The following is a 50,467-nucleotide window of genomic DNA, read 5'->3' as shown; positions in this document are numbered from 1 at the left end:
GCGCGACGCCGGCAAACCGCCCTGAGGTGCCCCGAAGGGGCCTCGAAGGACGAGGTCGGCCACCGGTGTTGACGGGCAAGGAACGGCGGGAGCGTGTCCGTCGAGGCTACGCGCCTCGGGATGAGGGAGGTTGGAGGATGCCGCCGCTTCTTCATCTCCTTCAGTGCGTTACCGCCTCACCCCTCCAGCTCAACAATAGCGCAACCATAGCCCCCAAGATCCAGCCTCCCCGCGACCGCCTTGCCATCATCCAGCAGATCCCGCCCGGCCGGTACGCCGCCGATTGTCGCGGGCTGGTCGGTGTAGTTTTGCACGAAGAGCAGCCGCCGCTCCTCGTTCATCCGCATTGTTACCTCCACGCCCTCCGGCAGCCCGCCCACCAGCGGCTCCACTCCGGCCGGTGCAAACAGGCGTTCGGTGAGCGCTTCGGTCAGTTCAGGCGTGAGATAGGTGCCGACATAGACCACCTGCCCCTTGCCGACCTTGCGCGACGTCGCCATCGGCTGGCCTTCGGCATAGCGGTTCGACCAGGCGGCGATCACCTCGACGTCGGGCTCGACGGTGAGGTTTTCATAGAAATGGCCGGCGGCCAGTTCGCGGTTGCCGATCTTGAAGCGGCGCTGGCGGCGGTGGGATTCGGCCGGCTTGTTCGGCGGGATGACCAGGCCGCCGGAGCGCTCCATCACGTCGAACAGCCCGTTGGCGCCTGGCGCTGTGAGACGGCCGAAATCCTCGACGCGCACGCCGGTCAGCTTCGAAAGTGCTGCGCCCGGGGCGGTCTCGCGGATGACGTGGTTGTCTTCATTGCGGGTGCCGGTGCGGGCGCCGATGACGACGGTGCCGCCCGAGGCGGCGAAGGCTTCGAGCCTTGCCGTCCATTCGTCCTTCCACATCACCCAATGGGGGACATAGAAGAGCTTCAGCTTCGATAAATCGTCCTCGGGATGGATGAAGCCGCAGGCGATGCCGCGATCGTAGCAGTACTGATGCATAAGGATCGCATCGTCCTGCGGGCTCGGCAGGCCGATCGGATAGGTCTTGTGGGCTTCCTGGTTGTCGAAGTCGGAGCCGGCGATACCGACATCCATGCGCACATAGGTGCCGAGGATCTTCGGCTGCAGCGCGATCATCTCGGTGGCGAAGCGCTTCGCCTCATCGTAGCGGTGGCGGGCGCCATCGTCATGGTCGATAATGCCCATCCAGTAGATCTCGGCGCCGAAATGGGCCGGGCGCCAGCGGAAGAACATCAGGCCGTCGGCGCCATGAGCAACGGAGGATAGCGCCATGCGGCGGAGTTCCCCCGGTTCCGGCGTCAGCGTGCAGAAGCCCGGCTGGCTGCCGAAGCCCGATTGCTGCTCGGGCACGATGTAATTGCCGGAAAAGCCGCGGCAGATATCGAGGTGCAGCGCCTGCACCTTGGCGTGGTTTCCAAGCCGCTGGAACTCGTCATAGAGCATCGGATAGATGTCGTAACCGACGAAATCGAGATCCTTGCTGAACTGGCCGCGGAAATCGATATCCCGCAAGCCGCCGAGATTGTGGAAGACGAACCAGGAGTGTTTCACCGCCCGCAGGATCTCGACCTGGTCGTGCTGGAAGCGCGCCGTCGAGAAAGCGAGGAAGCGGTGGTAATCCTGCAGATGGCCGGGGCTTGGGAAGGTCGGGCCGAATTCGATCGGCAGCACCACCTGGTCAAATCCATCATAGGCAGTCGCCCAGAAATCGCCGCCCCAGGCCGTGTTGAGCTTGGCGATCTCGCCGTATTTATCGGCGAGGAACGCCTGGAATTCGCTGAGCGTCGCTTGGGAAAAGCTCTCCGGCATGCTGGTGTTCAGCTCATTGTCTGTCTGCCAGCCCACAACATGCGGAATGTCGCGATAGTGCTCGGCCATCGCCCTGGTGATGCGTTTGCTGTGCTCGCGAAAGACGGGGCTTGCCGTGTCGCAATGCTGGCGCGAGCCGTGGCTCATCGGCCGACCCTTGCCGTCGACCCGGAGAATCTCGGGATGTGCCACGGTCAGCCAGCGCGGCGGGGTCGCCGTCGGCGTGCACATGATCGTATCGATGCCGTAGCGGCCGAGCATTGATATGGCCCGGTCGAAAAGGTCGAAATCGAAAGTGCCGAGCTTCGGCTCGAGAATATGCCAGGCGAATTCCGCCATGCGGACGGTGTTAAAGCCGGCTTTGGCCATGCGCTCGGCGTCGCGTTCCCAATAGCTTTCATCGACATGCTCGGGATAATGCGGGGCGCCGACGAGAAAGCGGTCGGTCTTGACGGGGTTCCATACGGAGAGGGTCTTGTCGGACACGGGATAGTCTTTCCTTATCTGTCGAGAATGGTCTTGCGGGCGCTGATCGTGCGGCCGCCATCGGATGAAAAGAGATAGAGCTCGCGGGCATCGAGCTTCAGCGCCACCTTCTGCTCGGCGGCAAACGGCGCGACGTAACTCAGTTGCACCGTGATGTTGCCGGTGCCGCTCTCCGATGCGATCGTCCGCATATTGCCGGCGTCGACATAGAGGATGGTCTCACGGCCGAGATGCTCGACCAGCCGCACCTCACCCTCGATCGCCCCGCCCTGGCTGGCATCGGTGACCATCGATATCGTCTCCGGACGAATGCCGAGCGTCAGGCTGGCGCCTTTTGCAAGCGCCGTCGCCTGCGCCAGCTCCACCGTGACCGGCACTAGACCGGGCGCCGAAACGGTGACATCTCGGCCGGACACGTGGTCGACGGTGACGCCGAGGAAATTCATACGCGGCGCGCCGAGGAAGCCGGCGACGAAAAGATTGTCGGGATTGCGGTAAAGTTCCAGCGGCGAGCCGACCTGCTCGATAATCCCCTGATTGAGGACGACGATGCGGCTTGCCATGGTCATCGCCTCCACCTGGTCGTGGGTGACGTAGACCATGGTGGCGCCGAGTTCGGCATGCAGGCTGCTGAGTTCGACGCGCATCTGGGTTCTGAGTGCCGCATCGAGGTTCGACAACGGCTCGTCGAACAGGAAGACCTCCGGCGAGCGGGTGATCGCCCGGCCGATCGCCACGCGCTGGCGCTGGCCGCCGGATAGTTGCTTCGGCCGCTTGTCGAGCTGATCGGTGATCCGCAGGATCTTGGCGGCGCGCGCCACCGCCGCATCGATCTCGGCCTTCGGACGCTTGGCCATGCGCAGGCCGAATCCCATATTCTCCGCCACCGTCATATGCGGATAGAGCGCATAGGACTGGAAGACCATGGCGATGCCGCGATCCCCAGGCTCCTGTTTGCTGACATCGCGGCTGTTGATCAGGATTTGGCCCGACGAGATCGTCTCCAGGCCGGCGATCGACTTAAGAAGCGTGGACTTGCCGCAGCCGGAGGGTCCGACCATGACGATGAACTCGCCTTGCGTGACTGAAAGGTCGATGCCGCGCAGCGCATGATAGGCGCCGTAATTCTTGTTGATTTGTCGGAGTTCGAGACTGGTCATGTCTGGCTCTCTGCTGTTGAAACTGAAGACTGCCGATTGTTCATCCCTTCACCGCTCCCATGGTCAGACCGGCGATGAAGTGCCGCTGCATCAAGAAGAACATCACCACCGGCGGCACGGCGACGACGATCGTGCCCGCGGAAATCAGGTTCCAGGCGGAGACCCATTCGCCGCGCAGATTGGCAAGGCCTGCCGTCACCGGCTTGACGCTATCGCTGACGGTCAGCACCACGGCCCAGAAATAATCGTTCCAGATGAAGGTGAAGATCAGGATGGCAAGGGCAGCGAGTGCCGGCCGCACCAGCGGGATCGCCACATGCACCAGCGTCTGGAACGGAGAGGCGCCTTCGGCGCGGGCCGCCTGGAACAGCTCGTCCGGGAGGGCTGCGATAAAATTGCGCATGAACAGCGTCGCAAAGCCGGTCTGGAAGGCGACGTGGAAGATGATCAGCGCCGCCGTGGTGTCGATCAGGTCGAGCCGCACCATCAGGTCGCGCACCGGGATCATCATGATCTGGTGCGGCAGGAAATTGCCGCCGACGAACAGCGCGAAGATCAGCATGTTGCCGCGAAAGCGGTAGCGCGACAGCACGTAGCCGGCGAGCGTGGAGAGCGCCAGCACGCCGATCACCGAGGGGATGGTGATGATCAGGCTGTTGAGGAAATAGCGGGCCATCGGCGTCTGGGTGAACACCGCCGTGTAATTGTCGATCACGCCGATGCCGGTCGGCCATCCCCACAAATTGCCGCCCATGACATCCTCGGTCGAGCGGAACGAGGTGAGAATGATGGCAAACAGCGGGCAGAGCCAGAGCAGCAGCACGATGACGACGGTAAGCACATAGAGGCGGCGCTGCCAGACGGCGGCTTCCGGAATGGGACGAGGATACATCAGCCTCCCCTCTCTTCGGTACGGATGATGCGGGAGAGATACCAGACGATGAAGACGGCCATGATCACGAACAGCACGGAGGCGATCGCCGCGCCATAACCGAAGCGGTAGGAGAAGATCGACTGCTCGAACATCTGGTAGGCGAGAACCGAGGAGGAGCCGAACGGGCCGCCTGATGTCATCACCGACACCATGTCGAAGGAGCGGAGCGCCCCGACGACGGTGACGGCAATGGCGATGAAGGTGACCTGGGTCAGCTGCGGCAGCACGATGTGCCACAGCATGTTCCAGCCCCTCGCCCCGTCGACGCGCCCCGCGCCGATCAGCTCTTCGCTGAGATTGTTGAGGCCGGCGAGATAAAGCACCATGCAGAAGGTGACTTGCGGCCAGAGTGCGGCGATGACGATGGCGAAGGTGACGAAATGCTCGTCGGACAGAACCGCCGGCGCCGTCGCCCCGAATGCCTTGAAGATCAGCGCGAGCAGCCCGAACTCCGGCGTATAGACCCAAGTGAACACCACGCCGACGGTGACCGAGGCGAGCACCAGCGGAATGAAGAACAGCGACTTCAGGAAGCGCATGCCGCGGATCTTCTGGTTGACCAGCAGCGCGATGGCGAGCCCGATCGGCGGCGCAGCCATGAACATGATGAGCCAGATCAGGTTGTTCTTCAGCGACACATAGAATTGCGGATCGTTGTAGAGTTCGACGTAATTGCCGAAGCCGATCCACACCATCGGGCCGAAGCCGTCCCAATCGTGCAGGCTGATCCAGATACTGCGGACCGCCGACAGCAGGATGACGGTCGAAAACAGCACGATCGTCGGTGCGATAAGCAAAGTCGGGGTAAGCCACCAACGCTGGCGGCGCCATAATGTCTGCATCTTGAGAACCTTGGTTTACGACAAGAGCAAGCGTGAAGCCTGCCCCTCATCCGCCTGTCCGCGTCGGGCTGCCCCTCATCCGGCTGCCGCCACCTTCTCCCCGCCCGCGGGGCGAAGGGGACAAGCCGCGACCTCTCCGTCCCTCACCCACGCCTCGCAGGGCACGTCCCCTCTCCCCGTCAAAACGGGGAGAGGGTTAGGGTGAGGGGCAAGTCTCAGAGTACGTGCCAGCTCAGATCTTATAGATCCGCTTGCGCGTCCCCTCGAGGCGCGTGAGGATGGCCTTGCGGCGGTCGGGCTTGGCCATGAACTCCTGGAAGCCGACCAAACCTGCCTGCGCCATGTCGGGGTCGCTGTCGCGGTCGTAATATTGCGACGTACCCTGCACCGTTTTCATCGTCTCCACAGCGACGTTGACGAGGTCGTCCTTGCTCGGCGGCAGGTCGTTGCGCGGCGGCACGTTGCCGCCCGGCTCCAGATAGGCGGCCAGATTTTCCGGTCTGTAGAAATAGGCAAGGAATTCGCGCGCGCCCTGCTTATTCCTAGCCTTGGCGGGAATGTGGATCGAATTGACCGAGAATTCCTCGAAGTGGCCAACCTTGGGGTCGAGCACCGGGAAGGTTGCGTAAGCGAGCTGCGGCAGGTCCTCGGCCGTGAAGGCCGAGCGCAGGAAGGCGCCGAGGTTCATCATGCCGGCCTTCTTCTGCGCCAGAAGCGCCGCCGCCTCCTGCCAGCCGAAAGAGGTGTGGTTCGCCGTGAAGAACTCCTTGGAAATCATCGCTTCCCACTGGTCGAAGACCGGGGTCAGCGACGGGTCGAGATAGCTCATTTCGCCGTTCATCAGCGCCATGTGCTTGTCGAGGCCGCTGATGCGCAGGTTCATCTGGTCGAACCAGCCGGCCGCCGGCCACAATTCCTTGGTGCCCATCGCAACCGGCGTGATGCCGGCCGCCTTGCACTTTTCGCCATAGGCCATGAACTCTTCGGCCGTCGTCGGCACCGTCAGGCCATGCTCGGCAAACACGTCCTTGCGGTAGAACATGCCCCAGAGCGTACCGCCTGTTGGCAGGCCGTACTGCTTGCCGTTGTCAGTTACGGCATTTGCCGTCGCACCCAGCACGTCCTTGTAGTTTTCCTTCTCGAAAAGATCGGAAATATCGTCGAACAGGCCGCGCTTGACGAAGGCGCGCATGCGGTTTCCCGAAAACCAGGAGCAGACGTCAGGCGCGCCGGCGACGAGGTAATTGCGAATGGCGGTCTTATGGGCCTCATGGTCCATGTTGTTGATGACGACCTTCACACCGGCTTCCTTGCTGAAGCCCGAAGCAATCGCCCTTAGCGCGTCGAGTGCGGCACCATTGTTTTCGTCGGAGATCATCGTGACCTCCTGCGTCTGCGCGATCGCCGGGATCGGGAAGCTGCCGGTGACGGCTGCGGCGGAAACCAGGCCCGCGCCCTTCAGGAGGCGTCTGCGGGTGGTCGACGGAAATTGCTGCAAAAATGTCATTGAATTCCTCCCAGTTGATCGATCGACATCTCCCGACCGCCGCCTCCTCCATGAAACGACCGACCAGGCATTCAACACATGCGATCCACCCGCAATTCCAGCGATAATCCGCTTGGCTGAGTTGATCCGCGGCCGAACTTATGCATAGATCTTTTCGGGCCGCAATAATTAATTTACAAAATTAAGGAATGCATCGTGAAGTTAAAAGGCGACCAGACCACGGCGAGAGCCATGAACCGACGCCTCATTCTCAACCTTCTGAGGCGCGAAGGGCCGAGAAGCCGCGCCGACATCGCCACCGTCATCGGCTTGAGTCCGGCCGCCGTAACCTTCGTCGTTACCGACCTTCTGGAGGAAGGCATCGTCATCGAAGGCAAGACCGTGCCCGGCCTTACCGGCCGCCGCCCAATCCCGGTGGATATCAACTACGAACACGCGCTTGCCGTCGGCTTCAAACTTATGGTGGATTCGGTCGAGTGCGTGGCGACCGACCTTGCCACCAACCCGGTCGCAGCCATGCGGGTAAGCCTCGACGGCCACGACGCCGACACGGTCGCCGACCTGCTGGCGGCCACAGTGCCCGAACTGGTCAAGCTCGCCGGCCGGCCGGACGCCAGGCTCGCCGGCATCGGCATCTCCATGCCCGGTGTCATCAATCACGAGCAGACCGCCTGCGTGCGCAGCCACCGTTTCAGCTGGAACAATGTTCCCCTCGCCTCGCTGGTCGCGGCCCGCGTGCACGTGCCGGTCTGGCTCGAAGACGACACCAACGCCTATGCCATCGCCCAGCAGCTCTTCGGGCTCGGCCGCCAGCATCGCAACATGGCGGTGCTCGCCGTCGGCGTCGGCATCAGCTGCGCGCTCGTCATCGACGGCAAACTCTATCGCGGCGCCAATGGTGCTGCCGGCAAGTTCGGCCACACGCTTTTCGAGGAGAACGGCCGGCTCTGCGAATGCGGCAAGCGCGGCTGTCTAATGGCCTATCACTCCGAAATCTCGATGCTCCGGCGCTGGCGTGAGGCAACCGGCCGCGACGAACTCGGTCTTCCCGATCTCCGCAAGGCGCTTGCATCGGGCGACGCCGCCGCCCTCGCCCTCGTCGGAGATTCCGGCCGCGGTATCGGCACTGCCCTTGCAAATCTCGTCAACATCACCGACCCCGAAGTCATCGTCGCCGGCGGCGAAGCCGTCTCCCTCGGCGATGCTTTCCTGACGCCGCTGCGCGAAGCGCTGGCCGCCCGCACCTTCAGAACCGCGCCGCCGCTGCTGCCCGACTGGGAGGACAACTCCTGGGCCCGCGGGGCGGCCGCCCTGGTCACCCAGAAGATCTTCGACTTCGAGTCATCGGGCGGGGTAACGGATATTGCGACGCTGGGCGTCAGGGGTTCGACTTCGGCGGCTTGAGCGGCGGGAGATAGGCCGGATAAGTCATTCCGTGCAAGCCCCCCTCTGCCCTGCCGGGCATCTCCCCCACAGGTGGGGAGATCGGCTGGGCGTAAGGTCTTCGTAAAACAACAAACGTCACGAATACCGAAACGGTAGACGGGCGGGAAGGTTTAGCCACTTGCCAATCTCCCCACCTGTGGGGGAGATGGCCGGCAGGCCAGAGGGGGGCTGGGACGGGCACGACATAGGATAAAATCCCCTCAACAACCCCGAGCAACCCACCGCGGCCTAGATACATTCGCTTACAAAAATGCAGGTTTCCAGACACATCCCTGGTTCAATCATCGACTGAAATAGCAATGCGGCCGATGAGCCGGAAAGGTCAATTCAGGAAGGATGACACGATGAAAATAATCCAGGCTATGGCCCTCGCCCTCGCTCTCGGCGCCGCCACGGCAGCGCATGCGGAACAGCCGCTGCAACGCACCGATCTCGTCAGCAGCGATATCGACGTGCCCGGCCATGAGGCCGTTCAGGTGCGCGTCGACTTCGCTCCCGGCGTTCTCGCGCCAAAACACTCACATCCCGGCGAAGAGATCGCTTTCGTGCTCGACGGCACGCTGGAATATCAGCTCGAAGGCAGCGGGCCGGTGACGCTCAAGGCCGGCCAATCCCTGTTCATTCCATCGGGCGTGGTGCACTCGGCAAAGAACGTCGGCAACGGCAAGGCTTCGGAGCTGGCGACCTATATCGTGCGCAAGGGCGAGCCGCTGGTCGTGCCCGCCAAGTAGGCGGCATCAAAATTGGAGCGGGCGCAAGAAGCGCCGCGCCGCGTCGACTTTTAGCCCGCCCGCCCCGTTTCGGTTTAGCCTATTGCTGCTGCTGCCCCGGCGGCGGCGTGCCGATCTTTTCCAGCACCTTCTTGGCCAGGGCCGGGTCGCTCTGCGCGGCCGTCAGGATCGAGGAATATTCCTCGACAGAGATGCCGTTGGAGGCCTCGACGGTGTCGACCATCTGCTTCTTGGCTTCTTCCTGCAGCTTCTGCTTGCCAGCCTCGTCCTTCGTCGCGCCGATCTTTTCCGAATATTGCTGCCGGACCTTGTCGACCTGCAGATAGGCAACGGCAAAGGCCTCGAGTTTCTGATCGCTGACGGCGGTAGGCGCGCCGTTGCCTCCGGTCTGCGCCTGCATCGGCGCCTGGCCCTGTGCCGGCGGCTGCGCTTGTGCCGACGGCTGCTGTTGAGCCTGGGCCATTTCCACAGCGGATGCCGGGCTGAAAGCAAGCAGGCTGAAGACAGCAGCAGTCATCATTGCCAGGGATGTGTAACGAGTGATCATATTCGTTCCTTTTCACGTGCATGATTTGATTGGCAGCAAGCCGCCCCAGTCGATCGCTCAGCCGCTCAAGGGCTGGCGAGGTCGCGACGATGGAACCTCTAAGAGGGCACGGTGCGGCAGTAACGGGGCCATTTGCTGACGATTGAGCGGCGGCTTTGTGACCGTCGACATGCCGACCGGTGCGGCAATTCCGCTGCCGCTGAGCGTTTAGAATCCTCTCCTACCGCGCAAACCTGCGTGCACCCGCCACACACAGGATAACAGCGACCGTCACGGCAAGCATGGCCCAGGTGACCGGCTCGTGCAGCAGGGTGGCGGCGAGCGCCAGGCCGAAAAACGGCTGGAGCAGTTGCAGCTGACCGACGGCGGCGATGCCGCCTTGCGACAGGCCGCGGTACCAGAAGATGAAGCCGATCAGCATCGAAAACAGCGAGACATAGGCAAGACCGACGAGTGCCGGCGTTTCGATGCCAGCAAAGCTCGCCGGCCGATGGAAAAGCGCAACCGCGACCATAACCGGCAACGACAGCACCAGCGCCCAGGAAATCACCTGCCATCCGCCGAGCGTGCGCGAAAGCCTGCCGCCTTCGGCATAACCGAGTCCGCAGACGACGATCGCCGCCAGCATCAGCAAGTCACCGACCGGCGACGCGGTCAGACCCTGCATCAATGCGAAACCCGCCACCAGCGCGCTGCCGAGAACCGAGAACAGCCAGAATGCCGGCTTCGGGCGTTCGCCGCCGCGGATCACGCCGAAGATCGCCGTCGACAGCGGCAGCAGGCCAATGAAGACGATCGAATGCGCCGACGTGACGTGCTGCAGGGCCAGCGCCGTCAGCAGGGGGAAACCGACCACGACGCCGAGCGCGACGACGGCAAGCGAGAGGATGTCGCGCCGGCCGGGCAGCTTCTCTCTGAAAGCAATCAGCAGGCCAAGGGCAAGAATGCCGGCAATCGCCGCGCGCGCCACGGTGAGGAAGACCGGGTCGAACTGCATCACCGCCACGCGCGTCGCCGGCAGCGATCCGCTGAAGATCACCACGCCGATAAAGCCATTGATCCACCCCGATGCCATGCGGTCCATCGCGCTCCACTCTTCCTTCCCGATGCATGTCCCGTTTCAGGCGACATGCATAAAAACAACGACCTAGGGCGCGTGACTTGAATCAACTTCATAGCGACGCCCTGCAGCCTTTATCAGCCAAGACGGATGGTCGGGACAGTGACAGTCTGATACGATTTAGACAAACTGTTATGATGCAGAAAGCAGTACGGATGGATGAAGAGATCGCGGGACGCACACGCGTCGAGATGGTCGTCGCGACGATCCGGCAGCGCATCGCCGCACGCAACCTGACGCCGGGCGCAAGGCTGCCCTCGGTCCGGGGGCTGGCAGCGACATTGAAGCTGTCGACCTCGACGGTCGTCGACGCTTATGAGCGTCTGGTCGCCGAAGGCGCGATCCTGGCACGGCCGGGCTCGGGGTTTTACGTTGCCAACCAGGCAGCCCCCTTTGCGCTTGCCGAAGTCGGGCCGAAGCTCGACCGCGCCGTCGATCCGTTCTGGATATCGCGGCAATCGCTGGAGGCGGATGAAACCGCCCTGAAGCCTGGCTGCGGCTGGCTGCCGCCCTCCTGGCTGCCCGGGGAAGGCGTGCGCCGCGGGCTCAGAACCCTTGCCCGCGCCGATGGGCCGGCGCTAGCCGAATACGGTTCGCCGCTCGGTTTGCCGCAACTGCGGCAGCTGATCTGCCGCCGTATGGGCGACCGGGGGATCGAAGCCTCCCCCGACCAGATCATGCTGGCCGATTCCGGCACCCAGGCAATCGATCTGCTCTGCCGTTTCCTGCTCGAACCCGGCGACACGGTGCTGGTCGACGACCCCTGCTATTTCAATTTCCACGCACTGCTGCGCGCCCATCGGGCAAAAATCGTCGGCGTGCCCTACACGCCGTCCGGTCCCGATATCGAGCGGTTTGCCCAAGTCGTCGCCGAGGAGCGGCCGCGGCTCTACATCACCAATTCCGGCATCCATAATCCGACAGGCGCAACGCTTTCGCCGGTGACGGCTCACCGGCTTCTGAAACTCGCCGATCAGTTCGACCTCACCATCATCGAGGACGATATCTTCGCCGATTTCGAGCATACGCCGGCGCCCCGCCTTGCCGCCTTCGACGGGCTCGAGCGGGTCATCCACATCGGCAGCTTTTCGAAAACCCTGTCGGCCTCGGCCCGTTGCGGCTTCGTCGCTGCGAAACCGGAATGGATCGACGGCCTGACCGACCTCAAGATCGCCACCTCCTTCGGCGGCGGCCGGTTGACGGCGGAGCTGGTGCTGAACGTCTTGAGCGACGGCAGCTATCGCAAACATTTGGAGACGCTAAGACAGCGGCTCTCCCGAACAATGAGCGAGGTCTCAATCCGACTGAAGGGCCTGGGGATAACGCCCTGGCTGGAGCCGCAGGCCGGAATGTTCCTCTGGTGCCGACTGCCCGATGGCGTCGATGCGGCTGATGTGGCGCGCGCCGCCCTGGAAAAGAGGATCGTTTTGGCCCCCGGCAACGCATTCAGCCTGTCGCAATCGGCAACGAATTTCATGCGGTTCAACGTATCGCAGACGCTGGATACGAGAGTGTTCGAGATGCTGGGGGATGTGTTGAAGAGGCAAGAAACGTCAGGCCGGGATTGAGCCGACACACTGCGGGCAACGGCTTGCGGCATCCGCGCTCACCTTTCACCAACCTCTCCTCCGTCATTCCTGTGCTTGTCACAGGAATCCAGTGCGCCCAAGTCCTTGGGCGCAAGAGACTCTTCTTCAAGTCGCGTTGAGTCATTCACGGCGCAGACGCGCCGTGGCTGGATTCCTGTGACAAGCACAGGAATGACGGAGGAGAGGGTTAGGCGCCAGTCGATGCCGGGCCAGGGCGTGCGGCACACCCTTCATCATCGCCCCGCCACTCCTCAAAACGACCGATTGACCGCCTTGTCGTTCTCCAGCCGCGTCACGCAACCTTCGAGCTTGGCGAGCAGCAGATCGAAGTCGAGCGGCTTCGTCAGATAGTCCGCCGCCCCGCCGCGCAGGCCGGCGAGCGTATTATCTCGATCGGTCAACGCCGTCAGCAGGATGAAGGGAATGTTGGAGAGCTCGGGGTGATTGATCTGAATTTCCGCCAGAAGCTGGTGCCCGTCCATGACCGGCATCGAAATATCGCTGATGACGATGTCGGGCCATTTCGACAGGATCATTTCCAGCCCTTCGGCGCCGTTCGAGGCCTCGAGCGTCTTATAGCCGGCTTCGCTCAACTCTTCGACCAGGAGGTTCCGGATCTCGACTTCATCTTCTATGCACAGGACTGTAACCATAAGCTTTTCCCTAAGCGGCGACGTGTTGATCCGGCAATAGAAACTCTATTGGCAGAAGAATGGTAAATGTTGTGCCCTTGCCGAGTTCGCTCGTCACCTCGACGGTACCGCCATGCAATTCGACGACCTGCTTGACGACGTTGAGGCCGATGCCGGTTCCGGCAATGCCCGTCGCACTGCGGGCGCGATAATAGGGTTGGAACAGCTTCGGCAGATCATCCGCATCCATGCCGATGCCGCTATCGGCAATAGCGATCTCTACCATCTTTTCCTCAACCCCAGCACGAACATAAATGTTCGGCGCGTTGGGCGAATATTTGACGGCGTTCGAAATCAAATTGGTGAAAACCTGTTCCATCGCGCTGCGGTCGAACGTCAACAGATCGGGCATCGATTCGACATCGAGGTGGAACACATGCGAGCGGCTGAGGTGGCGCTGTCTGTCGCAGCAGGCGACGAGCAGCGCTTTCAGATCGCCGTCGCTCCGCTTCAGCGTGATCTGCCCGGTTTCGAGCCGGCCACTGGCGAGGATGCTCTCCATCAGATCGACCATGCGCACCACCGCGCTGCGGATCACGCCCGCCTTTTCGTGAACGTAATCGCCGCTGACATTGGTGGTCGAGCGGCAGAGCCGCTGAGCGGCGGCATCGATGATTGCGAGCGGCGTGCGAAACTCGTGCGACGCCATGGCGACGAACTGGCGCTGGAGCGCATTGACCTGGCGTTCGTGCACCAGCAGCCGGTCCAGTTCCTCCCGCTGCCGTTCGATCTCGGCCGTTCGATCGGCCACCATTTCCTCCAGATGGCTACGGTGATGGGTGATCTCAGCTTGGCTGTCCAGCAGGGTTAGCGACGTTCGATGGAGACCGCGTCCGAGCCAGAACACGACAGCGATCAGCAGCGCCAGGCAGCCGAGCCCGGCCGGTGCGATCTGTTGAAGCAGCATGAATCCGGGCAGGATAGGCGACCATACAAGGTAACCGATCGTGCCGCCGTCATGGGACGAGACCGGCACCTCAGCCCGCCCGTCCTCACTTTTCGACGCGAAATGCAACCCTTCGAGACGCGCATAATGGGCGATGCTTTCGGCGGCTTTTCCGTCGATGAACTTGACCGAGACGGCAATGAACTCCTGGCCCGCTTCGACCTGCATCCTGGCTGAACTCGGCAGAATGGGACGCGCGCTGGCGATTGCAGGCCGATTACCGATCATGATCGTGCGAACCGTCGCCAGTTGACCAAGCGGGTTGGCGCTGGGCTTTGCGGTCTGGTCGACGAGAAGCGCGCGCACCTCTCCAGCGAGAGCGGTCATTTCCCGGCTGTCGTCGCTAGCGAGCCGCGGCGGCATGGCATCCGCTCCGTCGCGGAACGCGAACATCAAGCGATTGGTATCATCGAAGATATAGGTCCTGTCATGCCCAAAATACCGGCTCGTCCACAGGCCAACATTATCGAGCAGCCATTCATGGTTCCGCTGTTTGGCATAAACGAAGGCATCGTCCCATTTGGCAACGCTTTCCTGCTCCCGGGGGAGTGCTGCGATCTGCTCTGCCAATCCTTGGGCGACGAAGTCGGCTTGCCGGCGCAGCGAGATGTCATCGACCTTCACGGCGGCGAGCCACGCAAATCCGCACAGCAGAAAAGCCGCCGCGCAGGTGAGCGTCACCAAGACGAACGTAATGTGGGATGTTAGCCTGACCTTCAATACCTGCAACCTTTTGATGGCGCCCGCTGCCGAGAAATTGACACGCAAAGGTTGACGGACGGTGAATTATGCCCTCCCCTGATATTTGCGACATGTCTCCTGTCGGCATTCGCGATCTCGAAGGAGAAGCATGTGGACTCAGCAGCATCACCGGATACGTCACGCATCAGGATCGAACCGATCGCGGCCGCGCACGTCGACAGCTTTCACAACGCACTCGACGTGGTCGCGCGGGAGAAAAAATACTTGTCCATGCTGGAAGCAGCGCCGCTGCCGCAGATGCGCGAGTTCGTGATGGGCATGATTGCGAAAGGCAATCCGCAATTCGTTGCCACCGCTGAGGACCAAGTCGTCGGCTGGTGCGACATTAGAACAGGATGATTTTAGGCCGAATCGGCCTAAAATCTGAATCCTGTTCTACATTAAAGAGTTAGAGCATGATGTCGTCCGAAAACCGCGCACACTTTTCGGCATCATGCTCTAGCGGCATTTCTTCCCGTCGCACGCTCATCGGGGAAAGCTTGGAATGGGGATTATTCCGGCCTATCGGGGCAAGGGTCTCGGACGAAGGCTCATCGAGAGGACGCTGGGGGCGGCTCGAGAAACTGGTTTTATCAGGGTCGAACCATGTTTACGAAGACAATACCCGCGCGATAGCGCTTTATGAAAACTGGGGTTCGTGCGCGAAGGCATAATCCGGCGTGCCGCCTGCATTGACGGCCGATTCATCGATGCGATCGGCATGGCGCTTTTGTTCGATGAGGGTGGAGTGGATTTTGAGCAAATTGCGGGTACCGTTTAAGACGCCCCGCTCACCGCCGGCAGGCTTCTTTCGCCCGACGCCTGCCCCTATCGGGCAAAAGCCTCGAATGGATTATCGTGGGTCAGGCGCATCAGCGTCCGTTCGTCCACGCCCCGCCGTTTCAGCTCGGGCAGCAAGACCGTGGAAAGATGGGTATACGGTTTGGGAGTACCGCCCATCGGCAGCGCCGGATCGAACCAGCCACGGTCATGGCTCAACAACAGTCGATCGCCGCAGCCCGCCTCCAGCGCCTTGATTACCAGCTCGGCAACCTCCTTGTCCCCGGCCCGGCCGACATGGTCATACTCGATCCAGGCGCCTCGCTCGGCGACGGCGACGTTATAGCCGAAGTCCTTTTCTTCCTGCGTATGGATCGAGATGAACCGGTCGGCCCTGTAGCCCTCCGCCTCGATGACATCGAGCTGATCCATGACCACCCGTCCCCTGATCGTATGACTGCCGATGACGGCGTCGGTCTGCGCCGCCGCGCGCGCGGCTGCCCGCAGGATTTTCGTCTCCAGCGCCGTCATGCCGTCATCGCCGGCACTGAGCTTGATCCAGCCCGCCTGGAACCCGGTCTCGCCGATCTGCTCCGTCAGTTCGCGAAGCATCCACGCCTCGAGCTCCTTCTCGGAAGCATGGCGGACCCATTCGGGAATCCAGGGTTCACGGTAATTACCGGTGGGAACGACGATCGGAAAATTCGTCGCAAGCGATACGGCAAGATCGATATCGGCACGGCGTCCGACGCCGCCCGTCGAACATTCGACCAGTGCCGTCACCCCGAGTTTCTTGATCCGCTCGATTTCGGGAGCCATCAGCCGAACGACGTCTTCCGTCTTTGCTTCGGCATAACCGGGCTGGTCGGGCGTCCTGAGATCAACGAAGACGTGCTCATGCGGGAGGATCATCCCCAGTTCGGATTTGCTCCTGGGCCCAAGCGTTGTGCGCAGATGCTTCAAAGTCTTCTCCCCACGATCACACCGGCTTTGCGTGCAGCCCCGACCGAAACCGCGAAAGTAGATCGTGACGGCACGAAATCAATCGCCCACTCGATCGAGACGGCAAACTCGATCCTTGATGTCGCTTCCGACTTAGCATTGGCCTCGTTGGTGCAGCTTCAACGACTTTCCCACCTTTGCCGGTCTGCCGGTCGTTCGCATGGCTTAGGGGACCGGACTTCACTCCGATGGGCGCTCTACGGTGGCGCATCGCGCTCATCACCCTGGCGCGTGGCGCTCAGACCGGCCGGCGCACCGCGCGGATCTTGCCGCTGCCGCCACCGCCGCAGAAGAAGCAGTCGCCACCGCCGGATTCGAGGCCGGAGACACCGGTGCCTTCGGGCATATCAAGCCGTTCCAGCACCTCTCCGGTTTCGGGATCGATCCGCCTGACGTCGCTGTCGTCACCCTCCCAGGTGCCGTGCCAGAGCTGGCCGTCGACCCAGGTGACGCCTGTCACGACGCGGTTGGATTCGATGGTGCGCAGGATCTTGCCGGTCTCCGGGTCGATCTGATGGATCTTGCGGCCGCGGTGCTGGCCGACCCAGAGCGTGCCTTCGGCCCAGGCAAGCCCGGAATCGCCGCCATTGCCAGGCGCCGGAATGGTGGAAAGGACGCGGCCGGTCTTCGGGTCGATCTTGTGAATGACATCCTCGGCGATCTGATAGAGAAACTCGCCGTCGAAAGCCGTTCCGGCATGCGATGCGACCTCGATCGAGCGCACCACCTCGCCGCTTGCCGGATCGAGCGCGTTCAGACGGTCGCCCGAGGCAAACCAGACATGCTCGCCGTCGAAGGTGACACCATTGACGCGGTCGGCGCCGGGAAACGGTCCATATTCACGCAGGATATTCGCAGCCGATTTTTTCATCTCTTTTTCCCTGTCGTTCGGGCTTCCTTGAAACTCGGGCCATCCTAGTCGCTCGGCAGTGGTCCGGGGAGTAACAAGATCGTCGGGAAACCCGATAAGGGCGGGCTCATCCAGCGCCGTGCCCGCCCGCGCCCCAGCGATTGCACCTTGCCTTCCCCAGCCAGGCAATCCAGCGCCCGCTGCACGGTGCGGGGGCTCGCTCCGAGCGCTATCGCCAGCGCCGAGCTCGACCACGCCTCGCCGTCGGCCAGAAAGGCGAGCACCGCCCCATGCGACCCTTCGACGAGTGGCGCCAGCACGGCAATCTCCTGGCGGCCGCGCGGCGAAAGCGCAAAGCCGCGCTTCGTCGCCGAAACCTCCGCCAGTCCCCGCAGTTCGGCGCGCAGCCGGCCGATCTCGACCCGCAGCCGCGCGCGATGCGATTCATCGGCATGTTTGCCGCGGAAGGCACGGGCAATCAGCGTACCTCTTGCCACATCCGCCGGCCAGGCTTCGGCAAGTGCGCGGGCCAGCGCAAACAGCACCGGCCGCGTCGCCAAGGAGACGGCAGTGCCCGCGTTCCACACCACATGGCGGCAGGCATCGACGACGAGCGTACCGGAGGAAAGCAGCTCTTCCACCGCCGCAAGCAGCAGCGGACGCTCCTGCCCGCCCGACAGCAGCCGAGCCGCCGGCGTACCGAGCACCAAGACGGCGGCTTCGACCTCCGCCGTCAAAGCCGGGATATCGGCCGCGCGCGCCGCAAACCTTGCCCGGTCAAGCGCCGAACGCGCCGCCCCCGTCTGCAGGCGGCGGACGGCGATGCCAGCCGCCACCAGCTCGTGGGCAGCCCGCAGAGCCGGCGGCAGCGGCGTCGGATCGAGTGCGGCGAGCGAGCGCTCGGCCTCGTCGAGGCCGCCGATCAGCACCAGCCTGCGAATGGCAACATTACCCGCATGGGCGGCATTGACCCTGTCGCCATGCGCTTCCAGCACCTTGCGCGCCGCTTCCAGCGCCTTCGGCGGCCAGGTGAGATCGCGCGAGACGAGCGCGATCTCGGCCTCGGCGACCACGCAGCGCGCTCGCGCCACCGCCTCCCGCGGGCCGAAGGCGCGCGCCGCACTCTTCAGCAGCACCTTGGCGCGAACGAGATCGCCGAGCTGTGCCATCGCGATGCCGCGCAGCGCCAGTGCCGGCGCATCGTCGCGCAACGCCACCCGCTTCAGCGCGCCGAGCGCATCGCCTGTCGCCAGCGCCTGCGCCGCGGCCGTGATCAGCGAGTCCATTCAAATCCCGTCACACTTGTCACTCCCGCTATTCCCCTGCCCGGCCGTAATCTGCGTGACACCGGCAGGCAACCCCGAGCCGGATGCTACGACGACAGACAGGCAAAGGAGAAGACCCAAATGACGGCACAACTGAATGCAACACGCCGGCAATGGCTGGCAGCGAGACTAGACTTGCTCGAGGAGGAGAAGGAACTGACCAGGCAGAGCGACGCGCTGGCGCTCAAGCGCCAGCAATTGCCGCGTGGGGGGATCGATAAGGATTACCGCTTCGACACCGAAGACGGCAACGTCTCGCTGAAAGACCTTTTTGGCGGCCGTTCGCAGCTTCTCGTCTACCACTTCATGTTCGGGCCGGATTATACCGCCGGCTGCCCGTCCTGCTCCTCGATCGCCGACGGCTTCAACGGCTTCTTCGTCCATCTCGAAAACCACGATGTCGCCTTCACGGCGGTCTCGCGCGCGCCGCTCACGAAGCTTCAGGCATTCAAACAGCGCATGGGCTGGAGCTTCCCCTGGGCCTCGTCCTTCGGCAGCGATTTCAACGGCGATTTCAGCGTCTGGTTCAGCGCCGAAGATCAGCGCGACGGTGCTATAGAATACAACTATCGCCGCGAACCGCCTGCCCCCGAACCGCTCGCCGGCAAGACCGTGCAGGAATGGCAATCGTCTGGCAGCGAGGGACCGGTGGCCCAGATTGCTGCCATGACCGGTACCGATGTCCCCACCTACACCCGCGACCGGCCGGGAGTCAGCGCCTTCGAGCTTGTCGATGGCGCCGTCTATCACAGCTATTCCAGCTATGCCCGCGGGCTGGACGGGCTCTGGGGCATGTATCAATGGCTCGACCGCGCCCCGAAGGGCCGCAACGAAACCGGCATCTGGTGGCGCCATCATGACCGGTACGGCAAGGAGTAACGGCGATGCTGCTTTCGGCCCACCCCCCAAAAAGAGGCGACGGCAATGCTTCTCTCAACGCCGCCGAATGGCTCTCGCTGGCCGCCGCCGCAGACGGATCAGTTGCGAAGCCGAGCGGTGGCGTGGCTGGCCCAGGCGGCGGGATCGCCGCCCACGCCGCAGACTGGCTATCACTCGCCGCCGCCCCGACATTCGCGCTGATGGCGCTGCTGACGGCCGCGACCGGCAGCACCGACATGATCTGCACCACCACGCCGAATGCCTTCCCGATCGGTGGAATGGTGCCGATGTACCTGCTGATGAGCAGCTTCCACCTGATGCCCTGGCTGCGCCTCGCCGCCGGCCGGCGAGGCTTGAGCGGGCGGTGATGACGCCAAGCGCCACCACATCTCTCCTCCGTCATTCCTGTCCTCGGGCTTCGACCCGAGGGATGTCACGGGAAGGACGGAGATTAGGTGCCTTCACGGCAAATTTTCTGCTGACGGGTCATGACAGTGCGATACTGCTCCCACCGCCGTCGCCGGCTCTAGACCCTTGCCGACACGAACAAGTTCATGCCGCCCTCACCTCGATAAAATCGATCGGCCCGCCGGCAATCTCGTCGTCGAACACCGCACAGGAAAGCCTACCGCCGAAGACGCAGCCGCTGTCGATATTGGTGCGGTTCCCTATCGTCACCGGATTGGACAGCGACGGCGTATGGCCGTGCACCAGATGTTTGCCCCAATAGTCGCCGGATTCACCGGGCGGAAACCGGATCCATAGAAGGTCGTGCTCGCTCTGCTGCTCCAGTGGAAATTCCGGATCGACACCGGCATGGACGAAGATGCGATGCCGATCGAAATGCATGAGCGGACGATCGGCCGCCCATTGCAGATGCTGGGGCAAAACCCTGCCGCCAAACGAAATCTCGGTTTCAACTCCGCCATTGCCGAGCCACACGGCCCTGTCGTCGCTATCGGCATAGGCAGCGACCATCATGTCCTCATGATTGCCTTTCAGGCAGATCCAGCTCCACCGGTCGCACGGACCGGCAATGAGCCGGTCGAGGACACGTCTGCTGTCAGGCCCGCGATCGATATAGTCGCCAAGGAAGACGACCGTGCCTTCAGACGCATAGGCCTCGATCCGATCGATCAACCTGTTCAGCGGATCGATACAGCCATGGATATCGCCTATGGCGAAAGTGTAGCGCATATCTAACTTTTAGCGCTTGTCGGGGACGAGGTGAAGTCCGAGCACGCTGCCGGACCTTACCAGCCGCCGATGATACCGATCTGCTGACGAGTGCCGCCTCGCTCACCGTGCGACAGCTGACATGGGCAGCGCCGATGCGCCGTTCCACCAGTTCCGATTGTCTTCCGGGCCGAAACTGTGCGATGACGCATCAACCCCAGACACAACGGATCAAGGTGCGGCATCGGCATGAAGAAGATCGGTTTCCTCTCGTTCGGGCACTGGACGCCCTCGCCTCAATCGCAGACGCGCTCGGCCGGCGACGCGCTGCTGCAGTCGATCGACCTTGCCGTCGCGGCCGAGGAGCTCGGCGCCGACGGGGCCTATTTCCGGGTGCACCATTTTGCCCGCCAGCTGGCTGCACCCTTCCCGCTACTATCAGCCGTCGGCGCAAAAACCAGCCGGATCGAGATCGGCACCGCCGTCATCGACATGCGCTACGAGAACCCGCTTTATATGGCCGAGGATGCCAGTGCCGCCGACCTCATCGCCGGCGGCCGGCTGCAGCTTGGCATCAGCCGCGGCTCACCCGAGCAGGTGATCGATGGCTGGCGCCATTTCGGCTATGTCCCGCCCGAAGGCCAGAGCGAGGCTGACATGGCCCGCCATCACGCCGAAGTATTCCTCGAAGTGTTGCGCGGCGAAGGTTTTGCCAAGCCCAACCCGCGGCCGATGTTTCCGAACCCGCCAGGCCTCCTGCGCCTCGAGCCGCATTCGGAAGGCTTGCGCGAACGGATCTGGTGGGGCGCAAGCTCCAATGCCACAGCCGTCTGGGCGGCCAAGCTCGGCATGAACCTGCAGAGCTCGACGCTGAAGGACGACGAGACGGGAGAGCCGTTCCACGTCCAGCAGGCCGACCAGATCCGCGCCTACCGCGAGGCCTGGAAGGCAGCCGGCCACACGCGCCAGCCGCGCGTCTCGGTCAGCCGCAGCATCTTCGCACTGGTCGACGACCGTGATCGCGCCTATTTCGGCTACGGTAATGACGAGGACGACAAGATCGGTTTCATCGACGAGAAGACCCGGGCGATCTTCGGCCGCAGCTATGCCGCCGAACCCGATGCCCTGGTTAAGCAGCTCGCCGAGGATCAGGCGATCGCCGAGGCCGACACACTGCTGCTCACCGTCCCCAACCAGCTCGGCGTCGCCTACAACGCCCATGTCATCGAGGCGATCCTGACCCACGTCGCCCCGGCGCTTGGCTGGCGCTGACGCCTGCCATTCTCAAACCCGCAAATATCTCGCACGGAATTCGCGGGGACTGCAGCCTTCGCGCTCGTGAAAGATACGTGAAAAGTAAAACGGGTCGTCCAGGCCGACCATGACGGCCACCACTTCGATCTTTTCGTCGGTGGTTGCCAACAGCTGTTTGGCATGGTCCATGCGCACCCGGAGCTGGAATGCTTTGGGAGGCAGCCCGGTTTCAAGCGTGAGCCGCCGGCGCAGCGTCGCCGGCGACATACCATGCTCGGCGGCGAAGACAGCGAGATCGAGCGGTTGCATCGCCCGCTGCCGCAGCGTTTCGACGATGTCGGCCATATCAGGTCTTCCCTGGTGTCGATCGGCCCCTCCGCTTGCCTGTCTGGCGGCTGATATGACGATGTGATGCAGCATCAGTGCCGCCGACGCCTGCCCAAGGTTGGTATCGTCAAGCAGATCGGCATGAAGCTTGCCGAACAGCCGCGCCAGCTCATCGAGATGATGCAGGGCGACGGCAGGATGTCGCTCGGCAATCATCCTCAGCCTCACGAAGTCCCGCGTGAAGGATCCTTCGAAAAGCGCCCAGCGCTCATCCCAGCCGCCCTGATCGGGGCCATAGGAGTGCACCCGGTTGGGAAACAGCCAGAACAGAGCAGGCCCGGTCAGGCGGAGGCGGCCGCTGGAGGCGGTTTCCAACCAGCCCTGCCCGCGCTCCACCAGCACGACGGCGAAACTCGGAAGTTTACGGCCGCTCACCACATGGCGGGCGTGCTGCCTGCCGCTGCCGATGACCGCCAGTCCGCCGGCCGCGCCGAGCGGCGTTCTGTAGATGGCCTCGGTGTCTCTCATGATGAGCGAAAAGTCCAGCTACCAATTTTCTCTATGTCGGTTATCCCTGCAGATCAGCTAATTAGTGGTAAATCAACTTAAGCTGGGGAAGGCTGAAATGTCGAGTGCCGCCAGAGCCATGCAGAGCCGAATGCCGGAATTTCCTCTTACCGCCCACGGCAAGACCTTGGCCGCGGAGCGGACGGGCTGGCTCACGCCGACCGATCCGGCCATCGGCGTCGACGCCATCCGCCGCCGCTACCAGGACGATGGCTATGTCTGGCTGAAAGGGCTTCTGCGGCGGGCCGATATTATCGACTTCCGTGGCTGGGTCTTCGAACGCCTCGCTGCGACAGGACTGGTCGAGCCCGGCAGCAATTTTACGCTGGGGCTCGCTTCGGCCACCGGCGCCGACTGGAGCCTGGCGGACCGGCGCCTGATGTCACTCGTTCGCTCCGCCGCCTATGAAGGCTTCTGCACGCAACCGCCGCTCATCCGCTTCATGGATGATTTCCTGCAGGGCATTTCCTATCTGCACAAGCGCAAGATCATGCGTTTCACCCAGCCGGGATCGCCGACCGCGACGCCAGCTCACTACGATCTCGTCTATCTGCGCGGGGGCACCAGCCGCCTGGTGACGGCCTGGATCCCGATCGGCGATATCCCTGCCGAGATGGGCGGCCTGGTCTACCTCGAGGGCTCGCACGCGCTTGGAGTCAAGATGGAGGCCGAGTTCCAGGCCGCAAGCGGCGATCTTTCGCCTGAAGAGCGGATTAGCGCCTATAACAGCCACATGACGGAAGGTGGCTGGGTCTCGAAGGATCTCCCCGATATGGCGGAGCGCTTCCACACCCGCTGGCTCGCAGCCGATTATGAGGCTGGCGACGTTGTGCTCCACTCGCCCTACATGATCCACGCCTCGACCACCAACCAAGACCGCAGCCAACGGCTGCGCCTCTCCACCGACATCAGATATCAGAATGTCGATGACGAGATCGACGCCCGATGGAACAACCATTGGAGTCTCGGCGATATGCTCTAGCCAGGCTTCCCGCGTCCCGATCGGCCGAACTCCGCCGCGCCTCTAACACCAGAGTCGGATGTGCTTCAGCTCCATCTCACAATATCGGGCCGAGCGCACACCGACATAGAAGCGGAGTGCCGGGACCTTACTGCCGGGTTGGACGTTGATGGTCCGAACCTTGAATCGCTCGCTGACTGACCGACTTATGGCTATAGCGAACCGCTCGAGTTGCCTGATGCCGCGTACGAACCTGAACGATATCCTGATCTTCATGGCCGTCGTCGATGCCGGAAGCTTTATCGCCGGCGGCGAGGCTTTGGGCCTGTCCCGTTCGGCGGCGGGAAAGGCCGTCATCCGCCTGGAAGACCGGCTCGGCGCACGTCTGCTCAACCGCACAACGAGAACACTGAGCCTGACCGATGAAGGGCGGGTATTCTACGACCGCGGCTTGCAGATCCTCGCATCAGTCGACGAGGCGGAAGCGAGCGTGGCAGGCCAGAGCGGCATGCCGCGCGGCATTCTCAGGCTCACCGCGCCCGATGCCTTCGGACGGCTCGTCATACTGCCCCTGCTGGAAGAATATCTTCGGGCTTGGCCCGACATCCAGGTGGAGATGAGCTTCACCGATCGTGTGGCCGACATCGTCGAGGAAGGTTTCGATCTGGCGATCCGGATCGGCGCGACCGCATCGGACACCCGACTGGTCTCGCGCGCGATCGCCGCATACAGGACGCGGCTCTGCGCCACGCCGTCCTATCTCGCCGAGCGCGGCGAGCCCCGCGATATCGCCGATCTCGCAGCCCATGACTGCCTGATTTTCGCCAGCCGCACTCGAAGACACGGCTGGCGTTTTCGTGGCAAAGGCAGCTCCTGGATCAAGGCGCAGGGGCGCAGCCGCCTGAGGCTCGACAGCGGAGAGGCGATTCGCGACGCCGCCCTGGCGGGACTGGGCATCGCTCTCCTGCCCGATTTCCTCGTCGCCGACGATCTCGCCGCCGGTCGTCTCCGCCATGTCCTCCCCGACCTCGAAACCGATGACGCCAAGATCATCATGCTCTATCCCGACAAGCACCTGCTGGAACCGCGCATCCACCGATTTGTCGATCTGATGGTCGAGGCGTTGGGGCGCGAGAGACCGGACGCGCGCTCATCGCCTTGATACGGAAGCACCGGTATCGGCAATAGTCTTGTCGAAGCCACGGAAACTTTTCAGAGCAAGAGGAAAGAGAGTGGCGGCGAGATAGGCAAGCCCGGTGAGCAATAGTGCCGCGGCGACGCCGACCGTGCTGATCAGCGCGCCGCCAACCAGACCGCCGAAGGGGATGAGCGCAAAACAGAGGGCGGCGTTCATCGCGGTCACGCGGCCGGTCAGCGGCTTAGGGATCCGTTCAAAGATCACCGCCGACAGGATCGGATTGAGGAAGCCCGAGGCAAATCCCGCAATTGCCAAGGTGACGAAGATGAGGATGAGCGGCGCATCCAGCGCAAGGATGAAAAAGCGCGGAAATCCGGTCAAGAGGAACGCCACGGTATAGACCATCAGGCGCGGCATTCGCTCGCCGATCGCCGCGGCGATCGCGGCACCTGCGATCGAGGCGCCGCTGAAGGCCGCAAGCATCGCCCCCAGCAGTTCCGGGCCATGGCCGGAACCCTGCGTCCAGACCGGCAGCAGCACCGCGTGATAGGCCTGATCCAGCAGGTTGGTGGTCGCCACCATCAGGACGATGCTGACGAGCACCGCATCGCCGCGCAGAAAGCGCCAACCTTCGCGGAGATCGTCGAGATAGGAAGCCCTTTCGGCCGGTCGGGCTTCGGGTGCGCCGGGCAAGCGCCGCATTCTGGGGATTCCGACTGCGACGATCAGCGCGGCGGCGGCAAAGGTGGCGGCATTGACGAGGAGCGCCTGGCCCGGGCCGATCAGCCCGATCAGCGCGCCGGCGCCGGCCGCGCCCGCCGTCGAGGCCAGCCGCTCAATCGCGCTGGCAACGCCGGTCACCCGTTCGAGCGGTACGTTCGCAAGCGCGGCAATGTCGGGAACCATTGCCTGCTTGGCGGCGTCGGAAGGCCCGCGCAGCACGCCCATGGCAAAGACGATTGGCAGCAGCACCGGCATGCCAAGCATGCCGAAGAGATCGAGCAGCGGCAGCAGCCCCACCACGGCCACCGATGCGGTATCGCAGGCAATGGCGATGCGCTTCGGACTGACGCGGTCGATCAGCGGCCCACCGAGCGCCTTGGCGACAACATAGGGCAGCATCTCCATCATCGCCGTCAGCCCGGTCAGGACAGGGCTCCCGGTCGTGCTCAGCACCAGCCAGGGAATGGCGATGGTCGACAGCCGCGTTCCGGAAAGCGAAAGCGTCTCGGCAGCGGCAAGCGCCAGGAAAGGCCTGGCCCTCCTCACGCCTCATCCTCCCCTTTGCGATGCGGAAGGCGGCCCGGATAGGGGAAGGCGTGCAGCATGACATAGAAGGGAACCATGCCGGGATCCCGAGACGCCGCCTCGCCCAGCGGCGGGGCGGCCCGCATCGCCTCCAGGATCACGTCAGTCAGCTGCTTCGTCAGAGCCTCGGCCTGATCAGCCGTCATCGGAATAATAATGTCGTCGGCAGCCGTCGCCTTGCGCCACTCGGCCGGCAGTTCGGCATATTCCTCCAGCGCCTGCTGCATCTGACCGACCTGCAGCGAGAGTGCCGCCTGGTTGAAAGCGAGGTCGAGATCGAGCTCCTCCCCCGCGGATTCGCTTGGCGGTACCGAGGTAAGCTCATGGCTGGCGCGCCACCAGCGGTCGCGCCGTGAGACATGCGGCGCCGCCTCGATGAAGCCATATTGGGCAAGCTGGCGCAGATGGTAGCTCGTCGCACCACTGTTCAAGCCCAGCCGCGCGGCGAGTTGCGTCGCGGTTGCAGGGCCATCGATTCTCAGCATGCCGAGCATGCGCAACCGGACGGGATGCGCCAGCGCCTTCAGCGCGACGGGATCAGGTACGACCCGGCTGACGGTGCGCGGCTGCTTTGCATGGGCGACGGTCTGGCGCTGGGGATTCTTCATGCCAGCAGCTTACTATTGCAAAGATACCTTTGCAAAATTTTCTTTGCATAACTGCAGTCGCCCTGTCAGTGACTCAAGCTTCCGCCAGGGTGAAGACCGCGCAAGGGGCAGCAATACCGCGCAAGCTATGCTCTCCGAGCGGCATCAAGGCCGTCGTCGTATTCGCCGCAATCGCTCCCGAAATCAGCACGCTTCTGCCGAGCGGTTTGCAAAGCCCTTCCAGGCGGCTGACCAGGTTGATCGCGGGGCCGATGGCGGTGAAGTCCAGCCGGTCGGCCGCACCGATATTGCCCCACAGGATCTCGCCGAAATGCAGCGCCGCGCCGAACGGCAGCGGCGCCAGACCCTGCGCCTGGCGCACCTGGTCGAGATGCGCCATGCCGGCCCGGCTGGCGGCGACGGCCCGCAGGGCGGCCTCGCAGGCCTCGTGATCCCCTTGGGCGATGTCGGCCTCGCTTGACGTAGCCGTGACCGGAAAGATCGCCAGCACGCCGTCGCCGATGAATTTCAGCACTTCGCCGCCGAAGGCGTGCACTGCGCCTGCGACGCGATCAAAATAAGCGTCGAGCGCGGCAATCATCGCCTGCGGCTCCGTCACCTCCGAAAGCGCGGTGAAATCGCGCAGATCGGCACAGAGAAGAGCAGCGCGGATGGTCTCGCCGGTGCCGCGGGCAAGCGCGCCGGCCTGCACCCGGGCAGCGCTACGCCGACCGAGATAGGCTTCAAGCAGCGCGGCGCGCGCCTCCCGCGCCGCCAAAGCGGCGAGCGGCGCCGCGGCAAAACGCGCGACTTCGCGCAGCAGACTGGCCTCGGCCGAACCGAATGCGCCACCCCCTGCCCTGTTGGCAACTCCCGCCCAGCCAAGCAGCGGCCCGTCCGATGCCTGATTATTCTCTGCAGGCCCGATCCGGCTCTCCCACACCGGCCCGAGCCCACGCAGCCACTCGCGCCCGGCCTCGCTCTGCGGAGCCGCAGCAAAGGCCAGCGCCTCAATGACGGCCCCGGTCTCGGCCCGCCACAGCCAGGTGCGCCGAGCGATGATTGGATGCGGCACGGAAAGCGTCAGCGCGCCGCCCGAAAGCGGCAGACCATCAGCCAAAAGCCGGCGCCCGAGCTCGGCCAGAAACCGTTCGGGACCAGGCGAGGCACCGGCCTCATCAACCAACCAGGCAAGGGGAGATGGCAGATCCATGCTGCAACATGACATCGCCCCGGGACGTCCGCAAGGATGCCTTCTGGAGCCCTATCGGTTCCTTGAGCCATTCCACGCAGACAATTCTCCCGAGATTCTTCCATCACGGCGAAATGCAAAAAATAACGCTTTAAACTTGCGCAGTTTTGCTTCCATTATGCGGCCGTTCGTCATCGTGTGATTGAGGGGTACGATGGGCACGATTTTCTGGCCGAAAGATCCGCTGGATGGGAATGACATGACGCTGCTGACGTCGATCCTTCGGCGGTGGTGCGAAAGGCATCACGTCGAGTTCAAAGCAGAGGAGAGCAGCCGCAAGGCGAAGGAACTGGTCGAATGGTATGAATTCGGCGTCAAGGATCCGATCGAGCTCGAAGAATTGATCGACGGCAAGTACTGGCTGGTCAGCAAAATCTGACCCGATCACAGTTGCAACATTCAAAAGAAAAGGCCGGGCGAAAAAATATCGCACCGGCCTTCGTCAATTTGCCTCTGGCAAGGCTTCAGTCGTCATCCCGCCAACGGCGGTGGTGATCGCCGCGCCGCTCATCGCGCCAGCGCGGACCATCCCAATCCCGGTGACGCCGCTCCCAGCCCCAGCGGGGCGGACCGCCGTAAAAGGCCACCGGCGGCGGGCGGCGCCAGCTTCGCCGGCATTCGCCCCAGCGGGTCAGATGCCAGCCGCGGCCGCACGCATAGTCGACCTTTGTGACATCGCTTGTGACATTGCTCTGGACCTTGATTGTCCCCATCGGCATCGCCTCAGCTGTGCCGATCGAGAGGCTGCCAGCGAGCAAGGCAGCCGCGATAGAAAGTGCCTTCATCGAAAACTCCATTTCATCCAGCCGTTCCCACCCTAGGGCCGCCAAATTGAACTGGAGATGAACTTCACGTTCATGTTTGCGGGAGAAAAAGAAGCGCTTTCGGACGGCCAATCGCAGCGCCGGCCAGCCGTTTTTCTCGCAACGGCAGGCGCTTCAGGGCAATCCACCGGCCCGCAAAAAACCGTTCATGTCCTGCCGTAAAATGGGTCGGGACCCGGGTCACGCCCGGCGGCGACCTCGGTCAGCCGCCCCAGGTAATGCGCCCAGCCTTCTGCATGTCCGGCGCATTGATCGGCGCTCGGCAGACCGCTATGCGTGAGCCGCAGCAGCGTTCCGCTTCCCTGCTCGATCAAGTCGATCTCGACCAGGCTCGACCCCGGCGGCACCACCTCGCTGCCGTCCCAGCCGAAGCTGTAGGCAAGGCGATGAACCGGCACCACCTCGCGAAACGAGCCGCGCGCAAAGCGGGCGCCGGTGACGTTGACAAGATAGAGCCCGCCCGGCTGCGGCTCGACCTCAGCCTCCGTCCCCATCCAGCCCAGAATCTTCTGCGGGTCGGTCATCAGCGCAAACACTGCGGCCGGCGGCGCCGCGATATGCGCCTCGCGGTGAACGACGAAAGATTCTGGCATCACGCTCTCCGATAATTGTCATGGCCTGCCTCGCCTCGGGCGGGATCAGCGGTCATGCCGTGTGACGTGGGTGTCCTCGCGTGAGCATGTAGGCGGAAGTGCGCGCGCAACAAGGGCGGTCGGGCGCCATCCTCCTTGCATCGCCGACGCCGGCTTGTAATCGTGCCTTTCGCTTGCGCTCGGTGCATTCGCTCCTTTTGTCGCTCATCCCCCTTGAGCAGCAAGCGAAAGGCATACGCCCCTGTGAAGGAGAGCGAGCGATCTGGAGATGCCGGCGCGCTTCGAGGCAACTCACGCCATTCCCACCCCGCATCCGCGATGAAAGCATTTCGCCCTATTGCCAGCACCTCGCCTTCCACCTATGTTCACGCCGTTCTCAGGGCGGGGTGAAAGTCCCTACCGGCGGTATGCAGTTCCGATTGCGAGCCCGCGAGCGCCTTCCTCGGAAGGGTCAGCAGATCAGGTGAGATGCCTGAGCCGACGGTCATAGTCCGGATGAAAGAGAACGCACGTTCCCAGCCCTTGCGGCTGTCGGGAACGTTCGTGATCGCCTTGGGTGATGTGTCTGTTCGCCAAAGGAGACTACCATGACACCCACCCGCTACGCCTTTATCAAAGCCAGTTGGCACGCCGACATCGTCGACCGCGCCCTTGACGGCTTCTACCAGCTTGTTCCGCCCGAGCAGGTCGATGTGTTCGATGTTCCGGGCGCATTCGAGATGCCGCTGCTTTCGCGCGACCTGGCCGCAAGCGGGCGCTATGGCGCCGTCATTGCCGCCGCTTTCGTCGTCGACGGCGGAATTTACCGCCACGAATTCGTCGCCCAGGCCGTCGTCGACGGGCTGATGCGCGCCGGCATGGATACCGGCGTGCCGGTGCTGTCGGTTTCGCTGACCCCGCATCAATATCAGGAAACCGAACACCATAAGCAGATCTACCGCGCACATTTCGTCGAGAAAGGACGCGAGGCGGCAAAGGCCGCGCTGACGATCGGAAAGACACGCGCCGCTCTTGCAGCGTAGCTCGACGACATCTTCGCAAGCAAGACGGCGGGAACAATCCCGCCGTCTTCACCGGGTCGATCTTGTGATGACTGGCTGTGAACCGGATGGATCGCTAGGAACCGAAGCAAAATCCGCCATTCCGGGCCAATGCCGACAGAATAATTGATTCGACGCCCCCGCCGCGCTGTGGTCCACTCGACCCCGACATGTATCGCCATTCTTAATGCGTCCAAACCCTCAAGGAGCTGAAGATGAGCAATGCAATGCGCAGTGAAACCCCTATCGAAAATTCGAAAACACGGCCTGTCGACACCAAGCTCGAAGTGGTCGTCATTCCCGTTTCCGACGTCGATCGCGCCAAACGTTTTTACGACAGCCTTGGCTGGCGGCTCGATGCCGATTTCGCCAATGATGCCGATTTCCGGGTGCTCCAGTTTACCCCGCCCGGCTCCGGCTGCGCGATCATCTTCGGCAAGAACGTCACCGCCGCGCCACCCGGCTCCGCCCAGGGGCTCTACCTTATCGTCTCCGACATCGAGGCCGCCCGCCGCGATCTCATCGCCCGCGGCGTCGAGGTCAGCGACGTGTTCCATGACGCTGCCGGCGTCTACGCGGGCAAGGACGAGCCCTATCTCTTCGGACGGCTCAGGCTCGCCGGCCGCGATCCCGAGCACCGCAGCTATCGCTCCTTCGCCTCGTTCAAGGATCCCGACGGCAATGGCTGGCTGTTCCAGGAGGTAACCACGCGATTGGCGGGACGCATCGACGCCGACGAGACAGCCTTTGCCACCTCGAGCGATCTTGCCTCAGCGCTGCGCCGCGCGGCGACCGCCCACGGCGAACACGAGAAGCGCAACGGCGGCAAGCACGACGAGGGCTGGCCGGACTGGTACGCCGATTACATGGTCAGCGAACAGGCTGGCAGAGAGCTGCCGCTATAGATGGCGGTAGAGGGACGCAGACGCTCGTCGCGTCTGTGTTCCCTCTTAATAATGGTGCAGTCCGCTTGCCTTTCGCTTGCCGCTCAAGGCGAGGCGAAGGACAATGGAGGACGTGCCGTGCTGCCCCCTCATCTGCCTGCCGGCATCTTCTCCCCGCTGGGGAGAAGGGGCAAGCCGCACGACCTTCATTTCCAAGCTGAGGTTTCAAGGGACGCGAGGCGCCGCCGCGATTCCGCTTCTCCCCAGCGGGGAGAAGATGCCGGCAGGCAGATGAGGGGGCCACATGGCACCTCTTTCATCGTCACTCGCTTCACCCCGAGCGAAACTGATGGAAAAAACCCGTCACCGCTCGAAAAAATCCCGCCACTGTTTCTCGCCAACCAGACAGTCGGCTACGGGCGCATCCCCCGCAATCTCCCGCACCGTCGCTGGCGGCGAAAGGCCGCTGATTTCAAGCACCAGCTTGCGGCGCACGGCGACCGCGAAATCCTCGATCTTGTGGACCGGCAGCACGAAGGCGCCGGGGCCGCCGATGACGCAATCGGCGTAATATTTGTCGAGACCGTCGGGCGCATCGGAGGGCCGCAGCATGATGGCAAGGCCGTTGATGATCATGCCGGCTTCGACCGCCTTGTCGCGGGCCGGCGTGACCGGATTGCCGGAATTGTTCGGGCCGTCGCCGGAGACGTCGATCACCTGTCGTCTGGACGGAAACGGACTGGACACGATCATGCTGGCGCCTTGGGCGATCGCGGTGGAGATCGATGTGCGCCGCTGCGTGGCAATCGGCCGAGCTTCGAGCTTTTCGGCAAAAGCGATCGCATCCGCTTCCGTCTCGATCATCTGCCAGTCGATCACCGAGCCCTGGACGACATAGCCCGCCCATTCGAAATAGCTGATAGCGATGCGGCCGGTCAGACCGCCCTTAACCGCATCGATGAATTCCTTGTGCTTGAGCGCTTCGACATATCCCTCGCGCTGGATGCCGATCTCCTCGAAATCCATCGAGCGCGAGGTGTCGACGGCAAGGACCAGGGTCACGTCGACCTCGTTTCCCCCCGCCTGCGCTGCCGGGACGAGGCCGGAAAGACCCATAAGCACCGCAACTGTCGTCAGCATCGGCAGATCCCCGCGCCATCCACGCGCGCAACTTTAGCACAGCTTGGCCGACGCAGGACGTCCGGCCCCGCAGGCAGCTTCAATTTTCGGTGATGGCCGGCTCAATGCAGCGGCAGCCACAAAGGGCTTTTCCATGCTTTCAGCGCATCGAGGAAGACCTGCAATCTGGCGGGCAGGAAGCGGCGGGTGGGATAGACGGCATGCACGAATATTTCCTCGGACGACCAGTCCGGCAGCAGGCGGATGAGCGCACCTCTTCTGATCTCGTCGTCGCAATACGTCGAAGGCAGCAGGCCTATACCGTGGCCGCGATTGGTGAAGGCGCTCACCGCGTCGAAATCCCGGCTCGAGACCGGCCCCGACACCTGCTGGCGAACCGACTTGCCGCCGCTGACGAGATGCCATTCCGCGTCGCCGTTGCGGCCGTTCAACAGCACGCACTGATGCTCTCTAAGGTCTTCCGGCTTTGAGGGAAGCGCCCTGCCCTTCAGATAGTCCGGCGCGGCGACCAGATAGCGCACGCTCTTTCCGAGCCGCTGCGCGACAATTGAGGAATCCTTGAGTTCGCCGAAACGGATACCGAGATCGATATTCTCGGCGATCAGATCGAGGAACAGGTTGGTGACGAAGAGATCGACCTGGATATCGGGATAGGTCTTCAGGAAGCACGATACGAATTCGTAAAAGATCTCCTGCCCAAGGATGACCGGCACGGAGATCTTCAGCAGGCCTTCCGGCTTTTTCTGCGTTTCCGTGAGTGCCTGCTCGGCGTCGATAAGGTGGGCGAGCGGCTCGCTGCACTGATCGAAATAGGCCCGGCCCTGCGCCGTCAGGCTGAGCTTGCGGGTCGTGCGCTGCAGCAGCGTCACACCAAGCTGCTCCTCCAGCGATGTCACTTTCCGGCTGACGGTCGAGACCGGCATGCCGAGGGAATGGGCCGCACGGCTGAAGCTGCCATACTGCGCCACCTTCACGAAAACCGCGATGTCGTTCAGGTCTGCCATGCAGCGATTTTTGCATTTGTGCAAAAGAGAATCCAGATATTTCCATCTAATCGAAGAATGTAGCTTTCGCCATATTCACCTTGCGAAAACGATCACAATCCGATGGAGGCGCATTCGCAGCAGCCCCATCTCGAGCGACCCGCCTTCGAGAGGCCCGCGTTGCCCGACCAGACTATGGAGTTCAACATGACTACCGGAAAGACTGTCATCGTCACGGGCGCCTCCCAGGGTATCGGAGCCGGGCTCGTCAACGCCTTCATCGAGCGTGGCTATAATGTCGTCGCCACCTCGCGTCAGGTCAGCGCCTCCGATGCCATGCAGGCGTCGGACAGACTGGCTCTTGTCGACGGCGACATCGGCGACGCTGAAACCGCGGCGCGGGTGACAAGGACCGCAATCGACCGGTTCGGCTCGATCGACGCCCTCGTCAACAATGCCGGGATTTTCTTGGCCAAGCCGTTCGTCGATTTCACCATGACCGACTTCAGACAGCTGTCCTCGACCAATCTCGAAGGCTTCATTCACCTGACCCAGTTGGTCGTCAGGCAGATGCTCACCCAGAAATCGGGCGGCAGCGTCGTCAGCATCACCACACCATTGACTGATCATCCGATCGCCGGCTTCTCCGCCTCGGTCTCGATGATGACCAAGGGCGGCATCAACGCGATCTCCAAGAACCTGGCGATGGAATATGCGAACGAGGGAATTCGATTCAATACAGTGGCTCCCGGCGTCGTCGACACGCCGTTGCACAAGGACAATCCCAAGGACTTCCTCAGCACGCTGTCACCGATGCCGGGCATTTCGAACGTCGGGGAAATCGTCGATGCCGTTGTCTTCCTGATCGAAGCCCCGCGTGTCACCGGGGAGGTGCTGCACGTCGACGGCGGCGCACATCTCGGCAAATGGTAAACCACCCGCAAGCGCAGGCAGTCGGTGCCGAACGGCGGCTGCTGGAACTCGGCCTCACCCTTCCCCCGCCGCCGACACCTTTTGGCGCCTATGTTGAAGCGACAAGGACCGGAAACCTGGTCTTCTTCAGCGGCATGCTGCCCGTCGTCGACCGTAAGCCCCGCTATATCGGCCGCGTCGGCGGCGCGCTGACGACCGAGGACGGCAGGAACGCCGCCGAGACTGCAACACTGAGCGCGCTGGCGGCGGCCAGGGATTTTCTCGGCTCGCTGGACAGGGTCGTCAGGATCGTCAAGCTCGGCGTCTATGTCGCCACAGAAGGCGATTTCCGCGACCATCCCAAGGTTGCGGACGGCGCATCCGAAATGCTGCTTTCCGTCTTCGGCGAGGAGAAACTCTCCGGCCGCGTCGTTCTCGGCGTCGCCAGCCTGCCGCTCGGCGTACCGATCGAGTTGGAGCTCGTTCTCGAGGTCGAGGATTGAAAACTGACGGGCGCGCTTCGGCGCGCCCTGCTCACCGCCCCGGCATTGTTGGCTTGGGTTGCGCTCAGCGCAAATGAGGATGTTAACAACCCACCCTCACACCGCCACCAACAGCAGCACGTAAGCGATGACGCTCACCATCAGGCCGCGAAACGCAAAAGTGACGCAGCGGTATTTGCTGCGGGCGATGGCGGAGAGGATGTTGGCGTTTTCGAGATATTGGTCGAAGAGATAGCGCTCGTCGCGCCGCAGTGCCGCGTCGAAGAACAGGTCTCGGTGGTTCTGCCAGGCGCCCCAGAACAGTGAGGTCGAGCTATCCAAACGGCGCGGCAGCACGACGAGGATCGCCGACAGGATGGAGAAGACCGAGGCTGCGGCAAGCAGGCCCGAGAACAACACGCTTCCCGATGTCCCCATCGTATAACGCACCAGGCTGAAGACCGCCCTCACTTCGCTGGAACTCACCAGGAATGCCAGCATAAACGTAAAGATATAGGCCGCCTTTTGATCGGATATTTTGATCTGATCGTAGAATATGTCATTGATTTTCTTGATATGGTCGAAATACTCGACACCGATATCCAAGCTCGACGGCTTGCTCAGCATTACATCAGTTGCAGTTTCGAATTCGCTCATCTGAATACTCCGCCGCCAAGTGTTTCCCTGATATTACACTTTGCGGCGAAAGCAAGAACACGTGTGCAACGCGCTTGACTTTTCCACTGTACACGGACAAAGGGGAAGTGGGGTATGGGGTGGAGATCATGCGGGGTTATTCCAAGAGCATCTGTCGCGTGGGGATGGCGCTAACGTTTGCGGTGCCCGGTTTCGCATCGCCGGCAGTGGCCGATCCGGTCCAGCGTGCAACACCGGTCGCCGGTTCCGTCATCGCCCGCAAGACCGGCGAAGAGGTCCGCTTCATCGACGTGTCGAATTGGCGTGTCGTTGATATCAATCAAGATCTGCTGACCGGCGACGTGCTGCGCACCAATGCCAATGGCCAGCTTGCCATCGTCTTTTCCGATCACACCCAGGTTCGCCTCGGCCGCAATTCATCGCTGCAGGTCAAGAAAATGGCCGCCAGTGGCGACACGACGCTGGAGCTGCAATCGGGAACGATCTGGGCGCGCGCCGAGCGTGGCGGCCAGGGTCTGACGGTCGAAACACCGGCGGCCGCAGCCGCCATCCGCGGCACCGATTGGACCATGACGGTCGAGGGCAACAAGACCTCGATGATCGTGCTGGAAGGCCGCGTGGCGCTGAGCAACCCGCAGGGCAGCGTCGAGGTGAACGAAGGCGAAGGGGCGGTCGCCACGATCGGCCAGGCGCCGCGCAAGCTGGTCATCGTCACACCCGATGATCGCGAGCAGATGCTGTTCTACCTGAACCTGCGCGATGGCTTCGGCCTGATGCCGACCTCTCCGTTGCCGGCAGGTCGGATGGCCGATGAGCGTCGCCGGCTGCTGGCTTTGCCGCCGGAACGTCGTAGCACCGAGGACTGGCTGGAGCTTGCCGAAGTGCAGAGCGCCTTCGACGGCCGGCAGGTCGCCGCAAAGACGCTTCAGGAGGTTCGTAGGCGCAAGCTGACGACCCTCCAGAAGGCGCGCGTCGACCTGATCGATGCCACGATCGCCGGCTCCGAAAAGCGCTACGACGAAGCCGCAAGGCTGTTTGCGGCGGCACTGCCGCATCTCGATCCGGCCCGTCGGAACATGGCCCAGTATGGCGGCTATTTTGCCCGCTCGCTTGCCGATCCAGCCCATGTCGAAAAGCCGCCGTCATCAGCGGTCGGCCCCTATGGCGCGATCATGCAGGCCTACACGGCAGGCTTCCTCAAAAATCCCCGCGCCTCCGTCGACCTGATCAAGGATGCGGAAAAGCGCTTTCCTGATGACCCAACCCTTCCCGCGATCCGCGCCCAGCTGGCGCAGCTGATCGACGACCGCGCCCAGATGCAGGAGGCAGTGAACCGCGCCCTCTCGCTCGATCCCAACCATCCGATCGCCCTTGCCGCACGCGCCGCCTACAAGGCGAGCTACGAAAGCGATATCGACGGGGCCTTAGCTGACCTGAACCGCGCCATCGAGCTTGCACCGGGGGCCTCGGGATCGTTGAACTCGATGGGCCTGCTGCAAAGCGCCCGCGACGCTAATGGCGCGGCCGAGGCTGCGTTCCTGCAGGCGATCGCACTCGATCCGCAGGATCCTGTCCCCCACGGCAATCTCGCCATCCTCTATCTCGACCAATCCAGGATGAAGGAGGCCAAGCGCGAGATCGATGCGGCGCTTGCCGCCGATCCCTCCTTCGACATCGCCCTTCTCGCCCGCGGCCGCTATTACCTGCAGACCGGCGAGCGCGACAAGGCGATGGACGATCTGCTGGCCGCCAGCACTGCCAATCCGGCCCATTCGCAATCGCAGCTGATGCTCGCCGCCGCCCATTACGAAAAGGGCGACCGCATCCCCTCCGAGCAGGCAGTCGACAATGCCGACAGGCTCGACAAGAACGATCCGGTCATCTCCTCCTTCCGCACCGCCGTCGATATCGACGATTATGACGCCGACGGCGCGATCCGCAACGCGCAGGAATTTCTCCGCCGCTCGCGCGCTCGCGGCGGCGACTACAGCGCGCTCGGCGCCAATGAGGATGCCGGCTCGACGCTGAACAACGCTTTTCGCCTGCAGGGCCTGGATGCCTGGGGCCGCTATTATGGCGATGCGGTCTTCAGTCCCTTCGAAGGCAGCGGTTATATCGACCAGTCGATCAAGGGCAGCATCTTTCCTTTCGTCAACGCAACGAGCTTCAGCGATGACAATATCATCCAGAACCGTGGCAACGCGTCGAGCTATTCATCGTTTATCCAGGGCTTGCTGCTTGATCCGCACATGCTCTCCGGCCGCTCTCGTTCGGCAACGCTGCTGCGCACGCCTTTCATCGAAGGCTCGCTCGGCGGCGGCATCAACAGCGTCGACGGCCATTCAAGGCGCATCGGCGAGGCGGAAATCCAGGGCTTCTCGAACGAGACGATCCCGCTCAGCTTCTTCGGCAACCTGACCTGGGAAGAACTGGCGCTCGACGGGGACTATCGCGACTTCGGCGGCTTCCAGACCGACAACAAGCTCGTCGGCGGCAACGGCTACCTGACGGCAACAGTGACGCCGGATGACCGCGTGGTGGCCTATGTCAACCATGCCAAGAACGATGGAACGCTGAACGCACTGACGCAAGGCTCGTCACTGACGGACTTCCTCAACCTGCTGGGTGCCGGGATTCGAACTGAAGTCTCTTCGGAAAACAATTATCGGCGCAATGTCACCGAAACGACCAATGCCGGCCTCGGCTGGAGCCATACCTTCGGCTACGAAAACGTATTGAACGGCGCCTTCCTCTATTCGGAAAGCAAATCGCAGACGTTCACCTCCCTTCAGGTCGACGATGCGCCGGTTCTCGGCCTGCGCGACCCCGACATCATTCCATTCCTGGACAACACCGAGGAACTGTCCTCAAAAACCTATATCGGCGCTATCAGTCATTCCATCGGCAGCGGACCGCTGACTTGGCGGTACGGCATCGAAGGCGGCTGGATCGATGCCAGCACGACCACCTCCTCTCGCCTTCATGAACTCTTTCCGCGCATCCCGATCATCCCCGAGACCACGGACAGCCCGGACACATTCAGCAACCGCGTCAACATCGCCCGCGGCTATGTCGACGTCCTGCACGAGATCACCCCCGATCTGAAGGCTGAATATGCGCTGTTCGGCACCCAGATGAGCGGCGGCAGCGTCGATGTCAGCCGGTTGGAGCCGCGCTTCGGCCTTGCCTGGGCACCGGCTCAGAACCATTGGCTGCGCGCCGCCTTCATGCGCCAGAGCCTCGACACCGGGGTCCCAACGCTGGCCCCGGTGGGCATTCTCGGGTTGCAGGCCAACCAGTATTCGATCGGCGTCGAGGGTTATACCGATACGGCGGCGCTGCAATGGGATGCCGAGTGGACCGACCGGCTCTTCACCTCGGTCGAATACCAGCACCAGGAATTGCATGATTTCTCGATCGACCTGCCGCTGATCGCGCTGCCCGCGGCAGACAGCCTGCCGCTGTCGCGCGGCAGCATCGACCGCGCCGCCGTCACCGCCAATGTCGCGCTCGGTGCCGGTTTCGGCCTCTCGGCCACCTATGCCTATATGGAATCGAAGAACGACGACCCGCTGGAACCGAACTACGGCGGCTCCCTGCCGTTTATCCCGAAGAATTCCGGCCAGATCGCGCTGACCTGGGTCAACGAGGCCAAGGTCAAGGCGACGGTGGCCGCCAATTATGTCGGCGAACGCGACGGCGATGACCTCGGCACCACGCTCGACGATTACTGGAGCCTCGACGCCCACCTGATCTGGGAACCGCTGGACAAGCGCATCGCACTCGAAGCTGCCGCTTATAACCTGCTCGATGAGGAGTTCGAGATCACGCCCGGTGTGCCCGGCTGGGGCCGCGCCTTCAAGGGCACTCTCAAAGTCCGCTTCTGATGCGGCAGCAGGATACGCCGCGCCGGGACGGGCTGAATGGCGGGCAGATCGGCAGCCGCCGTCTCAGGCTTCTGGTGCTGTCTCTCGCAGTATTGATCGCCATCTCGTTGCTCTCACGCCTGCCCGCCTGGTCGCTGCTGGAACTCAGAAGCTTCGACTATCTCTCGACTGTAGACGATCCGCGCCCACCGCCGAATGGGCCGGTCATCGTTGCGATCGACGAGCCGTCGCTTGCCGATATCAACGCGCAATGGCCCTGGCCGCGCAGCCTGCATGCCGAGCTGGTCAAACAGTTGCGCGCCGCCGGCGCCCGTGTCATCGGCCTCGACATCATCATGGCCGAACCCTCGAACCCGGGTAATGACGCGGCAATCACCGAGGCCGTCGGCACCGACGTCGTGCTCGCGGGCGACGAAACGCTGATCGAGACGCCACAGGCCTTGCAACTGATCCGCGCCACGCCGCTGCCGCAGCTGACGCAAGCAGGTGCCGCGACCGGCATCGCCTCGATCGATCTCAGTGGCGACGGCATCTTCCGCCGCATTCCGGGCTATGAGGACGGCTTTGCCGCAATGCTGGCGAAGACGTCGGGAACGCCGGCGGAAATTCTCCCGGCTGGCCGGCTCATCCAGTCCTTCGGCCCGGCCCGCAGCTATTCCACGGTTTCCTACTACCAGGCGCTCGACCCGGAGAATTTGCTGCCGTCGGATTATTTCAACGGCCGCGTGGTTCTCGTCGGCCTCAGCCTGCAGAATGCACCCGCGATCGACAAGGGCGGTGTCGATGCCTTTGCGACGCCCTATACGGTTCACACCGGCAAACTCGTCTCCGGCGTCGAGATCCAGGCGACGATCTACGACAATATCCGCGCTGGCCTGTCGATCGCGGAAGCCCGCCTGCCCGCGGTTGCCGCCTGCATCCTGATATCGGTGCTGCTTGCCGCCACGACCGTCTGGCGCTCAACGGGATGGCTGACGATCGTCACCAGTGCGGCGGCCCTCCTCGCCTTCGCGGCCGTCAGCTTTGCCGGCATCCGGCTTGCCCATGTCTTCGTCTCGCCGCTCGGCCCGACCGTCGCCTATATCTCGGTCGTGTTCGGCCAGGCGGCCTTCGACTATGCCGAGGAGCGCCGCAACAAGCGGCAGATCATCCGCGCCTTCGCCCAATATATTTCCCCCGATCTCGTCAAGCGCCTGTCGAACGATCCCTCGCAGCTGAAGCTCGGCGGCGAGCGGCGCACACTCTCCGTGCTGTTCTCCGATGTGCGCGGGTTCACCACCATCGCCGAGACGCTGAAGGACGATCCGGAGCAACTGACCGGTCTGATCAACCGGCTGCTGACGCCGCTCTCCGACGTGGTGATGGACCACGGCGGTACGATCGACAAATACATGGGCGACTGCATCATGGCCTTTTGGAACGCACCGCTCGACGATCCAGACCACGCCCTCCACGCCGTACGCGCGTCGCTTGCGATGCAGGCAGCGATTTCGCGGCTGAACAACCAGTTGGAGCGGGAGGCCGCCGCGCGTGGCGGCAAACCGCATGTTCTCAGGATGGGCGTCGGCATCAACACCGGCGAATGCATCGTCGGCAACATGGGCTCGACCCGCCGCTTCGACTATTCCTGCCTCGGCGACAGCGTCAACCTCGCCTCCCGTCTGGAGGGCGCCTCGAAGAATTATGGGGTGGCACTGCTGCTTGGCGAGGAGACCGCAAGACTGGTCGCCGACACCTACACCGTGGTCGAGCTCGACCGGATCATCGTCAAGGGCCGCACCGTGCCGTCGCCGGTCTTCACCGTCCTCTACAAGGCCGATCCGGCGTCCCTCGCCGCCCACCGGCTGTTCATCGACGCAAAATATGCCGGCACGCTCGCGCCCTCCGACTCCGTCTTCGAGAGGCTGGCCGCTGACTTGCCCGAACTAGCGCCTTATTACGCGATTGTCCGGGATGAGCTGGTTGGCGACGGCGGGGAATGATGGTCTGGGGCAGTGCTGAAACCAGGTTCTGCGCATGGAACCGGTGAAACGCAAGCGCGCCCTCAATAGCGCGCGTGTAATGCTCATTTGGCAGTAGATCACTTCCCGAAGGCGCGCTTGAGCGCGTCCACGACCACACGCACGGAGGGGACGTCCTTGATCTCCGAATGCACGACCAACCACACGTCTCGTGCAAGAGCATGTTCCCCCGTGATGCGCTGGAGATCGCCGGATTCCGCGACGGCGAAATCCGGCAGCATGACGACGCCGCCACCAAGCCTTGCGGCCGCGGCCTGAAACTCCAGTACGGATGACCTCACCGCTATTGGCCGGCCAGCGGCCAGCTCAATGAGACGAACCTGCTGCGGCGAGGCGTTCATGGTTTCGTCATAGCCGATGAAGGTCCATTCGGATGGCGCAACGGTTTCGAGATATGGTTTTGAGGCGTAGAGGTCGAAGGTGATCTCGCCAAGCTTGATGATGGAATAGTCGCCATCTTCCGGCCGCGACAACCGCACGGCGATGTCCGCCTCCCTCCGATTTAACGACGCGAGCCGTTTCTCTCCGACAAGCGTGATCTGGACGGCTGGATGCTCTCGCCGGATATCCACGATCGGCTGCGCCAGAAGGACGCTCGACAGCGCGGGAGGAGCGCTGATCCTCACATGGCCACGCAGCTCAGTCGAGCTGCTGCGACCAAGCTGCTCGATTGCGGCAGTTTGCGCAGCGATGAGCATTGCGTGCCTGGCAATCTGCTCCCCATCAGCGGTCAGAACGACGCGCCGTCCGCGACGGTCGATGAGCTTGCGTCCCAGTCTGGCTTCCAGCGATGCAACACGCCGGCTTATTGTCGCATGTTCAACGCCGATCTGCTTCGCCGCGCCGAGAAACGTTCCGGACCGTGCGAGCGCCAAAAAATGCCGCAGGTCGTCCCAATCGATTTGTGTGAATTCTTTCCCAATCATTGGGAGACAATAGGGAATTTTCTCGCTTATCGCCACCGGGTAGTTGTCTGCATCAAGGAGACAAAACGATGACAGATCAGATTATAGTGCTGAACTCGCCGGGCGACGTCGCTCAGTTCCAGCTCCAGGATCAACGTGTCCACCCTCCCGGCAAAGGCGAGATCAAAATCCGCCATCACGCTATCGGGACCAATTTTCTCGACGTCTATCACCGCAAGGGCATCTACCCGCTGCCTTCATACCCCGCAGTGATCGGCGCGGAGGCTGCGGGCGTTGTCGAGGCTGTCGGCCCCGGCGTCATGAGCTTCAAAGAGGGCGATCATATTGCCTATGCGGGACCGCCGGTCGGAGCCTACTGCTCGACGAGGAACATCGCCGCCGACCGTGCAATCAAGCTTCCCAAGGCGATCTCGGCTAAAACGGCGGCAAGTTCGCTGCTCAAAGGCATGACCGCTTACATGCTGTTGACGAAGACCTACGATGTGCAGGGTGGGAGTTGTGTTCTCGTTCATGCGGCCGCCGGTGGACTGGGCAGCATGCTTGTTCGTTGGGCAAAGTCGCTTAATGCCACGGTGATCGGCACGGTCAGCAGCGCTGAAAAGGCGGCACTCGCCGAATCCTACGGAGCCGATCATCTCGTGATTGGACGGGGAGCGGATATTGTCGCGGAGGTCAAGCGGCTGACGGGCGGAAACGGTGTCGACGTCGCCTTTGACGGAATTGGCGGTGACATGCTTGTCAAAAGCATCCGCTCGGTCCGACCTTTCGGCATGGCTGTCAGCATAGGCCAGGCCGCCGGCCCGGTTCCACCCGTTCCCGTCGAGGAACTTCGGCCAGGCAAGGCGCTCTCTCACCCGAGCATTATGGCTTGGAGCGCTGATATCGATAGATATCGTGAGGCCGCTCAAGCGGCGGTCCGGGCGATGGAAACAGGGATCGTCTCTCAGATCGGCGCCGAATACAGCCTGACAAATGTTGCGACGGCCCATGAAGAAATGGAAACGGGACGCTCGGCCGGCAGTATCTTGCTGATACCTTAGAGCCAGCAAAAATGCGCAACGGTTTTGCGTCCGCGCAAACCGGCCATCCCGAACGTCTACGGCAGCCTTAATTTCGGAGTTTGCCGTGGGCGTACATGTTGGTCGGTGCGCCATGCAGCATCACTTCGCGCTCGAGATGGAAGCCGCATTTCTCCAGAATGCGCTTTGACGCGACATTGATGGGGCGGACCAACCCGATCACCCGCTCCGCCCGCAGATCGTCGAAGGCAAAGGTCAGGGTTTCCCGGACCAGCTCCGTCGCGTATCCCTGCCCCCAGCTTTCGGGGTGCAGATGATACGAAAGATTGAGACCGACGAATTCTTTCGAAACGGTCACGCCGCCGAAACCGATCAATGCGCCGTCCGCTTCGACCGCCCAACGCCCGAACCCATGATCGTTCCAATGCCCGATATCACGGGCGAGCCGCGCAGCACTTTCTTCGGGCGAGTCCGGCCGCGGCACGGGTCGATGTGCGACCAATTCCGGTTGCGAGAAAAGCTCTGTCAGGAAAAGAATATCCGTTAGCGCAGGAGCCCTGAGCAACAACCGCGCCGTACGCCTCGTGGCCGGCGGCGCGACGCCATTGAACTCCTTATCGAACATCGTCTACCTCTTCATCAAGGACGGGATTCCCTCGGCACTTCTCGTCTGGCCGCGGCATCCGCCAACGCTCCTCATTTTGAGGGGCCCAGCCAAAGGCCGGAGCCTCGAAGGACACACCGCAGCGCTGCTCCTTGCCTCATCATCCGCCTGAACGTCCGCCTCGCCATTCGAGGCTCCTTTGAACATTGCCATTCGCAGATGGCGAGATTTCTACGAGACGATCAAGTTCTTTCGCGCTATGAAGAGCCATCATCGATCCCGCGCAGACCCCGAGGTCACTCTCATGGCTTTGAAAGTTCTTTTCATTGGCGGCACCGGCCAAATTTCCTATCCATGCGTCGAGCGGGCCGTTGCCCAAGGCCATCATGTCAGCGTCTACAATCGCGGCTTGAGAAGCAACCCGTTGCCTGAGGGGGTGACCTCGATCGTCGGCGAACTGGGATCAAGCAGTTATGCGGATCTCGCCAAGGCCAACTATGATGTCGTGTGCCAGTTCATCGCCTTCACGCCCGATCAGGTCGGGCGCGACATCGAGGTCTTTGCGGGCAATTGCGGTCAGTATATTTTCATCTCGTCGGCCTCGGTCTATGAAAAGCCGCCGCGTCACTACGTGATTACCGAGGAGACCCCGGCGATCAATCCCTACTGGCCCTACAGCCAGGCCAAGATTGCCTGCGAGGAATTGCTCAAGAAATCCAGCAATCTCGCCTGGACGATCGTCCGCCCCAGCCACACCGTTCGCACCGGCCTGCCGATCATGATGGGCGACAGCGACGTCATGGCGAGACGCATGCTGGATGGCGAGCCCACCATCGTGGCGGGCGACGGCCACACGCCGTGGACGCTGACCCGCGCGGTCGACTTCGCCGTGCCTTTCGTCGGGCTTTTCGCCAAGGAGGCAGCGCTCAATGAGATTTTCCACATCACCTCCGATCGCGCGCACATCTGGGACGATATTCAAAAGACCATCGCAAGATTGCTGGGCGTCGAGGCGAAGATCGTCCACATACCGACCGACACCCTGATCAGGTACAATCCGGAGTGGGCAGGCCCACTGCTCGGTGACAAGGCCTGGACGGCAATATTCGACAATTCGAAGGTCAAGCGCGTGGCCGGCGACTTCAGCTGCGCTGAGAGCCTCGATGAAATCCTGGCGGAGCCGATCACGCACCTCAAGCAGCGCCTGGCCAAAAACCGTCCGCCAAGGGGTGAACTCGATGCTCTGATCGACAGGATCTGCGCCGCCCAAGGCGCACTTGGTTAGGATAACCGGGAGGCGTGGAATGATGGCGACAGTGCGCTGCGGACACGCCACCGCCTCGTCTATCGAAGAATGACCGGCTGAAAATACTATGACGACGGCCTTATTCTATTTCTTTCTTACATTGATATTGACGGTTACGTCCTTGATTGTTCCTTCGCCATAGGACACCCTCACCTTATACATATCCTTTCCGGAGTATCCGCTATTGGAAGTATAATATTCGGACTTGCCAGGAGATCGCCGGGAATTACACCTAATCTGGGCGGCGCCTGTCGCATAATGTGAAAAAATCTTTTCGCTTACGAATTCTACCGATCCATGCGCCGGGGGCTGCACTAGTTTTATGCTCGGCATTGTCGCAGCGGTGCAGTCTGCATTCAAATTGTAAGACTGGCCCATTTTCGTCCGCTCTCCACTCAGGGCGCGACTATGATCCTCGGAGATTTGAACACCATCCTTGGTGGTGACGCATCCAGACAGACCTAAAGCTACGAAAAGTATGGGAGTTAGAATATGGTTTGCTCTGAAAAATCGCGAACCCGGCATGTTTCTTTCATCCTTTGGTTTTAATAATATTACAATTCAGCTTATCCAACAGGCAGCTTATTGCAATGGCGCGAGCTGTTCACGGACGCCCCCCGCCTGCGGATGCGAGATCTCTTCCGCCCGCTGAAGGTAAAGCACCATTCTCCAACGCCTCTCTTTGAGCGCTGGGGCCTTGGCAGCCTGATTATTCCACGCGCCGCGCTTCCATCGGCGCCTGCTGCCTGAACCCCTCGAAATAGCGGCCGCCATGCAAGCCAAGCTCGCAGTCGGCCAAAGCCAGAAATCGCGCAGCGTCGCCCCCTGCCGCCAGCCTGAACGCCGCGTCGAATTCGATTGCCAGTTCAGCGTTAAGCTCTCTGATGAGACGCGGCGCCCACTTTCCCCGGCCGGTCCACGCGCCACGCCCGAGGAGGATGAGGTCGGCGAGTTTCTGATAGAGCTGCGCAGCGATGGCCGCGATCTCTTCGGGCCGGCGCGACCCGCGCAGATCGTCGGCAAGATCGGTGACGTGATAGCGCAGCATCTCGTAGCTTGCGCCGGCAAGAGGTTTCGGCCCCGCTGCGAGCATGTTTGCGGCTTTGGCCTGAACGATGTGTGCGCTGTCGAAATCCGGCCCCACGATGCTACCGGTCGCCACCATGGTGACCATGACGGGACAGCCGCTCTCCGCATCGGCATGAAGATAATGCGCCAGCGTCTGTTCGTCGTGGACGAAAGCCTCGACCAGAAAACCATCCTCAGTGAACGACTCCCGCCAGGCTCTTTCCAGCGATGGAAACACGACCACGAGATCAATATCCGAAAACGCAGTCCCATCGCCACGCATGAGCGAACCAGCCACGTAGGCGAAAGCCGCCCCGGCAAAGCGGCTGGCGACGCAGCGGCGGGCGGCGGCCAGCGCCCGCGCCGCAAGAATATGTTTCTCGACATCGTCCACGATTTCATCCTCGAATGCGGGAGATGGGCGGCAACAAAAAACCCGCTCGTCTCCGGCGGGTTGGTCTTAGCGGCGATGAACGGATTCAGTTCACGCGTCTACCACCCACCGCGGCGCGGTGGTCGTAGACCGTGTTGAAACTGCAAAAATCCTGTTCATGAACCGCAACGATATCGCTCGACACAGCCACCGTCAATGCGATGAAACCAGCATCGTCGAAGGCGCAAGGGGTTCTCCGCAGCAATGTTTTCCGTCTAAGATGAACACCAGACTCGTCAACAGAAAGAGCCCGCCAATGTCCGATCCCGCAACCGTCATCCCGCTTCCGCAACCAGTTTTGCTGCCGGTCGAGGGTATCGCCGAGCGTTTTCCGGTGCGCCGCGTCTATTGCGTCGGGCGCAACTATGCCGACCATGCGATCGAGATGGGTCATGATCCCACCCGCGAGCCGCCCTTCTTCTTCCAGAAGAATGCCGATAACCTGCTGCCGGCGGGAAATGCCTTTCCCTATCCGCCGCTCTCGAACGACGTGCATTACGAGGTGGAATGTGTGCTTGCGCTGAAATCCGGCGGCGCGAACATTAAGGCCGCAGAGGCGCTCGACTGCATTTACGGCTATGCCGTCGGCGTCGATTTCACCCGCAGAGATCTGCAGGGCGAGGCAAAGAAGCTCGGCCGCCCGTGGGAGGTCGGAAAGGCCTTCGAACATTCCGCTCCCGTCTCGTCGATCGTTCCGGCAAGCCGCCTCGGCCACCCCTCTCAGGCAAAGATCTGGCTGGAACAGAACGGCAATCGTGTGCAGGACGGCGATCTCAACCAAATGATCTGGAAGGTGCCGGAGATCATTGCCGAACTGTCGAAGCTCTTCACGCTGGCGCCGGGCGATATCATCATGACCGGCACCCCTGCCGGCGTCGGCGCAGTCGCCAGAGGCGATCGCATCAGTTGCGGCATCGACGGCGTCGCCACCCTATCGGTCGAGGTTGTCTGAGGAGAGAGCCATGCCCGTCTATGCGCTCGGCGGATCAACGCCGGAACTTCCCGCTGCCGGCCTTTATTGGATCGCACCGGATGCCAACATCATCGGCAAGGTCGAGCTCGGCGAGAATGTCGGCATCTGGTTTGGCGCGGTGCTGCGCGGCGACAACGAGAAGATCACAATCGGTGAAGGCACCAACATCCAGGAAGGCGTGATGGCCCACACCGACATGGGCTTCCCGCTGACAACAGGCAAAGGCTGCACCATCGGCCACCACGCCATCCTCCACGGCTGCACGCTGGGAGACAACGTGCTGATCGGTATGGGCGCCACCATTCTGAACGGCGCGAAGATCGGCAACAACTGCCTTGTCGGCGCCAATGCGCTGGTGACCGAAGGCAAGCAATTCCCCGATAATTCCCTGATCGTCGGAGCACCCGCCCGCGTCGTGCGCCAGCTCGACGAGGCGGCCATCGAAGCCATCCGCCGGTCGGCGGAAAACTACGTCGCCAACTGGCAACGCTTCGCCCGCGATCTCAAGCAGATCGGCTGATCGGGTAATTCAGAGCTGGTGGCCAGCCCCGTCCTTCGAGGTCCCGAAAGGCACCGCAATAGCCGTCGAGGTCCTTACATAGTTCGGCTTCCTCGCCGAGCGTTCGGCCGAAGAAAACCACGATGACCAGGTCGGCAGGGATCGGATTCTGAAGAGAGCTAAGCGACAGCGCCATGCCGAGGCTTCCGCAATGACGACTGATGTCGTTGAAAAACCGCCTTATTCGGCAGCTTCGAGAAACTGGCTGCTTCGCGAGGAAGAGGCAAGCGCCTGAACTCTGGCTTCCGCCTTGGCGATCAGTTGATAGAATTCGTCCTGCGCTTCGACATCCAGTTGGATGACGGCATTGACGTCATCGGGCGTATCGCAAACGCAGGCGATTGCCGAAATGGGACAGATGCCACCGGGGTAGCGCTTGCCGTTTCCAGTATAGGCGCGACGGCCCCAACGCTCGGAATAGACCGTCTCTTCCCGCTCGAGATGCAGGATCGTTCCCTTGCAGGCGGTCACAATAGCCGCCTTGCCGTAAGCGAACCAATGATAGTTCAGCTTCCGGAGAATATATTTGCCGGTGATGTCCTCGCCAGCCAGTTCGGCAGGGTTTTCAATCATTCTGATCATGAAGGCTTCCCTCAACGTTTGCAGAATATCCTTCATCTCTTCTTACGCGGCAAGTCAAAAAACGCTGATTTTGGAGACACTTAGTCACAAAGTGTTTCCGATTCTTACATGTTTCACGCGTTGAGCCGTGTACCGAGCACACAATTCCTCGTCGAATTTACCGCACCTGCACCCGATTTTGCCATTGCAAGCAGGAGATTTTCGGGCTGCGAGGTGACCAGTTCGCAGCCGGGCTGCCGGTGTCAGGCACCTTGGCGATGCGATTGAACGACGACGCCCTGGTTCAGGAGAACTCCCCGGCGCGAGGACCTGCAAGCGTCACGCGCCAGCCCGTTCGCGATTGGAAATCCTGCGTGGCCAGAAACGTATAGCCCGTTATGCGCCAAGGCCTCACGGCGCTGGTCAGATTATCGAGCACAAAATCCCCGCCGTCCGTCCGGGCAATGAGAACGACATGATTTTGATCATGCGGTCCGATGACCACGGAAAGCGCCAACCGGTTCGAGGGAAAACCAGCCTCGATCAGGTCTTTCATCTTCTGGAGGGCGTAGTCCTCACAGTCGCCACGGCCGGCGACCGGGAGAGACCAAACATCCTTGGATCCGGATGAGGGGCGATCCTCTGCGGGAATGATGCGTCCATTTACAGCACGATTGACCTTTTGAAGAAGCGCTATGCCTGCCGCATCGGTCAGCGGTTGCGCCGCCATCCTGCCGCACAGCCACTTGTACTTGGCGCAGGCTGCGCCGAATCCCACAGGCGCGCCGATGCTTCTCGTCACAGGCAGCGATGACCCGGCAACAGCGTGAAAAGCCAGAAAAATGAACGAGATAGCAGCAAGAGAAAAGAGACGCGCCATGCCGATTCCCCCTATTTGTATCGCCACAATAACAGAGTCGGGATAAAAATTTATTAAAATTTTATACTTGCGAATTTAACCTTATTATATGACTGACACAGATTAACTACTGTTTATTCTTCACGTTAATTGATTGTTAGTATAAGAACTCTCTCCATTAACATTCGGTTAACCTTGGGAGACGAGTGAAATGATCAGCAGAGCATCGAAATTGGGCATTGCCTTTGCTTCCCTTCTGGCAAGTAGCAGCTTGGCAACGGCAGCCCCGGCAGTCGTTAACTGCAACACCGCAGTGCGCGGCACACTCGAGTACAGGCTGTGCATGCCGACCAAATCAATTCCGGCCGGCAGCAAGTTCAGCCCGAGAGATAGCGACCCCAGCCAGGGCACCGGCAGCGGCAAGAAAACATCGAGCACCGGCTCGACTGCCGAAAACAGCGGCAACCAGGTTGCGGACGGTGGCGGAAACGATACCGGCGGCGGAGATGACACCGGCGATGGCAAGGACCATGATCACCACGGCGGCAAAGACCACGATCACCACGGCGGCAAGGACCGCGATCACCACGGCGGCAAGGACCGCGATCACCACGGCGGCAAGGACCGCGATCATCACGGCGACAAGGATCGCGATCACCACGGCGGCAAGGACCGCGATCACCACGACGGCGACAAGGGCAAGGATCACGGTCACGGCAAGGACGACAAAGACGGTCGGGGCAAGAGCGACAATGGCAGCTCCGGC

47 protein-coding genes, 3 pseudogenes and 1 riboswitch are annotated in these 50,467 nt (G+C 62.2%); of the genes and pseudogenes, 21 read left to right on the top strand and 29 right to left on the bottom strand.

Translation table 11 applies throughout. The features are described from left to right. Positions 1 to 176: 176 nt before the first annotated feature. The 5 genes from RCCGE510_RS12830 to RCCGE510_RS12810 all read right to left on the bottom strand — a co-directional run bounded on the left by RCCGE510_RS12830 (position 177) and on the right by RCCGE510_RS12810 (position 6,752). Positions 177 to 2,309: a beta-galactosidase gene (locus RCCGE510_RS12830; RefSeq protein WP_007630516.1), complete on the bottom strand. Its 2,133-nt coding sequence runs from the start codon at positions 2,307 to 2,309 to the stop codon at positions 177 to 179. 14 nt (positions 2,310 to 2,323) lie between these two features. Next, positions 2,324 to 3,469: a sn-glycerol-3-phosphate ABC transporter ATP-binding protein UgpC gene (ugpC, locus tag RCCGE510_RS12825; protein WP_007630515.1), complete on the bottom strand. Its 1,146-nt coding sequence runs from the start codon at positions 3,467 to 3,469 to the stop codon at positions 2,324 to 2,326. Between the two features lie 40 nt (positions 3,470 to 3,509). Next, complete coding sequence (locus RCCGE510_RS12820) at positions 3,510 to 4,361, bottom strand: carbohydrate ABC transporter permease (RefSeq protein ID WP_007630514.1); 852 nt, start codon at positions 4,359 to 4,361, stop codon at positions 3,510 to 3,512. Continuing rightward, positions 4,361 to 5,245 (bottom strand): sugar ABC transporter permease, encoded by an 885-nt coding sequence (locus RCCGE510_RS12815; RefSeq protein WP_007630513.1) that lies wholly within the window; start codon positions 5,243 to 5,245, stop codon positions 4,361 to 4,363. Before RCCGE510_RS12815 ends, RCCGE510_RS12820 begins: the two co-directional genes overlap by 1 nt. A 232-nt stretch (positions 5,246 to 5,477) precedes the next feature. Then, positions 5,478 to 6,752 carry an ABC transporter substrate-binding protein gene (locus tag RCCGE510_RS12810; RefSeq protein WP_007630512.1) on the bottom strand — a complete coding sequence of 425 codons (1,275 nt, stop codon included), beginning with the start codon at positions 6,750 to 6,752 and terminating at the stop codon, positions 5,478 to 5,480. A gap of 195 nt (positions 6,753 to 6,947) precedes the next feature. Between RCCGE510_RS12810 and RCCGE510_RS12805 the strand changes: the two genes are divergently transcribed. Beyond that, entirely contained in the window at positions 6,948 to 8,156 is a 1,209-nt protein-coding gene (locus tag RCCGE510_RS12805; RefSeq protein WP_037078519.1) for an ROK family protein, read from the top strand. Between the two features lie 386 nt (positions 8,157 to 8,542). Beyond that, on the top strand, positions 8,543 to 8,929 hold the full coding sequence (locus RCCGE510_RS12800; protein ID WP_007630507.1) for a cupin domain-containing protein: 387 nt from the start codon (positions 8,543 to 8,545) through the stop codon (positions 8,927 to 8,929). 79 nt (positions 8,930 to 9,008) lie between these two features. Here the strand turns inward: RCCGE510_RS12800 and RCCGE510_RS12795 are convergent, their stop codons facing one another. Both RCCGE510_RS12795 and RCCGE510_RS12790 read right to left on the bottom strand, forming a co-directional pair. Beyond that, positions 9,009 to 9,476, bottom strand: a complete 468-nt coding sequence (locus RCCGE510_RS12795) for a DUF4168 domain-containing protein (RefSeq protein ID WP_007630506.1) — start codon at positions 9,474 to 9,476, stop codon at positions 9,009 to 9,011. Between the two features lie 220 nt (positions 9,477 to 9,696). Continuing rightward, a complete protein-coding gene (locus RCCGE510_RS12790; RefSeq protein WP_007630505.1) occupies positions 9,697 to 10,560 on the bottom strand; it encodes a DMT family transporter in 864 nt (287 codons plus the stop codon). Positions 10,561 to 10,730: 170 nt separating this feature from the next. Between RCCGE510_RS12790 and RCCGE510_RS12785 the strand changes: the two genes are divergently transcribed. Continuing rightward, positions 10,731 to 12,164 (top strand): PLP-dependent aminotransferase family protein, encoded by a 1,434-nt coding sequence (locus tag RCCGE510_RS12785; RefSeq protein ID WP_037078516.1) that lies wholly within the window; start codon positions 10,731 to 10,733, stop codon positions 12,162 to 12,164. Between the two features lie 272 nt (positions 12,165 to 12,436). On the opposite strand, the gene RCCGE510_RS12780 is transcribed toward RCCGE510_RS12785, so the two are convergent. Together RCCGE510_RS12780 and RCCGE510_RS12775 are read right to left on the bottom strand one after the other, a co-directional pair. Next, complete coding sequence (locus RCCGE510_RS12780; protein WP_007630502.1) at positions 12,437 to 12,838, bottom strand: response regulator; 402 nt, start codon at positions 12,836 to 12,838, stop codon at positions 12,437 to 12,439. A gap of 10 nt (positions 12,839 to 12,848) precedes the next feature. Beyond that, a complete protein-coding gene (locus RCCGE510_RS12775) occupies positions 12,849 to 14,591 on the bottom strand; it encodes an ATP-binding protein (RefSeq protein WP_052029483.1) in 1,743 nt (580 codons plus the stop codon). An 84-nt stretch (positions 14,592 to 14,675) separates the two neighbouring features. On the opposite strand from RCCGE510_RS12775, the pseudogene RCCGE510_RS12770 reads away from it, so the two are divergent. After that, positions 14,676 to 14,912, top strand: a pseudogene (locus tag RCCGE510_RS12770) (GNAT family N-acetyltransferase); the annotation flags it as partial. 115 nt (positions 14,913 to 15,027) lie between these two features. Further along, positions 15,028 to 15,345: pseudogene (locus tag RCCGE510_RS12765) on the top strand (GNAT family N-acetyltransferase); the annotation flags it as partial. Between the two features lie 47 nt (positions 15,346 to 15,392). On the opposite strand, the gene RCCGE510_RS12760 reads toward RCCGE510_RS12765, so the two are convergent. From RCCGE510_RS12760 to RCCGE510_RS12750, 3 genes are all read right to left on the bottom strand, one after another. Continuing rightward, positions 15,393 to 16,307, bottom strand: coding sequence for an esterase (locus RCCGE510_RS12760; protein WP_007630496.1), 915 nt, complete (start codon positions 16,305 to 16,307; stop codon positions 15,393 to 15,395). A 277-nt stretch (positions 16,308 to 16,584) separates the two neighbouring features. Beyond that, on the bottom strand, positions 16,585 to 17,217 hold the full coding sequence (locus RCCGE510_RS12755; protein WP_007630495.1) for a PQQ-binding-like beta-propeller repeat protein: 633 nt from the start codon (positions 17,215 to 17,217) through the stop codon (positions 16,585 to 16,587). 44 nt (positions 17,218 to 17,261) lie between these two features. After that, positions 17,262 to 18,482 (bottom strand): hypothetical protein, encoded by a 1,221-nt coding sequence (locus RCCGE510_RS12750; RefSeq protein WP_007630494.1) that lies wholly within the window; start codon positions 18,480 to 18,482, stop codon positions 17,262 to 17,264. A 120-nt stretch (positions 18,483 to 18,602) separates the two neighbouring features. On the opposite strand from RCCGE510_RS12750, the gene RCCGE510_RS12745 reads away from it, so the two are divergent. Both RCCGE510_RS12745 and RCCGE510_RS12740 read left to right on the top strand, forming a co-directional pair. Continuing rightward, entirely contained in the window at positions 18,603 to 19,400 is a 798-nt protein-coding gene (locus tag RCCGE510_RS12745) for a thioredoxin family protein (RefSeq protein WP_007630493.1), read from the top strand. A 5-nt stretch (positions 19,401 to 19,405) separates the two neighbouring features. Then, a complete protein-coding gene (locus tag RCCGE510_RS12740) occupies positions 19,406 to 19,768 on the top strand; it encodes a hypothetical protein (protein ID WP_007630491.1) in 363 nt (120 codons plus the stop codon). A 184-nt stretch (positions 19,769 to 19,952) separates the two neighbouring features. Here RCCGE510_RS12740 and RCCGE510_RS12735 read toward each other — a convergent pair whose 3' ends face one another. After that, positions 19,953 to 20,597, bottom strand: coding sequence for a metallophosphoesterase family protein (locus tag RCCGE510_RS12735; RefSeq protein ID WP_007630487.1), 645 nt, complete (start codon positions 20,595 to 20,597; stop codon positions 19,953 to 19,955). Between the two features lie 228 nt (positions 20,598 to 20,825). On the opposite strand from RCCGE510_RS12735, the gene RCCGE510_RS12730 reads away from it, so the two are divergent. Then, positions 20,826 to 21,848, top strand: a complete 1,023-nt coding sequence (locus RCCGE510_RS12730) for an LLM class flavin-dependent oxidoreductase (RefSeq protein ID WP_007630486.1) — start codon at positions 20,826 to 20,828, stop codon at positions 21,846 to 21,848. A gap of 12 nt (positions 21,849 to 21,860) precedes the next feature. Here RCCGE510_RS12730 and RCCGE510_RS12725 read toward each other — a convergent pair whose 3' ends face one another. After that, entirely contained in the window at positions 21,861 to 22,685 is an 825-nt protein-coding gene (locus tag RCCGE510_RS12725) for an AraC family transcriptional regulator (protein ID WP_007630482.1), read from the bottom strand. 97 nt (positions 22,686 to 22,782) lie between these two features. Here RCCGE510_RS12725 and RCCGE510_RS12720 point away from each other — a divergent pair, with 97 nt between their 5' ends. Next, positions 22,783 to 23,706 (top strand): phytanoyl-CoA dioxygenase family protein, encoded by a 924-nt coding sequence (locus RCCGE510_RS12720; protein ID WP_007630479.1) that lies wholly within the window; start codon positions 22,783 to 22,785, stop codon positions 23,704 to 23,706. A 217-nt stretch (positions 23,707 to 23,923) separates the two neighbouring features. Continuing rightward, positions 23,924 to 24,847: a LysR family transcriptional regulator gene (locus RCCGE510_RS12715; RefSeq protein WP_007630477.1), complete on the top strand. Its 924-nt coding sequence runs from the start codon at positions 23,924 to 23,926 to the stop codon at positions 24,845 to 24,847. On the opposite strand, the gene RCCGE510_RS12710 is transcribed toward RCCGE510_RS12715, so the two are convergent. From RCCGE510_RS12710 to RCCGE510_RS12700, 3 genes are all read right to left on the bottom strand, one after another. Further along, positions 24,836 to 26,092, bottom strand: a complete 1,257-nt coding sequence (locus RCCGE510_RS12710) for an MFS transporter (RefSeq protein WP_007630475.1) — start codon at positions 26,090 to 26,092, stop codon at positions 24,836 to 24,838. The two genes, RCCGE510_RS12715 and RCCGE510_RS12710, sit on opposite strands and share 12 nt — an antisense overlap. Next, positions 26,089 to 26,739: a helix-turn-helix domain-containing protein gene (locus tag RCCGE510_RS12705; RefSeq protein ID WP_007630474.1), complete on the bottom strand. Its 651-nt coding sequence runs from the start codon at positions 26,737 to 26,739 to the stop codon at positions 26,089 to 26,091. The genes RCCGE510_RS12710 and RCCGE510_RS12705 overlap by 4 nt, the downstream gene beginning before the upstream one ends. A 73-nt stretch (positions 26,740 to 26,812) precedes the next feature. Beyond that, positions 26,813 to 27,931, bottom strand: a complete 1,119-nt coding sequence (locus tag RCCGE510_RS12700; RefSeq protein WP_007630473.1) for an adenylate/guanylate cyclase domain-containing protein — start codon at positions 27,929 to 27,931, stop codon at positions 26,813 to 26,815. Between the two features lie 193 nt (positions 27,932 to 28,124). Between RCCGE510_RS12700 and RCCGE510_RS12695 the strand changes: the two genes are divergently transcribed. Then, entirely contained in the window at positions 28,125 to 28,349 is a 225-nt protein-coding gene (locus RCCGE510_RS12695) for a hypothetical protein (protein WP_007630472.1), read from the top strand. Between the two features lie 85 nt (positions 28,350 to 28,434). Here the strand turns inward: RCCGE510_RS12695 and RCCGE510_RS12690 are convergent, their stop codons facing one another. Both RCCGE510_RS12690 and RCCGE510_RS12685 read right to left on the bottom strand, forming a co-directional pair. Further along, positions 28,435 to 28,755, bottom strand: a complete 321-nt coding sequence (locus tag RCCGE510_RS12690; protein WP_037078528.1) for a hypothetical protein — start codon at positions 28,753 to 28,755, stop codon at positions 28,435 to 28,437. 185 nt (positions 28,756 to 28,940) lie between these two features. After that, positions 28,941 to 29,387 carry an SRPBCC family protein gene (locus RCCGE510_RS12685; RefSeq protein ID WP_007630469.1) on the bottom strand — a complete coding sequence of 149 codons (447 nt, stop codon included), beginning with the start codon at positions 29,385 to 29,387 and terminating at the stop codon, positions 28,941 to 28,943. A gap of 368 nt (positions 29,388 to 29,755) precedes the next feature. After that, positions 29,756 to 29,898: riboswitch (FMN riboswitch) on the top strand. Positions 29,899 to 29,974: 76 nt separating this feature from the next. Here RCCGE510_RS12685 and RCCGE510_RS12680 point away from each other — a divergent pair. Both RCCGE510_RS12680 and RCCGE510_RS12675 read left to right on the top strand, forming a co-directional pair. Beyond that, positions 29,975 to 30,409, top strand: a complete 435-nt coding sequence (locus tag RCCGE510_RS12680; RefSeq protein ID WP_007630468.1) for a 6,7-dimethyl-8-ribityllumazine synthase — start codon at positions 29,975 to 29,977, stop codon at positions 30,407 to 30,409. 233 nt (positions 30,410 to 30,642) lie between these two features. Next, entirely contained in the window at positions 30,643 to 31,332 is a 690-nt protein-coding gene (locus RCCGE510_RS12675) for a VOC family protein (protein ID WP_007630466.1), read from the top strand. A 342-nt stretch (positions 31,333 to 31,674) separates the two neighbouring features. Here the strand turns inward: RCCGE510_RS12675 and RCCGE510_RS12670 are convergent, their stop codons facing one another. Together RCCGE510_RS12670 and RCCGE510_RS12665 are read right to left on the bottom strand one after the other, a co-directional pair. Next, positions 31,675 to 32,451: a DUF1194 domain-containing protein gene (locus RCCGE510_RS12670; RefSeq protein ID WP_007630464.1), complete on the bottom strand. Its 777-nt coding sequence runs from the start codon at positions 32,449 to 32,451 to the stop codon at positions 31,675 to 31,677. A gap of 101 nt (positions 32,452 to 32,552) precedes the next feature. Beyond that, positions 32,553 to 33,455, bottom strand: a complete 903-nt coding sequence (locus RCCGE510_RS12665; protein ID WP_007630461.1) for a LysR family transcriptional regulator — start codon at positions 33,453 to 33,455, stop codon at positions 32,553 to 32,555. A gap of 186 nt (positions 33,456 to 33,641) precedes the next feature. On the opposite strand from RCCGE510_RS12665, the gene RCCGE510_RS12660 reads away from it, so the two are divergent. Together RCCGE510_RS12660 and RCCGE510_RS12655 are read left to right on the top strand one after the other, a co-directional pair. After that, positions 33,642 to 34,367 carry an SDR family oxidoreductase gene (locus RCCGE510_RS12660; RefSeq protein ID WP_007630460.1) on the top strand — a complete coding sequence of 242 codons (726 nt, stop codon included), beginning with the start codon at positions 33,642 to 33,644 and terminating at the stop codon, positions 34,365 to 34,367. Continuing rightward, positions 34,361 to 34,849 (top strand): RidA family protein, encoded by a 489-nt coding sequence (locus tag RCCGE510_RS12655; RefSeq protein WP_007630459.1) that lies wholly within the window; start codon positions 34,361 to 34,363, stop codon positions 34,847 to 34,849. The genes RCCGE510_RS12660 and RCCGE510_RS12655 overlap by 7 nt, the downstream gene beginning before the upstream one ends. 96 nt (positions 34,850 to 34,945) lie before the next feature. Here the strand turns inward: RCCGE510_RS12655 and RCCGE510_RS12650 are convergent, their stop codons facing one another. Further along, positions 34,946 to 35,485, bottom strand: a complete 540-nt coding sequence (locus tag RCCGE510_RS12650) for a Pycsar system effector family protein (protein ID WP_007630455.1) — start codon at positions 35,483 to 35,485, stop codon at positions 34,946 to 34,948. 128 nt (positions 35,486 to 35,613) lie between these two features. Between RCCGE510_RS12650 and RCCGE510_RS12645 the strand changes: the two genes are divergently transcribed. After that, positions 35,614 to 39,372 carry a FecR domain-containing protein gene (locus tag RCCGE510_RS12645; RefSeq protein WP_007630454.1) on the top strand — a complete coding sequence of 1,253 codons (3,759 nt, stop codon included), beginning with the start codon at positions 35,614 to 35,616 and terminating at the stop codon, positions 39,370 to 39,372. Beyond that, positions 39,372 to 41,354: an adenylate/guanylate cyclase domain-containing protein gene (locus tag RCCGE510_RS12640; protein ID WP_007630453.1), complete on the top strand. Its 1,983-nt coding sequence runs from the start codon at positions 39,372 to 39,374 to the stop codon at positions 41,352 to 41,354. The genes RCCGE510_RS12645 and RCCGE510_RS12640 overlap by 1 nt, the downstream gene beginning before the upstream one ends. A gap of 98 nt (positions 41,355 to 41,452) precedes the next feature. Here RCCGE510_RS12640 and RCCGE510_RS12635 read toward each other — a convergent pair whose 3' ends face one another. Then, positions 41,453 to 42,319, bottom strand: coding sequence for a LysR family transcriptional regulator (locus RCCGE510_RS12635; protein WP_007630452.1), 867 nt, complete (start codon positions 42,317 to 42,319; stop codon positions 41,453 to 41,455). A 68-nt stretch (positions 42,320 to 42,387) separates the two neighbouring features. Here RCCGE510_RS12635 and RCCGE510_RS12630 point away from each other — a divergent pair, with 68 nt between their 5' ends. After that, a complete protein-coding gene (locus tag RCCGE510_RS12630; protein WP_007630450.1) occupies positions 42,388 to 43,359 on the top strand; it encodes a quinone oxidoreductase in 972 nt (323 codons plus the stop codon). Between the two features lie 67 nt (positions 43,360 to 43,426). Here RCCGE510_RS12630 and RCCGE510_RS12625 read toward each other — a convergent pair whose 3' ends face one another. Continuing rightward, complete coding sequence (locus RCCGE510_RS12625; protein ID WP_007630449.1) at positions 43,427 to 43,963, bottom strand: GNAT family N-acetyltransferase; 537 nt, start codon at positions 43,961 to 43,963, stop codon at positions 43,427 to 43,429. Between the two features lie 283 nt (positions 43,964 to 44,246). On the opposite strand from RCCGE510_RS12625, the gene RCCGE510_RS12620 reads away from it, so the two are divergent. Further along, positions 44,247 to 45,227, top strand: coding sequence for an SDR family oxidoreductase (locus RCCGE510_RS12620; protein ID WP_007630448.1), 981 nt, complete (start codon positions 44,247 to 44,249; stop codon positions 45,225 to 45,227). 730 nt (positions 45,228 to 45,957) lie between these two features. On the opposite strand, the gene RCCGE510_RS12615 is transcribed toward RCCGE510_RS12620, so the two are convergent. After that, positions 45,958 to 46,710, bottom strand: a complete 753-nt coding sequence (locus RCCGE510_RS12615; protein ID WP_007630446.1) for a nucleotidyltransferase domain-containing protein — start codon at positions 46,708 to 46,710, stop codon at positions 45,958 to 45,960. 295 nt (positions 46,711 to 47,005) lie between these two features. Here RCCGE510_RS12615 and RCCGE510_RS12610 point away from each other — a divergent pair, with 295 nt between their 5' ends. Both RCCGE510_RS12610 and RCCGE510_RS12605 read left to right on the top strand, forming a co-directional pair. Then, positions 47,006 to 47,701 carry a fumarylacetoacetate hydrolase family protein gene (locus RCCGE510_RS12610; protein ID WP_007630443.1) on the top strand — a complete coding sequence of 232 codons (696 nt, stop codon included), beginning with the start codon at positions 47,006 to 47,008 and terminating at the stop codon, positions 47,699 to 47,701. Positions 47,702 to 47,711: 10 nt separating this feature from the next. Next, a complete protein-coding gene (locus RCCGE510_RS12605) occupies positions 47,712 to 48,242 on the top strand; it encodes a gamma carbonic anhydrase family protein (RefSeq protein WP_007630442.1) in 531 nt (176 codons plus the stop codon). Here the strand turns inward: RCCGE510_RS12605 and RCCGE510_RS35175 are convergent. From RCCGE510_RS35175 to RCCGE510_RS36060, 4 genes and pseudogenes are all read right to left on the bottom strand, one after another. Beyond that, positions 48,226 to 48,423, bottom strand: a pseudogene (locus tag RCCGE510_RS35175) (hypothetical protein); the annotation flags it as partial. The gene RCCGE510_RS12605 and the pseudogene RCCGE510_RS35175 overlap by 17 nt on opposite strands. A 38-nt stretch (positions 48,424 to 48,461) precedes the next feature. Next, positions 48,462 to 48,863 (bottom strand): hypothetical protein, encoded by a 402-nt coding sequence (locus RCCGE510_RS12595; RefSeq protein WP_037078522.1) that lies wholly within the window; start codon positions 48,861 to 48,863, stop codon positions 48,462 to 48,464. Positions 48,864 to 49,146: 283 nt separating this feature from the next. After that, positions 49,147 to 49,722 (bottom strand): transglutaminase-like cysteine peptidase, encoded by a 576-nt coding sequence (locus RCCGE510_RS12590; protein WP_007630439.1) that lies wholly within the window; start codon positions 49,720 to 49,722, stop codon positions 49,147 to 49,149. A 334-nt stretch (positions 49,723 to 50,056) separates the two neighbouring features. Then, positions 50,057 to 50,467: hypothetical protein (locus RCCGE510_RS36060; RefSeq protein ID WP_007630437.1), on the bottom strand; the 411-nt coding region annotated here is incomplete at its 5' end.

This window comes from Rhizobium sp. CCGE 510 (assembly GCF_000292525.1).
Lineage (GTDB): Bacteria > Pseudomonadota > Alphaproteobacteria > Rhizobiales > Rhizobiaceae > Rhizobium.
The sequence above is the reverse complement of the archived record's forward strand: the minus strand, read 5'-3'. Positions and strand labels throughout refer to the sequence as shown.

Bases quoted from the DNA above. Each gene is read 5' to 3' on its own strand.
- ugpC (WP_007630515.1), bottom strand. From the start codon at position 3,469: ATGACCAGTCTCGAACTCCGACAAATCAACAAGAATTACGGCGCCTAT.
- RCCGE510_RS12820 (WP_007630514.1), bottom strand. From the start codon at position 4,361: ATGTATCCTCGTCCCATTCCGGAAGCCGCCGTCTGGCAGCGCCGCCTC.
- RCCGE510_RS12815 (WP_007630513.1), bottom strand. From the start codon at position 5,245: ATGCAGACATTATGGCGCCGCCAGCGTTGGTGGCTTACCCCGACTTTG.
- RCCGE510_RS12810 (WP_007630512.1), bottom strand. From the start codon at position 6,752: ATGACATTTTTGCAGCAATTTCCGTCGACCACCCGCAGACGCCTCCTG.
- RCCGE510_RS12800 (WP_007630507.1), top strand. From the start codon at position 8,543: ATGAAAATAATCCAGGCTATGGCCCTCGCCCTCGCTCTCGGCGCCGCC.
- RCCGE510_RS12795 (WP_007630506.1), bottom strand. From the start codon at position 9,476: ATGATCACTCGTTACACATCCCTGGCAATGATGACTGCTGCTGTCTTC.
- RCCGE510_RS12790 (WP_007630505.1), bottom strand. From the start codon at position 10,560: ATGGACCGCATGGCATCGGGGTGGATCAATGGCTTTATCGGCGTGGTG.
- RCCGE510_RS12785 (WP_037078516.1), top strand. From the start codon at position 10,731: ATGATGCAGAAAGCAGTACGGATGGATGAAGAGATCGCGGGACGCACA.
- RCCGE510_RS12780 (WP_007630502.1), bottom strand. From the start codon at position 12,838: ATGGTTACAGTCCTGTGCATAGAAGATGAAGTCGAGATCCGGAACCTC.
- RCCGE510_RS12755 (WP_007630495.1), bottom strand. From the start codon at position 17,217: ATGAAAAAATCGGCTGCGAATATCCTGCGTGAATATGGACCGTTTCCC.
- RCCGE510_RS12750 (WP_007630494.1), bottom strand. From the start codon at position 18,482: ATGGACTCGCTGATCACGGCCGCGGCGCAGGCGCTGGCGACAGGCGAT.
- RCCGE510_RS12745 (WP_007630493.1), top strand. From the start codon at position 18,603: ATGACGGCACAACTGAATGCAACACGCCGGCAATGGCTGGCAGCGAGA.
- RCCGE510_RS12740 (WP_007630491.1), top strand. From the start codon at position 19,406: ATGCTGCTTTCGGCCCACCCCCCAAAAAGAGGCGACGGCAATGCTTCT.
- RCCGE510_RS12735 (WP_007630487.1), bottom strand. From the start codon at position 20,597: ATGCGCTACACTTTCGCCATAGGCGATATCCATGGCTGTATCGATCCG.
- RCCGE510_RS12730 (WP_007630486.1), top strand. From the start codon at position 20,826: ATGAAGAAGATCGGTTTCCTCTCGTTCGGGCACTGGACGCCCTCGCCT.
- RCCGE510_RS12725 (WP_007630482.1), bottom strand. From the start codon at position 22,685: ATGAGAGACACCGAGGCCATCTACAGAACGCCGCTCGGCGCGGCCGGC.
- RCCGE510_RS12720 (WP_007630479.1), top strand. From the start codon at position 22,783: ATGTCGAGTGCCGCCAGAGCCATGCAGAGCCGAATGCCGGAATTTCCT.
- RCCGE510_RS12715 (WP_007630477.1), top strand. From the start codon at position 23,924: ATGCCGCGTACGAACCTGAACGATATCCTGATCTTCATGGCCGTCGTC.
- RCCGE510_RS12705 (WP_007630474.1), bottom strand. From the start codon at position 26,739: ATGAAGAATCCCCAGCGCCAGACCGTCGCCCATGCAAAGCAGCCGCGC.
- RCCGE510_RS12700 (WP_007630473.1), bottom strand. From the start codon at position 27,931: ATGGATCTGCCATCTCCCCTTGCCTGGTTGGTTGATGAGGCCGGTGCC.
- RCCGE510_RS12695 (WP_007630472.1), top strand. From the start codon at position 28,125: ATGGGCACGATTTTCTGGCCGAAAGATCCGCTGGATGGGAATGACATG.
- RCCGE510_RS12690 (WP_037078528.1), bottom strand. From the start codon at position 28,755: ATGAAGGCACTTTCTATCGCGGCTGCCTTGCTCGCTGGCAGCCTCTCG.
- RCCGE510_RS12685 (WP_007630469.1), bottom strand. From the start codon at position 29,387: ATGCCAGAATCTTTCGTCGTTCACCGCGAGGCGCATATCGCGGCGCCG.
- RCCGE510_RS12680 (WP_007630468.1), top strand. From the start codon at position 29,975: ATGACACCCACCCGCTACGCCTTTATCAAAGCCAGTTGGCACGCCGAC.
- RCCGE510_RS12675 (WP_007630466.1), top strand. From the start codon at position 30,643: ATGAGCAATGCAATGCGCAGTGAAACCCCTATCGAAAATTCGAAAACA.
- RCCGE510_RS12670 (WP_007630464.1), bottom strand. From the start codon at position 32,451: ATGCTGACGACAGTTGCGGTGCTTATGGGTCTTTCCGGCCTCGTCCCG.
- RCCGE510_RS12665 (WP_007630461.1), bottom strand. From the start codon at position 33,455: ATGGCAGACCTGAACGACATCGCGGTTTTCGTGAAGGTGGCGCAGTAT.
- RCCGE510_RS12660 (WP_007630460.1), top strand. From the start codon at position 33,642: ATGACTACCGGAAAGACTGTCATCGTCACGGGCGCCTCCCAGGGTATC.
- RCCGE510_RS12655 (WP_007630459.1), top strand. From the start codon at position 34,361: ATGGTAAACCACCCGCAAGCGCAGGCAGTCGGTGCCGAACGGCGGCTG.
- RCCGE510_RS12650 (WP_007630455.1), bottom strand. From the start codon at position 35,485: ATGAGCGAATTCGAAACTGCAACTGATGTAATGCTGAGCAAGCCGTCG.
- RCCGE510_RS12645 (WP_007630454.1), top strand. From the start codon at position 35,614: ATGCGGGGTTATTCCAAGAGCATCTGTCGCGTGGGGATGGCGCTAACG.
- RCCGE510_RS12640 (WP_007630453.1), top strand. From the start codon at position 39,372: ATGCGGCAGCAGGATACGCCGCGCCGGGACGGGCTGAATGGCGGGCAG.
- RCCGE510_RS12635 (WP_007630452.1), bottom strand. From the start codon at position 42,319: ATGATTGGGAAAGAATTCACACAAATCGATTGGGACGACCTGCGGCAT.
- RCCGE510_RS12630 (WP_007630450.1), top strand. From the start codon at position 42,388: ATGACAGATCAGATTATAGTGCTGAACTCGCCGGGCGACGTCGCTCAG.
- RCCGE510_RS12625 (WP_007630449.1), bottom strand. From the start codon at position 43,963: ATGTTCGATAAGGAGTTCAATGGCGTCGCGCCGCCGGCCACGAGGCGT.
- RCCGE510_RS12620 (WP_007630448.1), top strand. From the start codon at position 44,247: ATGGCTTTGAAAGTTCTTTTCATTGGCGGCACCGGCCAAATTTCCTAT.
- RCCGE510_RS12610 (WP_007630443.1), top strand. From the start codon at position 47,006: ATGTCCGATCCCGCAACCGTCATCCCGCTTCCGCAACCAGTTTTGCTG.
- RCCGE510_RS12605 (WP_007630442.1), top strand. From the start codon at position 47,712: ATGCCCGTCTATGCGCTCGGCGGATCAACGCCGGAACTTCCCGCTGCC.
- RCCGE510_RS12595 (WP_037078522.1), bottom strand. From the start codon at position 48,863: ATGATCAGAATGATTGAAAACCCTGCCGAACTGGCTGGCGAGGACATC.
- RCCGE510_RS12590 (WP_007630439.1), bottom strand. From the start codon at position 49,722: ATGGCGCGTCTCTTTTCTCTTGCTGCTATCTCGTTCATTTTTCTGGCT.